The organism is Streptomyces corchorusii (genome assembly GCF_001514055.1).
Lineage (GTDB): Bacteria > Actinomycetota > Actinomycetes > Streptomycetales > Streptomycetaceae > Streptomyces > Streptomyces olivaceoviridis.
Genome location: NZ_KQ948360.1, coordinates 108,228 through 163,454, shown reverse-complemented (window position 1 = coordinate 163,454; position 55,227 = coordinate 108,228). Strand labels below are relative to the sequence as shown.

Here is a 55,227-nt window from a genome sequence, read left to right as displayed (position 1 = left end):
GCACCGGGTCGACCTGCCGGATCGCGAACCGGGTCCGCTGCTCGGCGCGGGACACCGAGAACCAGAACTTCACCAGCAGGATGCCGTCGTCGGTGAGCAGCCGCTCGAACAGCGGGGCCTGCCGCAGGAACTGCCGGTGCTCGTCCTCCGTGCAGAACCCCATGACCCGCTCGACCCCGGCCCGGTTGTACCAGGACCGGTCGAAGAAGACCATCTCCCCGCGGGCCGGCAGGTGCGTCACGTACCGCTGGAAGTACCACTGCCCCGCCTCCCGCTCGGTCGGCTTGTCCAGCGCCACCACGCGGGCCCCCCGGGGGTTCAGCCGCTCGGTGAACCGCTTGATGGTGCCGCCCTTGCCGGCCGCGTCCCGCCCCTCGCACACCACGACGATCCGCTGCCCCGTGTCCTTCACCCAGCGCTGGAGCTTGAGCAGTTCGATCTGGAGGACGCGCTTGGTCCGCTCGTACTCGCGCCGGCCGATCAGGTGGTCGTAGGGGTGGTTCTCCCGCCAGGTCTCGACCGGCCGGCCGCCGGCGTCCAGCAGCACCGGCCGCTCCGGCTGCCGGTCGTCCACCGCGAACCCCCGCAGCAGGTCGTCCTCGCCCGTCGTGTCCCGGGTCTCCCGTGCCTCCGTCGCCCGCCCGTGCTCGGTCACGACACCGCCTCTCCGCCGCACCTCTCACCGGGCCGCCCGCCCGGTTCTCCTCACACGTGCCCGCGCAGACGGCTCCCAGACGCCCGTACCGCCGCTGTACCGTCGCGGGGGTCGTTCCTCTCCGTACGGATGCGACAGGAAGGCGATGACGTGGCCGAACTGCGTCTGGGACCGCTGCTGCGGTACACCGACGGCTCCCGCGCGACCGTGTGGGTCGAGACGAGCGGGCCCTGCACGGCGCGGGTGCGCTGTTCCGACGGCGCGGGCGGCACGGCCGCCACCTTCCAGGTGGCCGGGCACCACTACGCGCTCGTCACGGTGACCGGGCTCCAGCCGGGCACCGCCCCCTCCTACGAGGTGTTCCTCGACGACACCCCGGTGTGGCCGCTGCCCGACTCCCGCTTCCCGCCCTCCGTCATCCGCACGCCCGGCACCGGCGACGCCGTCCGCGTCACCTTCGGGTCGTGCCGCTGGGCCGCGCCCCCGGCGGACGGCAAGGACCCGGTGGGCCCCGACGCCCTCGACACCCTGGCCCGCCGGCTGTCGGCCGACCCCGGCGCCGACCGCCCCGACGTCCTGCTGCTCCTGGGCGACCAGATCTACGCGGACGAGACCTCCGAGGAGACCCGGCGCTGGCTGGCCGGCCGCCGGAACCTCGACGAACCGCCCGGCGGCCAGGTCGCCGACTACGAGGAGTACTGCCACCTCTACTACGAATCCTGGCTCGACCCGGAGGTCCGCTGGCTGCTGTCCACCGTGCCCAGCTTCATGATCTTCGACGACCACGACATCGTGGACGACTGGAACACCTCCGCCTCCTGGCTCGCCGACATGCGCGCCACCGGCTGGTGGCAGGAACGGCTGCTGAGCGGCCTCATGTCGTACTGGGTCCACCAGCACCTGGGCAACCTGTCCCCCGCCGAACTGGACGACGACCCCACCTGGGCCGCCGTCCGCGCCACCCCGGACGGTACGAAGGCACTGCGCGCCCTGGCCGAACAGGCCGACGCCGACTCCTCGACGGTCCGCTTCAGCTACCGGCGCGACTTCGGCCGGGTCCGGGTGGTGATGGTCGACTCCCGGGCCGCACGGGTCCTGGAGGAGGGCCGCCGCTCCATGCTCGACCCGGGCGAGGCCGACTGGCTGCGCGCACAGGTCCTGGACGACGAGGGCGCCTACGACCACCTCCTGATCGGCACCTCGCTGCCTTGGCTGCTGCCGCACCTGGTGCACGACACCGAGGGCTGGGACGCGGCCCTGTGCGCCGGCGAACGCGGCGACCGCTGGGCCCGCTTCGGCGAGTGGCTGCGGCGCGGGGCCGACCTGGAGCACTGGGCGGCCTTCCCCCGCTCCTTCGCCGACCTCGCCGGCCTCATAGCCGACGTCGCGGCGGCACCGGGCGCCCCGGCGAGTGTGTGCGTGCTCTCCGGGGACGTGCACCACGGCTACATCGCCGAGGCCACCTGGCGCTCCGGCGACCTCGGTGTCCCCGTCGTCCAGCTCACCTGCTCACCCGTGCACAACTCCGTGCCGGCGGCCATGCGGATCGGCTTCCGCGTCGGTTGGAGCGCGCCCGCCCGCTTCCTGGGCCGCCTGCTCGCCCGGCACGGCCGCACCCCCCGGCCACCGGTGCGGTGGCGCAAGCGGGGTGGGCCGTGGTTCGGCAACCAGCTCATGACGCTGACGCTGAGCGGCCGTTCGGCCCACCTGCGCCTGGAACGCACCGGCAAGGAGGCGAGACTCGACACGGTCCACGAGACGAGCCTCACCGGCTAGTTCAGCGCCGGGCGGCGTAGGAGACGAACTCCGTCCAGGTGGAGGGGGCGACGGTGAGGAGGGGGCCGTTGTCCTGCTTGGAGTCGCGGATGTGGATGGTGGCGGGGGTCATCGCAACCTCTACGCAGGAGTCGCCATCAGGACCACTGCTGTAACTGCTCTTGAACCAGCGGATCATGTCTCTCCCAGCACGTGCTCGATGAGGGCCAGCGACTCCCCAGGGGGGAGAGCCTGCGCCCGGATGGTGCCATACCGCAGCTCAAGGACGCGCAGCTCCCGCAGGTTCGAGACGGGACGGCCGCTGAATGCGCCGTCGGACCGGCCAACAGCTGTGCCGTCCTCGAACTTGAGCAACTCGATCCTCCCGCTCATGCCGGGGTGCGGCGGGCTGTCCAGCGGCATCACTTGAAGCGTGATGTTGCTCAACCGCCCGATTTCCAGCAGGCGTTCGAACTGCTGTCGCCGCACCATTGTGCCCCCAACCTTGCGGCGCAGAGTCGCCTCTTCCAGGACGAAGCTCAGGGAAGGAGCGGGGGACCTCTCGAAGATGGACTGCCGAGCCACACGAGCGGATACCCGCCGCTCCAGGTCCTTCGGCGCATAGGCGGGCTGCCAGCACTCCAGAAGGGCACGGGCGTACTCGGGAGTCTGTAACAAGCCGTGGATGTTGCTGGTCTCGTACACCCCGATTTCCACCGCCTTCGCCTCCCTCTCCGCCAGCGCCCGAACCTTCTTCGGGTACCGGACCTTCTCCACGTCCTCCTTCATCGCCGCGAGCAACCCACCCGCGTCCAGGACCTTGTCCGCCTTGTCGAGGTACTCCGGCCTCGGAATCCGCTTGCCCGACTCGACCTTGTAGACCATGTCCTCGCTGTAGCCCACGGCCCTGGCGAAGTCGGCGGCGCGCATGCCCACCGCTTCCCGGCGCAGCCTCAGCTGGCGGCCGACGGTCGCGATGACGGCGACGCCCCACTCGTCGTCCGGCTCGACCTCCCAGCCCGGCTCCTCTTCCTCACTCACACCGCACCCCCTTCTCGACATGCCCGGACACCACCGGACACGCGCTGGACAGTGACCCTACGCAACCGCGTCGTCACTGTTCAGAGTTAGCAGGCACGCCCCACTCTGGGTGATGTGAACCAGGAAATCTCCACCCACATCTCCACCCCCGTCCCGAACTTCACCGCGCGGCTCTCCCCCACGCCCCGCGGGGCCCGTCTCGCCCGGCTGCTCGCCAGGGAGCAACTGCGGTCCTGGGGGCTGCCGTTGGACCCGGCGGAGCTGATCGTGGCCGAGCTCGCCGCCAACGCGGCCGGTCACGGCCGGGTGGCCGGCCGGGACTTCCGGCTGACGTTGTACGCCGTCGGGGACACGCTCCGTATCGAGGTGACCGACACGCGCGGTGACCTGCTGCCCGAACTCGGCCGTCCGGAACCGGACTCGGTCGGCGGGCGGGGGCTGCTCCTGGTGGAGGCGCTGGCGGAGCGCTGGGGTACGGCGCACGGGCCCGCGCCGCGCAAGACGGTGTGGGCCGAGGTGCGCGTGAAGGGTCAGGAGTGGCCGAGTTCCGCCGTCTCGTCGTCGCCGGTCTCCGGGACCGAGCCGGAGTCGCGGGCCGGGCGGAGCGGGAAGGGGTCGACCCGGGTCTCGTCGACGACCGGCGAGGCGGGCTGCGGGGGCTTCGGCATGACCGCGGCCTCCGAGTGGCCGCCGCAGCCGTAGGCGAGGGAGACCACGCGGCCGTCGGCCGGGGAGAACTCGTTGGCGCAGACGCCGAAGGCCTGGCCGAGGGAGCCGCCGATGGGCGAGAGGAAGCCGCAGCTCATGCAGGTGGCGGGGGCTGCCTGGGCCATGGCCGTCTTGGGGCCGAAGGCCTCTTCCCAGCGGTCGGCGGCGCTGTGGAGGCCGTAGCGGGACAGGACGCGGGCGCGGCGCATGCCGAGTTCCTCGGCGACGGACGCGATGGAGCCGCGGGAGGGCACCGTCGGCTGGGCGGCGGGGGCGCCCGGCGTGACGTCGGCGTCCTCGGCCTCCGCCAGTTCCTGCATCTCCTCGGAGACCACCGAGTTCGGCGGCGGCTCCTCCTCGCCCGTGTAGCCGGGCTCCAGGCGCAGGTCGTCCTGGTCGGTGGGGAGCAGGTCGCCGGGGCCGAGGTCGCCGGGGCGCAGGCGCTCGCTCCACGGGACCCACTCGGGGGCGAGGAGGGCGTCGGGGCCGGGGAGGAGGACGACCTCGTCGAGCGTGACGACCTTGGCGCGGGAGGCGCGGGCCACCGTCACCGCCCAGCGCCAGCCGCGGTAGCCCAGCTCCTTGCACTCGAAGAAGTGCGTGACCACACGGTCGCCCTCCGACACCAGGCCGGCGTGCTCGCCGACCACGCCGGGCGCGGCGGCCTCCTCGGCGGCGGTGCGGGCGAGGTCGACGGCCTCGGCGCACAGGCGGTCGGGGGTGCGGCTTCGCGTGGTCGCTGCGCTCACAGGTATCGCTTCTCTCCTACGCCGTCTCGTCGAGTGCGGCTGCCTCCGGCGGTTTCGCCGACGGAGCGGACCTGGGGACCGCATCGACGTCTGCATCCGCGCGCCTGGGCGCACCTCTGCCATCCATTCTGCGTTATGGCTGAGATAGGCACGCTACACCGGACGAGATTCGTGCATATTCCCACCCGCCCCTCTGCCTGCGCCGACCGGGGTCGTGAGCCGCCACACCCGTCGGATCCGCACTATCCGGCGGTATCTCGGGGCACTATGAACGTCGTGGCAGCCGCGGACAGGGCGAATGGTCGGGGCGGTTCGGGCCGGGTGGGTGGTGCCGTCCGCTCGGTCGGCCGTGCCCTGCACTTCCCGGTGACCGGTACGGCGCGGGGCATCCGCAGGGTCACGCACGCGCACGGCGCGGGCGAGTCGGGTCTGGGCAAGCTGATCGAACTGCACGCGGTGAACGGCGCGGGGGACGTGATGGTCACCGTGGCGCTCGCGTCCACGGTGTTCTTCTCGGTGCCGACCGACGAGGCGCGCGGCCGGGTCGCCCTCTACCTCGCGATCACCATGGCGCCCTTCACGGTCCTGGCGCCCGTCATCGGCCCCCTGCTGGACCGGCTGCCGCACGGGCGGCGGGCCGCGATGGCCGCGGCGATGCTGGCGCGGGCGCTGCTCTCGCTGATCATCTCGGGGGCGGTGGCGAGCGGCAGTCTGGAGCTGTACCCGGCGGCGCTGGGCGTGCTGGTGGCCTCCAAGGCGTACGGGGTGGTCCGCAGCGCGGTCGTGCCACGGCTGCTGCCGCCGCGGTTCTCGCTCGTGAAGGCCAACTCCCGGGTGACGCTCGCCGGGCTGCTGGCCACCGGTGCCGCCGCGCCGGTCGCGGCGGGGCTGCACGCCCTCGGCGATCCGTGGCCGCTCTACGGCGCCTTCGTGATCTTCGTCGCCGGTACGTTCCTGTCGTTCTCCCTGCCGCCCAAGGTGGACTCGGCCAAGGGCGAGGACGTGGCGCTGCTCGCGGCCGACGAGCAGCATCTGCACGGGCCGCGCCGGGGGCAGGCCAAGCGGCCGGGGCTGCGGACGGTCGGGCCGGCCGTCACGCACGCACTCGGGGCCAACGCCGCCCTGCGCTGTCTGTCCGGCTTCCTGATCTTCTTCCTCGCCTTCCTGCTGCGCGAGCACCCGCTGACCGGGGAGAGCGCGGCGGTGTCGCTGGGGATAGTGGGCGTCGCGGCCGGCGCGGGCAACGCCCTCGGTACCGCCGTGGGGGCCTGGCTCCGCTCCCGGGCGCCGGAGATCATCATCGTGACCGTGGTCGCGGTGGTGCTCGGTACGGCGGTCGTCGCCGCCCTCTTCTTCGGCGCGTTCCTGGTGGCCTGCCTGGCCGCGGTCGCCGGGTTCGCGCAGGCGCTGGCCAAGCTGGCGCTGGACGCGCTGATCCAGCGGGACGTGCCCGAGCTGGTGCGCACCTCGGCGTTCGCCCGCTCCGAGACGCTGCTCCAGATGGCGTGGGTGTTCGGCGGCGCGGTCGGCATCGTGATGCCGCTCAACGGCACGGTGGGGCTGCTGGTCGGTGCCGCGTTCGTGGCCGCCGGCTGGCTGAGCACGCTCAAGGGGCTGCTCGCCTCGGCCCGGCACGGCGGCCGGGCGTCGACCCGGGTGGCGTGAGGGGCGTGGGGGGCGCGGGCACGCGTGGCGTAACGAACCGGGCACGCCGTACCCCACGTGGGCGGACGGCTCGGGGCGCCCGATAGCCTTCGGCCATGACCACGCTGCCCCGCGGCGAAGCCGCTGATGTACACCGCGTTGCGCGACGCCGCCGCGTCGTCGCCGCCGCCGGCGCCGTTTCCGCCGGACTGCTCGTCCTGTCGGCCTGCGACAAGCCGACGCCCGTCGCGACGATCACCGTCGGCGGGCACTCGGTCAACTCCGAGGCCGTCTGCTACAACGACGGCAAGGCGCTGAACGAGACGTCGCTGAAGGAGTGCGTCAAGAACGCCGACGACATCAAGTCGATCAAGGTCGGTCAGGACGAGACCGTCCGCATCGGCGTCGACCCGAAGATCGCCGACGCGGGCTGGATCGTGCTGGTCAACGGCCGCCAGTTCAGCGACTCCAGCAAGGAGACGTACCGCACGATCCCGAGCAGCGCGTTCTTCAACGTCCAGTACGGCACCCAGGGCAACACCAACACCCTGTCGATCCGGATGGGCGAGAACACGAACAAGGGCATGTGGTCCTTCAAGCTGAAGAAGGCCTGATCACGACGTCTCTTCCGGTTCCGGTCCTGGTCGCCACCGCGGTCCCCGTCGAGCGGGACGCGGTGGCCCGGGCGTTGCCCGCGACGGCCGAGGAGGTACGGCTGCCGGGCGCGTCGCTGGTCCGCACGGCCGCGGGCTGGGACCTGCTCGCCGCCGGCGTCGGCCCGGCGCTCGCCGCCGCCACGACCGCCGGCGCCCTCACCGCCGCCGCGCTGGCCGGCCGCCCCTACGCCCTGGTCGTCTCGGCCGGGATCGGCGGCGGCTTCCCGCCCGGCGCGCCCGTCGGCTCGCTCGTCGTCGCGGACGCGATCACCGTCGCCGACCTGGGCGCCGAGACCGCCGACGGCTTCCTTCCGGTCACCGAACTCGGATTCGGGACCGTCACCCATCGCCCGCCGGAATCACTCGTACGAGTCGTGTCCGAGGCCACCGGTGCCCGCACCGGCACGATCCTGACCGTCTCCACGGTGACCGGCACGGCCGCCCGCGCCGCCGCCCTGAGCGCCCGGCACCCCGGCGCGCTCGCCGAGGGCATGGAGGGGTTCGGGGTGGCGGAGGCCGCCGCCGCGCACGGTGTGCCCGTGCTGGAGATCCGCGCGGTCTCCAACCCGGTGGGGCCCCGCGACCGCGCCGCCTGGCGCATCGGGGACGCCCTCGCCGCCCTCACCGAGGGCTTCGGGAAGCTCGCGCCCGCATTGGAGAGTTGGAACGCACATGACCGCTGAAGCGCTGGAGATCGCGTACTCCCCCTGCCCGAACGACACCTTCGTCTTCGACGCCCTCGCCCACGGCCGCGTCCCCGGCGCCCCCGCGCTGGACGTGACCTTCGCCGACATCGACATCACCAACGGCATGGCCGAGCGCGGCGAGTTCGACGTGCTGAAGGTGTCGTACGCCGTCCTGCCGTACGTCCTCGGCGAGTACGCGCTGCTGCCGTGCGGCGGTGCGCTGGGCCGGGGCTGCGGACCGCTGGTGCTCACCCGGGAGGCGGAGGCCGACTTGACGGGCCGTACGGTCGCGGTGCCCAGTGAGAAGTCGACCGCGTACCTGCTGTTCCGGCTGTGGGCCGCCGATACGCTGCCCGGCGGGGTGGGCGAGATCGTGGTCATGCCGTTCCACGAGATCATGCCGGCCGTGCGGGACGGCAAGGTGGACGCGGGCCTGGTCATCCACGAGGCCCGCTTCACCTACCAGAACTACGGGCTGCACAAGCTCGCCGACATGGGCGAGCACTGGGAGCGCACCACCGGGCTGCCGATCCCGCTGGGCGCGATCATCGCCAAGCGGTCGCTGGGCGCCGAGCGGCTCGGCCGGCTCGCCGACGCCGTCCGGGCCTCCGTACGGGCCGCCTGGGACGACCCGGAGGTCTCGCGGCCGTACGTCATGGAGCACGCCCAGGAGATGGACCCGGCCGTCGCCGACCAGCACATCGGGCTGTACGTCAACGAGTTCACGGCCGACCTCGGCGAGGACGGCTACGCGGCGATCCGGGGACTGCTCACACGCGCGGCGGCCGAAGGGCTGGTGCCGCCCCTCGGCCCCGATGCGCTCGCTTTCCCGTAATACGGGCCGGCCCCGCGGATACGGCTCAGACGTCCAGCTGGTCGGCGACCGCGCGGAGCAGGCCGGCGATCTTCTTGCCGGAGGCCTTGTCCGGGTAACGGCCCTTCTCCAGCATCGGTGTGATGTTCTCAAGAAGGGTCGTCAAATCCTGCACGATCGACGCCAGCTCGTCCGGCTTCTTGCGCTGGGCGGCGGCGACGGACGGCGTCGGGTCGAGCACGATCACCGAAAGCGCCTGGTCACCGCGCTGACCGGCGACGACACCGAACTCCACGCGCTGTCCCGGCTTGAGCGCATCGACTCCGGCGGGGAGAACCGAGGAATGGACGAAGACGTCACCGCCGTCGTCGCGGGAGAGAAAGCCGAAGCCCTTCTCGCTGTTGAACCACTTGACCTTGCCGGTAGGCACGTCTGTCCTCGTCCTCGTACTCGTCGGGAAAACTACTTCGGAAACGGCTCTTGATAGCACTAGAGCGGGTCGACCACGACCCGCCGGTACCAAGGCTAATGGTCTTGGGGCGGGTGACAAGACGTCCCCCGGTTGTTCTCTCGCGCAGGGAACTACCCTGGTCCGGTGCGTGACAAAACCCAAACGAATTCCGCCGCGCCCGGTGACCGACTGATCCGCGCCGGTGCCGTCGTCTTCTTCCTCGGGGCCGTGGCCACCCTCGTCACAGTGGCTCCGCTGTTCCTCGGGGCGAAGCCATTTCCGACCTACATGTTCGGATTGAGCATGCTCATGGCCGTCGGATTCCTCGTGGCCGGCGCGGGTGTCCTGCGCTCCGTCGCCGCCGGACGGCGTCAGGCGAGGGGTGCGGCGCCGGGCGCCTCGCGGTAGCCGCCGAGCCACGCGGGGAACGCGGACAGGTCCGGCAGGACGACGTCCGCGCCGGCCGCGCGCAACTCGTCGGCCGGGCACGGGCCGGTCGCCACGGCGACCGAAAACGCACCCGCCGCACGGGCGCCGCGGACGTCCCCGACGTGATCGCCGACGTACACGCCCGCGCCGTACTCGCGCAGCGCCGCCGCCTTCTGCTCGGCCCACAGGTCGCCGACGACCACGTCCGGCTCGATGCCGAGGTGGGCCAGGTGCAGCTTGGCGTTCGGCTCGTACTTCGCCGTCACCACCATCGTGCGTCCGCCGGCCGCCCGCACCGCGTCGACCGCCTCCCGGGCGCCGTCCATGGCGGGCGTCGCGGCGATGGCTATGGACGGGTACATCTCCCGGTACAGGTCGGCCACCGCCGGCACCTCGTCGGCCGGGAACCAGTGGATCAGCTCCTCCGCGAGCGGCGGGCCCAGCCGGGTCACCGCCAGGTCGGCGTCGATGAACGTACCCGTGCGCTCCGCCAGGGCCAGGTAGCAGGCACGGATGCCCGGGCGGGAGTCGATGAGGGTCATGTCGAGGTCGAAACCGACGGTCAGCGAGGAGGCCATGCGGGCCATTGTGCCGGGTGCCTCCGGCGGTTCGGCCGGGTGGGGCGGGGGGTAAGGGTTGTCAGTCGGGTGCGGGTGCGTGAGGGCTGGTCGCGCAGTTCCTCGCGCCCCTGAGGTGGGCAAGCGGCAGCCAAGTCAGGGGCGCGGGGAACTGCGCGACCAGCCACGACGAGCCCGCGGCCTGACACCGACCGCTACCGCCCCGCCGCTACCCCTTCCGCTGGGAGCGCCAGAGGAGGAACAACGCCGAGGCGAGCGCCGCGCCCCTGACCACCCAGGGCCAGGTGGCGCTCACCGCGTCGTTCATGTGGCCCTCGGCGATCGGATCGCCCCAGCGGCCCTCGTTGCGGCCCCACAGCCACACCAGCCCCGCCGCGACCGCCGTGCCCGGCAGCACCATCACCGCCCACTTGGTCTCCGCGGGCGTCAGCCGCCGGGAGCCGTAGGCGATGGCCCAGCCGAGGAGCAGCGCGAACCAGTTGCCGAGCACGGCACCGGCGACGAGCGCGGCGGCGGCCAGCAGCAGGAGGGGGTTGGACCAGCCGGCGGAGGGGACGGGGAGGGGGAGGCGGCGGCGTTTGGCGGGCGCTGCCTCCGGCGCGGCCTCGGCGGGCTCCGCCACCGGCTCGGCCTTCTCGGCGGGAGCCTCCTGCGGGGGCCGTTTGAGCAGTTCCGGGATCTCCACGCCGCCGACGAACCCCGGCACCGGGTCGGTGTCCCCGAGGGGGCCCGCGGTGCCGACGCGCCACCAGTCGGGCGGTGCCGTGGCGTCCCCCAGTTCGTGCGCGGGCGCGAGGTGCGGCGGGGCCGGCGTGTCGCGCGCGGCGGGCGGCTCCGGCTCGGCGGGGCGCGGGCGCGGCACGACCCGGCGCAGGCCCTTCGGCCGCTCCCGCCCGGCCGGCTCCGGCGCCCGCTCCCGGGGGGAGGGCTGCGCCGGTACGGCGGTGGGCGGGGCCTGCGGGAGGCCGCCGGTGCCGCCCGCCGCCGCGACCACCTCGTCCGGGGTGCCCAGGCGGTCCAGGATGCGGCGGACCGCGGCGGGCGAGTCCACCGTCGCCTGCGCCCGGTGCCGGTCGATCTCGTTCCGCAGCTCCGACACGAGCCGCATCCGCGTCGCCGACGGCAGCTGGCGCTGCTGGGCGATGTCTCCGACGCGGCTCAGATACTCGTAGACGACCTGGTCGCTCTCGATCCCCACGCGACCCCTCCGGGGTGACGCCGACTGATACTCCGTGAGGACCGTACCGCTTCTCGCGGATGCCCCAGGCATATGGAAGTCCGCTACCGTTGGCCGGATGAGCCCCGAGGCCCACTCAGCCCCTCGGTCCCTCGCGGAGGCGCTCCGCGCGCGGGACGACGCCTCCCTGGCCGCGCTGCTGCGCAGCCGCCCCGACCTCATCACCCCCGTCCCCACCGACCTCACCCAGCTCGCCACCCGCGCCGGCACCCGTGCCTCGGTGCTGCGCGCCCTGGAGCGGCTGGACCGGTTCGCGCTGCAGACGGCGGAGGCGCTGGCCGTGGCCCCGGACCCGGCGTCGTACGACACGCTGCTCGGTCTGATGGCCGGGGACGCCGGCGACGAGACGGTCGCCCGCGCGCTGCCCCGGGCCGTCGCCACCCTGCGCGAGCAGGCGCTGGTGTGGGGCGACGACGAGCGGCTGCGGCTGGTGCGGACCGCCCGCGAGCTGCTCGCGCCGTCCCCGCAGCACCCCTCCCCGACCGGGCTGGGGCCGACCGTGCAGGAGGCCACCTCGGGCATGTCGCCGGGGCGGATCCAGGAGATCGTGACGACGGCCGGGCTGCCGTCCACCCATGACTCGGTGACCGCCGTGGCCGCGCTGACCGGACTGTTCACCCACCGCAGGAAGATGGCGAAGCTGCTCGCCGGGGCCCCCGAGGCGGCCCGCGAGGTGCTGTCCCGGCTGGTGTGGGGGCCGCCCTACGGGCAGGTCACCGCCGATCCGGCGGCGCACCTGCGCTGGCTGCTGGACCGCGGTCTGCTGCTGCCGACGGCGCCCGGCACGGTCGTGCTGCCCCGCGAGGTCGCCCTGCACCTGCGCGAGGGCCGCGCCCACCGTGCGCCCGAGCCGCTGCCGCCCGCCGTGGCGCCGGCCGCGACCCACAGCCCGCAGGTGGTGGACGCGACGGCGGCCGGGCAGGCGTACACCGCGCTGGCCACCGTGGAGGAGCTGCTGAAGGACTGGGACGAGGGCGGGCCCGCGGTGCTGCGGGCGGGCGGGCTGAGCGTCCGCGACCTGAAGCGGACGGCCGTGGCGCTGGACGTGTCGGAGCCGGTCGCCGCCTTCTGGGCCGAGCTGGCCTACGCGGCCGGCCTGATCGCCTCCGACGGCGAGGCCGACGAGCGGTACGCGGCCACTCCGGCCTACGACGAGTGGCTGGAGCTGCCCCCGGCCGAGCGCTGGGCCCGGCTCGCCCGCGCCTGGCTGGCGGCCACCCGTACGCCGGGGCTGGTCGGCGGGCGGGACACGAAGGACCGCACGCTGTCGGCGCTCGGTCCGGGCCTCGACCGCTCCGCCGCGCCCGAGGTACGGCACCGGGTGCTGTCCCTGCTGGCCGCGCTGCCGCAGGGCGCGGCGCCGGACGCGGAGTCGGTGCTGGCCCGGCTGCGCTGGGAGCGGCCCCTGCGGGGCGCCCAGCGCGACGGTGCCCGGGACGACGACCTGCGGTCCCGGCTCGCCCGCTGGACCCTGTCGGAGGCGGAACTGCTGGGGGTGACGGGCCGGGGCGCGCTGTCGTCCCAGGGGCGCGCGCTGCTGGGCGCACCGGCTGCCCCCGGCGCGCCTGCCACCCCGGGCGCCGACTCCGCCGAGCCCACCGGGCCCGGTGACAAGCTGCCGGTGCACCACCACCGGGCCCCCGAGCGGCTCGCACCCCTCTCCCCCGCCGAGCAGGGTGTCGCCGCCGCCGCCGCTGCCCGGCTGCTCGCACCGCTGCTGCCCGAGCCACTGGACCACGTGCTGCTCCAGGCCGACCTGACGGCGGTGGCGCCCGGCCCGCTGCGGCGCCCGCTCGCGGACATGCTGGGGGTGCTCGCGGACGTGGAGTCCAAGGGCGGCGCGACCGTGTACCGGTTCACACCGGCGTCCGTCCGCCGTGCCCTGGACGCCGGCCGGACCGCGGCCGACCTGCACGCCTTCCTCGCCGAGCACTCCCGCACCCCGGTCCCCCAGCCGCTCGCCTACCTGATCGACGACGTGGCCCGCAGACACGGCCACCTGCGGGTCGGCGCGGCCTCGGCGTACGTCCGCTGCGACGACGACGCCCTGCTGAACGAGATCCTCGCCGACAAGCGCGCCGCCGCCCTGCGCCTGCGCCGCCTCGCGCCGACCGTGCTGGCCGCCCCGGCCGACCCGGCGACCCTGCTGGAGGGGCTGCGCGCGATGGGGTACGCGCCCGCCGCCGAGTCCGCCGAGGGCGATGTCCTGATCACCCGGGCGCACGCCCACCGCACTCCGCCGCGCACCGCGCCCGAGCCGGTGCCGGACGGGCCGCCGCCGCCCGACGCCACGCTGCTCACGGCGGCGATCCGCGCGATCCGGGCCGGTGACCTGGCCGCCACCACCCCGCGCAAGCCCGTCGGCGAGCCCCTGGCGGGCGGCGAGCTGCCCCGCACCTCCGCCGCCGAGACCCTGGCCACCATGCAGGCGGCCGTCCTGACCGGCGACTCGGTGTGGATCGGCTACGTCAACGCCGAGGGCGCCGCCAGCCAGCGGGTCATCGCCCCGATCCGGGTCGAGGGCGGCTTCGTGACGGCGTACGACCACACGGCGGACGAGGTGCGGACGTTCCCGCTGCACCGGATCACCGGGGTCGCGGAGCTGGCGGACGACTGAGACCGGCCGGGTGACCGGATCTGGCAGTCCCCGCTAGCACTCCCCGACCGGCGCGTCCGCGGGCAGGCCGAAGTGGGCGCGGGCGGCGCTCTCCAGGGTGTCGGACGGGATCGTGCCGTCCAGGGCGGCCCGGGCGAAGGAGCCGAAGTGGGCCTCGGTCCAGTCCTCGTTCCCGGCGCCGTCCGGCGGTGCCTCGCGCGAGAGCACCCGGTACCCGCCCTGCGGGTCCCGCTCCAGCCGCACCACCTGCGGACCCCGGCCGCCGCCGCACTCCACCAGGCCGCCGCCGCGCACCCCGTACTCCAGGCACAGCGCGTCGACGCCCGCGCTCACCTCGCCGCCGCGCTCCGTCACGTCGAGCGCCTCGGCCCGGCAGAACCAGCGCGTGCGCAGCCCCGGCACGTCCTCGCCGTAGCCGGTGCCCCGGCTCTCCGCCGCGAGCCGGGCCTCGATGACCGGCCGTATCTCGTCCCACAGCCCCGTGTCGACGGTTCCGGGCCGCATCGCCCAGGTGCCGGTGGCCACCAGGACCACCACGGCTCCGGTGCCGACGGCCCACCTGCGTGCCGACATCCCTGAACTCCTCACCCGGCCGCGCGCCCGCGCCGCCTTGTCGTGGGTCAGGACTCGCGGCGGGGCGAGGGGGTTGCCCCCGGCGTCCGGCGCCGCCGCCGATCTTGCGGCCGTGGAGCCCCCCGGCCGGATGAGGCACACTGGACGTTTGGCCGTCATGGAAAGGGTGTGCCGCGCGTGAATGGTCCGCTGATCGTCCAGTCCGACAAGACCCTGCTCCTGGAAGTCGACCACGAGCGGGCCGACGACTGCCGGCGGGCCATCGCGCCCTTCGCCGAGCTGGAGCGGGCACCCGAGCACATCCACACCTACCGGGTCACCCCGCTGGGCCTGTGGAACGCGCGCGCCGCCGGGCACGACGCCGAGCAGGTCGTGGACGCCCTGGTGCAGTACAGCCGCTACCCCGTGCCGCACGCGCTGCTCGTGGACATCGCCGAGACGATGGACCGCTACGGCCGCCTCACCCTGACCAAGCACCCCGCGCACGGGCTCGTCCTGACCACCACCGACCGGCCGGTGTTGGAGGAGGTGCTGAAGTCCAAGCGGATCGCCCCGCTGGTCGGCGCCCGGCTCGACCCGGACACCGTGGCCGTGCACCCCTCCGAGCGCGGGCAGATCAAGCAGACGCTGCTGAAGCTGGGCTGGCCGGCCGAGGACCTCGCCGGGTACGTCGACGGTGAGGCGCACCCGATCGAGCTGCTGGAGGACGGCTGGACGCTGCGCCCGTACCAGAAGCAGGCCGTGGAGAACTTCTGGCACGGCGGCAGCGGGGTCGTCGTGCTGCCCTGCGGCGCCGGGAAGACGCTGGTCGGGGCCGGGTCCATGGCCCAGGCGAAGTCGACCACGCTGATCCTCGTCACCAACACCGTCTCCGCCCGGCAGTGGAAGCACGAGCTGGTGAAGCGGACCTCGCTGACCGAGGACGAGATCGGCGAGTACAGCGGGACGAGGAAGGAGATCCGGCCCGTCACCATCGCGACCTACCAGGTGCTGACGACCAAGCGGAAGGGCGTCTACCCGCACCTGGAGCTGTTCGACTCCCGGGACTGGGGCCTGATCGTCTACGACGAGGTGCACCTGCTGCCCGCGCCCGTCTTCAAGTTCACCGCCGATCTCCAGGCGCGGCGGCGGCTCGGGCTCACGGCCACCCTCGTGCGCGAGGACGGCCGCGAGTCGGACGTGTTCTCCCTCATCGGGCCCAAGCGGTTCGACGCGCCCTGGAAGGAGATCGAGGCGCAGGGCTACATCGCGCCCGCCGACTGCGTCGAGGTCCGGGTCAACCTGACCGACTCCGAGCGGCTGGCCTACGCGACGGCCGAGACGGAGGAGAAGTACCGGTTCTGCGCCACGACGGAGACCAAGCGGAAGGTCACCGAGGCGATCGTCCGCCGGTTCGCCGGGCAGCAGATCCTCGTCATCGGGCAGTACATCGACCAGCTCGACGAGCTGGGCGAGCACCTGAACGCCCCGGTGATCAAGGGCGAGACCTCCAACGCGCAGCGCGAGAAGCTCTTCGACGCGTTCCGCGAGGGCGAGATCAGCGTGCTGGTGGTGTCGAAGGTCGCCAACTTCTCCATCGACCTGCCCGAGGCCACGGTCGCCATCCAGGTGTCCGGCACCTTCGGCTCCCGGCAGGAGGAGGCCCAGCGGCTCGGCCGGGTGCTGCGCCCCAAGGCCGACGGCCACCAGGCCCACTTCTACTCGGTCGTCGCCCGCGACACCATCGACCAGGACTTCGCCGCCCACCGGCAGCGCTTCCTGGCCGAGCAGGGGTACGCCTACCGGATCGTGGACGCGGACGAGATCCTGGCCGAGAGCTGATCCGTCAGGCCGTGTGGACCTCCAGGGCGGCGCGCACGGCCGATTCCAGCGCGCCCTCGATCCACGCCGGTTTGACGGAGGTGTGGTCGCCCGCGAAGTGCAGCGGCCCCTCGGGCTTCGGAATGGACGGGAGCAGTTCCGTGTGCTGGCCGGGCAGGAGCACGGACGCCTCGCCGTAGGCGTAGGGGTCGCGCAGCCAGCTCTGGGTGCGGCCCGCGCCGGTGTAGAAGACCTCGATCCGCTGGCCGTAGACCTCCTGGAGGCCGCACAGGGCGTGCGGGTAGCGGGCGTCCTCGTCCAGGGAGTCCCAGCGCAGGGCGTCGTCCGCCCAGCTGTAGGAGGCCAGGACCACCCCGCCGGCGCTGCCGGGGACGGGGTGGGACGGGTGGTACATGAAGCGGTTGGCGTTGTCCGACACCGAGCCGCCGCCGATGACGTGGGCCGCCGCCGGCTGGTCGCGGGCGACGGCGCGGTTGGCGGCGTAGTGCACGCGCTGGCCGGGGGTGATGTGTCCGCGCGGCACGGAGGGGTGCGCGCCGAGCAGACGGCCGTCCCCGGGCGTCCGTCCGGTGCGGTAGGCGTCGTACAGGCCGGGGTCGACGCGGCCCAGCTCCCGCTTCCAGTCGGCCTCGTCGAACTCCCACCAGCGGCGGCTGAACTCCAGCAGCACCTTGGTCGCGCAGTCGTAGTGCAGTTCGGTGATCGCGCGGCGCTTGGTGTACGACATCAGCGGGCTGATCTGCACGTGCCGCAGGCCGGAGAAGGGCACGGTCACCACGGCCGCGTCCGCGGTGAACTGCTCCCGCACGACCGGGCCCCCGCGCCCCTCGGAGACGGTGTCCACCCACACGTGCGGCCCCTTGGCGTGGACGTGCGCCGTGTCGCCGGCGCGGCCGGGGCCGTAGTACTCGATCCGGGTGACCCGCCGGTCGAACCGCACGGTGTCGCGGACCTTGGCCAGCAGGGCGTCCGGCAGGACGGCCGTGCCGCCCTCCAGCTCCCAGAACGCCGTGTCCGGGCTGATCAGGGAGGAGCCGATGAAGCTGTGGACGAAGGACAGGGGCAGCCGTGAGGTGAGGTTCTCGACGGTGCCGATGAGGTCGACCGTCCGCTCGTCCAGGCCCGCGTGCTCGGTCAGGAAGCGGAACATCGACCAGTCGCCGAAGCGCTGGATCACCCTGGCCCAGCCCCGCACCCGTTCGGGCAGCGGCTTGTCGACGCGCTTGCCGTCCGGGCCGACCGTGCTGAACTCGTCGCGCACCGGGTCGAGGACCGAGCGCAGGATGGCGGCGGCCGGTGTGTCCCAGTGGGCGCGCGGGACGCCGAAGGAGCGGTTGACGCGCCGGGGTGCGCGGGCGTAGTCGGCGCGCCGCACCCGGATGCCGTTGACGTGGATCCAGGTGTGGGCGGCGGGGCGTCCGTCCGCGTCGACGTCGACGTAGTAGAACGGCCGCTTCTTCAGGCCCAGTTGGCCGATGAGGTCCATCACCAGCGGGTGGCTGCCGGGCAGCCGCATCGCGCCGGCCTCGGCGTACTGGCGGGGGTCGGCGAAGGGCTGCGCCGCCTTCTCGTGGCCGCCGCGGCGGAAGGTCTTGATGCGTCCGCCCGCCCGGTTGCCGTTGGCCTCCAGGACGGTCACGCGGTGTCCCGCCCGCTTCAGCAGCCAGGCCGTGACGAGGCCGGCCGGGCCGGCTCCGATGACGAGGACGCTCTTGGGCCCGCCCGCCCGCCGTCGTGGGAGACCGTCCTTGAGCACCCGCTGGTAGCCGGGGACGAGGGGACGGTCGCCGGAGTCCACGACGAGCAGGGCCCGTGCGGCGGCGAGGCAGCGGTCGAAGTCCGGGCCACGCGCGCTGGTGGGGGCCGCCGGGGCGGGGGCCCGAGGGGGTGCCTGAGAGGGCAGGGCCGCCGCGCTGCCCGCCCCGAGGACGGTGGCCGCGGCGGTCGTGCCGGCGGCGGTGGTGAGCGTACGCCTGGTCAGGCCGCCGTTGCCGGCGTCCGCCTGGTGATCTTCGGTCATGGCGAACTTCTACTGGTCCGCCGGGCCGGTGCGCCCAGGGTCGCGGCGAATTGCCACGGACGAGGGAAAGCCGCCGTTCAAACCGGTGGGACGGGGGTGCGCGGAGGCACGCCGGGGTGGTCCGGCCGCACCCGATTACGGCGAAGGGATGAATCGCGTGCCGTGCCGCGCGTCGTCGGCGCCGGGTCAGGACACTGCCCCCTACAGGCCCGTGTGCGGAGGGGGAACAAGGTGGAGCAGCGGCGTCCCGGGGTGGGTGCCCGAGCGCGGTACTGGTTCGACACGACCCTGGCGCGCGGGACCTCGGCCCTGGTCGGCTGGCTGGTGGCGGTCTGCCTGGCCCTCGTCGTCCCCGCGAGCGCGGTGCTGGTGTGGACGGCTCCGCACGCCCCCGCCGGCCTCTCCGGGAAACTGGCGCAGGTCTGGCACCTGACCGGGGAGACGCTGCGGCTGGGCGGCACCACCGGCACCCCGTTGCGGGTACTGCTGTCGGTGCTGCTGGCCCTCGTCGCCCTGGTGTACGTCTCGACCCTCGTCGGGCTCATCACGACCGGGCTGACCGAGCGGCTCATCGCCCTGCGGCGCGGACGCTCCACGCTGGTGGAGCACGGCCACGTGGTGGTCCTGGGCTGGTCCGAGCAGGTGTTCACGGTGGTGGGCGAACTGGTCGCCGCGGGCGCCAACCAGCGGGGCTCGGCCGTGGCCGTCCTCGCCGACCGGGACAAGACGGCCATGGAGGAGGCCCTGTACAGCAAGGTGGGCCCCACCGGCCGGACCCGGCTGGTCTGCCGCAGCGGTCCGTCGGCCGATCCGGCCGTGCTGGCGCTGACCAGCCCGGCCACGGCCGACGCGGTGATCGTGCTGCCGCCCGACGACGCGCGCGGCGACGCGGACGTGGTCAAGACCCTGCTGGCGCTGCGGGCGACGGCGTCCGGGGACGACGCCACCGCGCCCGTCGTGGCCGCGGTCCGGGACAGCGGCTACCTGCCGGCCGCCCGGCTGGCCGCGGGCGAGCACGGCATCGTCGTGGAGAGCGACACGGTCACCGCCCGGCTCATCGCCCAGGCCGCGCGCCGCCCGGGGCTGTCCCTCGTCCACCGCGAACTCCTCGACTTCGCCGGGGACGAGTTCTATCCGGCCTCACACCCGTCGCTGGTCGGCCGGGACTTCGGTGACGTGCTGCTCCGCTACGGCAACGCGTGCGCGGTCGGGCTGATCCGCGACGGTGTGCCGTGGCTGAACCCTCCGGCGGGGACGGTGATCGGGCCGGACGACCGGATCCTCGTCATCGCCGCCGACGACGACACCGCCGAACTCGCCGACTGCGCGCGGTTCGTCGAGGAGCCGCTCATGGCGGACCCCCGGCCGCGGGACACGCGGCCGGAGCGGGTGCTGGTGCTGGGCTGGAACCGCCGGGCGCCGCTCATCCTGCGGGAGTGGGGCCGCAACGCACCGTCCGGCTCCGTCGCCGACGTGGTGGCGGACGAGGACGGGGCGACCGTGCGGACGGCGTGCGACACCGGCGACACCGGCTGGAGGTGCGTGCACCGCAGGGGCGACACCACCCGGCCGGAGACGCTGTACGGCCTGGACATCGCCTCCTACGACAGCGTCATCGTGCTCGGCCGGGAGCCACGGCCCGGCGAGTCGCCGGAGGAGCCGGACAACCGCACGCTCGTCACCCTGCTCCTGCTGCGCCACCTCGAACAGCGGATCGGCCGGGAACTGCCGGTGGTCACCGAACTGACCGACGACGGCAACCGGCCCCTCGCACCGCTCGGCCCCGGAGCCGACGTGATCATCAGCGGCAAGCTGGTCGGGCTGCTGATGGCGCAGATCTCCCAGAACCGCCACCTGGCGGCGGTGTTCGACGAGTTGTTCTCGGCCGGCGGCACCCAGGTCCATCTGCGGTCGGCCGCCGACTACGTCCACTCCGGCCGGGAGGCGTCCTTCGCCACGGTCGTCGCCGCGGCGCGCGACCGGGGCGAGTGCGCCATCGGGTACCGCAGCCACGCCGACGCCGCCCGCGCCCCCGGCTACGGGCTGCGCGTCAATCCGCCCAAGGCCGAACGCCGGCGCTGGACCACCGGTGACGAGGTCGTCGTCATCGCCGGCACCGGCACCGGCCGCGCGAGCGCGAGCGGGCGCGTCCCGCGGAGCCGCGACGCGCGGGACGAACGGCAGGACGGTGCCGGTGACGGCCGGCTCGGGGGAGACTCCCGCGCGGGGGACGGCGCGGACCCGCCGACGGGGTGACGCCGGAGCGGTGTCCGGCTTCCTCACCGGGGACCTGAGACGGGGGCCGGTGCGCAGCGGCGGCCGGTCGCGCCGTCGTAGGAGACCAGCAGCCCCAGCGCCAGGAGGGGGTACGCGCCCGCCAACGGCTGCTGCCACCAGGGCAGTTCCAGGTCGCGGGCGCCCTCGTGGGGCACCAGCCACATCGTGCGGGCGGTGAAGACCAGGGCCACCAGGACGGCCGTGCGGGTGCGGCCCTCCGCCAGCAGCACGGCGAGCAGCGGTACGCACCACACCCAGTGGTGGGTCCAGCTGATCGGGCAGACCAGCAGGGCCGTGCACGCGGTCAGCAGGACGCCGTGGCTCTCCCGGCGGGCGCGCGCGGCCAGCCCCAGGCCCAGCACGGCGACCACCGCCGCCGGGAGCGCCCAGGCCAGACCCGGCGCGGGGTCGCCCAGCGCCCGGGCGACCAGCCCGCGCAGGGACTGGTTGTCCACGATCCACGCCTGGCCCACCCGGCCGGTCTCGTACAGCCGCCGGGTCCAGAAGTCCGCGCTCGCCGAGGGCAGCAGGACGGCACCGAGCGCGACCGTCCCCGCGAAGGCCGTCCCCGCCGTCGCCGCCTCCCGCACCCGGCCGCGCACGAGCAGGTACGCCAGGAACACGGCCGGGGTGAGCTTGACGCCGGCCGCCATCCCGAGGGCCAGGCCCTTGGCGCGGGCGCCGGCCGGGCGGGTCAGGTCCCACAGGACGAGGCAGGCGAGGGCCAGGTTGATCTGCCCGAACAGGAGCGTCTGGAAGACCGGTTCCAGCCACAGGGCGAGGGCCGTGGCCGTGCAGAGCGGCGCCGGGGGCAGGGGCCGGGAGGCCAGGCGGGCGGAGAGGGCGACCAGGGTGGCGAGCAGCAGCGCGTTGCCCGCGAGGAAGAGCGCCTTCAGGACCGGGACCGGGAGCCAGACCGCGGGGACGAACAGGATCGCCGCGAAGGGCGGATAGGTCGCCGGGAGGTGCCACTCGGTGACCGTGAAGCCGTACAGGTCGGTGCCGTGGGCCACGGCCGCGCCCTCGGCCCGGTAGACGAGGAGGTCGGCCATGGGTGCGCCGCGCAGGACGCACAGGGTGACGAAGGCGGCGAGGGAGAGGGCGAGGAGGAGCAGGGCAGGGCAGGAGGGCGTCAACGTCCGTTTCCGCACGGACGCGACCCTATGCCGTCACTTGCGGTGTATGCCCGCTTCCTCGCCGTACTCGCCGAGGATCGCGACGCTGAAGGCGGCCTCCAGGAACACCTTCACGGCACGCAGGGCGTTGCCCAGCAGGTGGTGGTGGGGGCCGTCGACGGCGGTGGCGCCGGACGGGGGGCGGACGGGTGCGGGTGTGATGCTTGCTGCGCTCATGTCTCCATGGTGGAACCGCGGACCCCTCGTCCGCATCGGTCCGCGGGTCCCATCCCGCACGGCCCCGCGTAGATCTCCGGGTGGACACCACCCCTGGACCTGAGGCCCCCCGTCCCCTAGGGGGCGGGGGTGCGGGGGGACTCGCCGGCGGCTGACCCCGGCGGGCGCCGGGGCTCGCCGGCGGGCACCGGGACGCGCCGGCGGGCGCGCCGGGCCGTAAATCCATTGGCCCCCACCCCGCCCGCTCACCTAAAATCTCCGCTCTTGCCCGCCTCCCCCACGGAGTGCCGTCGCCCGGCCGGAAACCGGGCGGCATCGTCGTAGCCCACGCAGCAGGCCCACCGGAGGCACCCCCTTGTCCACGCCCGCCCACGACCCGCTCGACGACCCCCTCGCCCGAGAGCGCTCCCACCTCGCCGCGTCCCGTGCCGCCCTGCGCGCCATGCGCGAGGACGTGGAGGCACTCGACATCAGCGACGTCACCGCCAACTGGGTCAACGCCGCGGTGCTCTCCCGCCAGATCGACGACCGCATCAAGGCACTGGCCGACCTCAGCGACACCCCGCTGTTCTTCGGCCGGCTCGACTACCTGCACGCCCCGGGCGCCGAGCAGGCCGAAGGCGCCGGGGGCGAGCGGTTCTACATCGGGCGGCGGCACGTCCACGACGCCGACGGCGACCCGATGGTCATCGACTGGCGCGCACCGGTCTCGCAGCCGTTCTACCGGGCGTCCAAGAAGGACCCCATGGACATCGGGCTGCGCCGCCGCTTCGGGTACACCGGCGGCGACCTGACCGCCTACGAGGACGAGCACCTCTCCGACCCGGCCGAAACCGCCACCACCAGCAAGCTGCTCCAGCAGGAGATCGAGCGGCCCCGCGTCGGCCCGATGCGGGACATCGTCGCCACCATCCAGCCCGAGCAGGACGAGATCGTCCGCAGCGGGCTCGGCGGCACGGTGTGCGTGCAGGGGGGTCCGGGCACCGGGAAGACCGCCGTCGGCCTGCACCGGGTCGCGTACCTGCTCTACGCCCACCGGGAGCGGCTGGCCCGCACCGGCACGCTGGTCATCGGGCCGAACCGGTCCTTCCTGCACTACATCGAGCAGGTCCTGCCGGCGCTCGGCGAGTTGAGCGTGCGGCAGGCGACCGTGGACGACCTGGTCGCGCAGGTGGAGGTGCGCGGCACGGACGACGCCGCCGCCGCGATCGTCAAGGGCGACGCCCGGATGGCCGAGGTCCTGCGGCGCGCCCTGTACTCCCATGTGACCGTGCCCACCGAGCCGGTGGTGGTGGTGCGCGGCTCGCGGCGCTGGCGGGTGCCGGCGTACGAACTGGAGGAGATCGTCCGGGAGTTGCTGGACCGGGACATCCGCTACGGCGCCGCCCGCGAGGCCCTGCCGCAGCGCATCGCGCACGCGGTGCTGGTGCAGATGGAGCGGGCCGGGGAGGCCCCGGACGACCGGGTGCAGGACGCGGTCGCCCGCAACAGCGCGGTGAAGGCGGCCGTGAAGGCGGTCTGGCCGGCCGTCGACCCGGCCAAGCTGGTGCTGCGGCTGCTCACCGACGCGGAGTTCCTCGCCGAGCACGCGGACGGGCTCCTGGACGAGGACGAGCAGAAGACGATCCTGTGGGCCAGGCCGGTGCGCAGTGTGAAGGCGGCCAAGTGGTCCCCGGCGGACGCCGTGCTGATCGACGAGGCGACCGACCTGGTCCAGCGCACACACTCGCTCGGCCATGTCGTCCTGGACGAGGCGCAGGACCTCTCCCCCATGCAGTACCGGGCCGTCGGCCGCCGCTGCACCACCGGCAGCGCGACCGTGCTGGGCGACCTCGCGCAGGGGACGACCCCGTGGGCGACCCGGAGTTGGGCCGAGGCGCTGGCCCACCTGGGCAAGCCGGACGGGGCCGTCGAGGAGCTGACGGCCGGTTTCCGCGTGCCGACGGACGTCATCGCGTACGCCTCCCGGCTGCTGCCGCACATCGCGCCCGGCCTCACCCCGGTCGCCTCCGTCCGGGAGAACCCCGGCTTCTTCGAGGTCCGTACGGCCACGGAGGCGGCCGACGTCGTCGCCGCGTGCGCGGAACTGCTGCGCAACGAGGGCTCGACCGGCCTGATCGCCGCCGACGCCCGCGTCCCGGCGCTGGCCGAGGCCCTGACGGCGGCCGGCATCTCCTACCTGGCCCCCGGTGAGGAGACCACCCGCGAGACCCGGCTGACCCTGGTCCCCGCCTCGCTCGCCAAGGGTCTGGAGTACGACTACGTGGTCCTGGACGAGCCGCGGGCCGTGGTGGACGGCGAGCCGGACGAACGCACGGGCCTGCGGCGCCTGTACGTGGCGCTGACCCGCGCGGTGTCGGGCCTGATCGTGACGCACACGGCACCCCTGCCGCCGCAGCTCGCCGAGTAACGAGCAGGAGGCCGCGCCGCCGCCCCGCCCGCACCCCACGCGGGCCGGGCCCCGCCGCGAGCACCGTGCACCACGAGCCGACCGCGCCCGCCGAGACCGGCCCCCGCACGCGAACAGACCCGTCGCCGTGCAGGCCGCGCCCCACTGGCCGGACGCCCACCGAGCGCACCCCGTACGGGACAGGCGGCGTCACCGTCCAGTCCCGTGCGGCACCGGGCGACCGCAGCCGCCGAAACCGCGCCCCGCGCGCGAACAAGGCCCGTGCGCCACCGGGAGGACGACCACCCAGCGCACCCCGTACCGGACTACGCGGCGTCGCCGTCCAGGGCCGTGCGCCACTGGGCGACCGCAGTCGCCGAGACCGGGCCCCGCCAGCCGTCGGGGCGGGCCGCGCCGCCGATGTGGAACGCCTTGATCCCGCCCGCGCGGAGCCGCGTGACATGGTCGAGGCGCAGTCCGCCGCCGACCATGATCTGCTGCTCGTACCCGGGCTCGCCGTCGTGTGCCGCTTCGGCGAGCAGCGTGGGCAGGCCGTCGTCCACGCCCGCGGCGGAGCCGGCGGTGAGGTAGGTGTCCAGACCCGGCAGGTCGGCGAGCTGCTTGCGCAGGGCGTTTCGGTCGGCGGCCCGGTCGATCGCCCGGTGGAAGGTCCAGCGGCAGCCGTCGAGCGCGTCGACGACCCGCTCCACCGCGCCCAGGTCGACCCCGCCGTCCGTGGCGAGGAACCCGAGCACGAACTGGTCGGCGCCGGCCTGCCGCAGCGCGTCGGCCACGCCGATCAGCCGGTCCAGGTCTCCGGCCGCGAAGCCGTCCGCGAGGCGGAGCATGACGCGCAGGTCGATGTCGACGGCGGCGCGGATCGCGGCGACGGTGGCGGGCGCGGGGGTGAGCCCGTCGGCCGCCATCTCGGTGACCAGCTCCAGTCGGTCCGCGCCCCCGGCCTGGGCGGCGACCGCGTCCTCGACGTCGAGGGCGATCACCTCCAGGACTGCACGCTTGCTCATGGCACCCCATTCGTCGGCGCTACAGGTCTAGTCCAATCTGGTCCAAGACTACGCCTGCCGGGGGACGCCCTTCACCCGAAGATGTTCAGCTCCTCCTCCCGGGCCCCCGCCAGCTCGTAGGACGCCCCGTTCAGCGGCCGTCCCGCGTACAGCCGTACGAGCGTGGCCGCGTCGCCGATGTACCGGGCGGGCGGGCCGCCCGCGGCCACCGCGCCGAACCGCAGCGGCTCGTCGAGGTCGTCCAGGTCGGCGTGGAGCGGCACGTGCTCCTTCTGCCGGGTGATCCGCGCCAGCAGCGTCAGCGCGTCGGGCAGCCCGGCCCCGGCGTACGCCCCCGGCGCCCCCAGCACCTCGCGCACATCCCCGGCGTGCACCCACTCACCGAGCGCGATCATGTCCAGCGAACCGTCCGTCCCGGCGATCACCGCTGCGGCCTCCGTCATCCCGCGCTCCAGCTCGTCCACGATCCGCGCGTTCGTCCAGCCGGCCCGCTCGGCGATGTCCCGCTCGTTCGACTCCGGCGAGAACACGCCGGCCCCGAACCGGTTCTCCACCACTCGCGTCAGCGCGGCGGAGCAGTGCGCCAGCACGTCCCGCACCGTCCAGCCCGGACACCCGGCGGACGGCAGCGCGAAGTCGGCGTCGGGCCGCGCCCGCAGCAGCGGTACGAGGGCGTCGCGCTCGGCGGCCAGCAGCCGCCCGGGGAGCTCGGGGTCGCGTACTTCCTGCGTCTCGGTCATGGAGTTCACGCTAGGGGCGGCGGGGGTGGCCGTCACGCGGGAAACGGACGGGCAGCCCGCCCAGCACCACCACCCGACAGAATGGGGTACATGGCCGACCTCGACGCCCTGCGCCTCCGTTTCGCCCGCGCCCTGGAAGCAGCCCGCGCCCCCGGCGGCGGTCCCGACCCCGCCCCCTACGCCGACACCCTGCTCGCCCGCTGGCAGGAGCCGCAGCGCCGCTACCACACGGTGGCCCACCTCACCGCCGTGCTCGACCACGTCGACGTGCTGGAGGAGTACGCCACCGACCCGGACGTGGTCCGCCTCGCCGCCTGGTTCCACGACGCCGTCTACCTCCCCGAACGGTCCGAGAACGAGGAGCGGTCCGCGCGGCTGGCCGAACGCGCCCTGCCCGAGGCCGGGGTGCCGGAGGCGAAGACGGCCGAGGTGGCCCGGCTGGTCCGGCTCACCGTCACCCACGACCCGGCCGACGACGACCGCGACGGACAGGTGCTGTGCGACGCCGACCTCGCGATCCTGGCCGCGCCCCCGTCGGCGTACGCCGTCTACACCGCCGAGGTCCGCGAGGAGTACCACTTCGTACCGGGCGACGCCTTCCGCGAGGGCCGTTCGGCGATCCTGCGCCAACTCCTCGCCCTGCCCCGGCTGTACCGCACCCCGTACGGGCAGGAGCACTGGGAGGCCACCGCCCGCTACAACCTCACGTCCGAGCTGGAAATGCTGTCGACCTGAGGACGCCGCCGCCGTACTGTGCGCGCATGCGGACGATGAGCGGGGATCAGGTGGAGGCGGCCGTCGCGAGCTGCGCGGCGACTCTGCGCACGGCGCTGGACCGGGACTGGGACGCGGTCGGCGCGGCCGGTCTGGAGTGGAGTTGCCGCACCACGGCCTTCCACATCGCCGAGGACTTCGCCGCCTACGCCAGCCGCCTCGCCGGCCGCGCCCAGGACCGCCTCCCGCTGCGCATCACCCTCCCCGAGGGCACCGACAACGCCGGCCTGCTCCAGGTGATCGAGGCCACCGGCGCCCTGCTGGCCGCCGCCGTCCGCACCACCCCGCCCGGCGTCCGCGCCTTCCACCCCGTCCACTTCGGCAGCGCCGACCGCGAGGGCTTCGCCGCGATGGGCGTCGCCGAGGCCCTGCTGCACACCCATGACATCGCCCGGGGCCTCGGCCTGCCCTACGAACCGCCCGCCGAGCTCGCCGAGTCCGTCCTGACCTGGCTCTTCCCGCACGTCCAGCCCGGCCCCGCGCCCTGGCCGACGCTGCTGTGGGCGACAGGCCGCGGCGAGCTGCCCGGCCGCGCCCCGGTCACCGACTGGACCTGGTACAACAACCTCGTCCTGCCGGCCGGACGCGTCACCCTCACCGGCATCCGCCCGGCCGCCGCCCGCGATCTGGCCCTCGGCGGCGACGGCGGCTTCGACTGGCTGGACGACGGCCCGTACGAGGGCACCCGAGAGGCCTGCTCCCACCTGCTGAAGGCGTACGAAGCCGGCGTGCACCGCCCGGAGTTCGGGGTCTTCGCCCTCGTGCGCTGCGAGGACGGCCGGGCGGTGGGCGGCATGGGCTTCCACGGCGCCCCGGACGACGAGCGCCGGGTGGAGATCGGCTACGACCTGGTCGAGAGCGCCCGCGGCCACGGCTACGCGACCGAGGCGCTGCGCGCGCTCACCGAGTGGGCGCTGGCCCGGGACGACGTCGACACGGTCATCGCCACGATCGAACCGGCCAACCTGCCCTCCCAACGGGTGGTGAGCCGGGCGGGCTTCACCCGCGCGACCGTGGAGGAGGAGCGCACGGCCCACGACGAGGACGCCACGGAGACCGGGCTGCGGCTCTACGTCCGCCGGGCCTGACGCCCCTTGCGCCTGCGCAGCCCGGCCACGCACAGCAGGCGGACCACCTCACGGCTGCTGACCTGCACCGCACCCGCCGCCACCGCGTCCGCGTAGCGGTGGGACGGGACGTCGTAGTGGTCGCTGTCGAAGGCCCGGCGGGGCATGCCCAGGCCCTCGGCGAACAGGTGGAGTTCGTCGTAGGAGACATCGCTGACCAGGTGCGACCACATGCGCCCGTGGCCGGGCCAGGTCGGCGGGTCGATGTAGAGGGTCACCGGCGCCTCATGAGGACGGCGTCCCGCGCAGGGCCGGTCCCAGCGAGCCCACCGACGCGACCCGCACGCCGGCCTTGTGGCACACCCAGTGCGGATCGGGGCCCAGTTCCGGCTCCACGTCCAGCGCGTGCGGGTCGCCGGAGCCGCAGACCGGGCACAGCGGCCAGCGGCCGTACCGCTCCAGCAGCGCGTCCTGCACGTCCTGGGCGACCAGCCCGGCCACGAAGGCCGCGCCGTCCGGCCACTGCTCGACCCACCAGCGGCGCTGGGCGATGGAGTCCTCCACCAGCGAGACGACGTCGGCCTCCGCGACCTCTCCCGCGACGAGATCCGCGAGCACGCGGGCGCGGGCCGCGTGCAATGACTGCTCCAGGGGGCTGATGGGGTCCATGCCCCCCATTGTGCGCACTCTTGACCGCGACACCGAACCGAAAATATCTTTCAGGTGTGACCCAGGACGTGAAGGAAATTTTCGGCAGCCCGGGCGGATCGCTCGCCGCCAAGGTGCGCACGCTCGCCCCGTCCATGACCCGGTCCATGCAGCGCGTCGCCGAGGCCGTCGCCGGTGACCCGGCCGGCTGCGCCGCCCTCACGGTCACCGGCCTCGCCGAACTCACCGGCACCAGCGAGGCGACGGTCGTCCGCACCGCCCGGCTGCTCGGCTACCCGGGCTACCGCGACCTGCGGCTCGCCCTCGCCGGGCTCGCCGCCCAGCAGCAGTCCGGGCGCGCACCCGCGATCACGACGGACATCGCGGTGGACGACCCCATCGCCGACGTCGTCACCAAGCTCGCCTACGAGGAGCAGCAGACCCTCGCCGACACCGCCGCCGGACTCGACACCGTCCAGCTCGGCGCGGCGGTCACCGCGCTGGCCGCCGCCCGGCGCACCGACGTGTACGGCATCGGGGCGTCCGGGCTCGTCGCCCAGGACCTCACCCAGAAGCTGCTGCGGATAGGGCTCATAGCCCACGCGCACAGCGACCCGCATCTCGCGGTGACCAACGCGGTGCAGCTCCGTTCGGGTGACGTGGCCCTCGCGATCACGCACTCCGGGTCGACGGGGGACGTCATCGAACCGCTCCGGGTGGCCTTCGAACGCGGGGCGACGACGGTGGCCATCACCGGGCGGCCCAACTCGCCGGTCACGCAGTACGCCGACCTCGTGCTGACGACGTCGACGTCACGGGAGACGGAGCTGCGGCCCGCCGCGATGTCCTCCCGGACGAGTCAGCTGCTGGTGGTGGACTGCCTGTTCGTGGGAGTGGCCCAGCGGACGTACGAGACGGCGGCGCCCGCGCTGGCCGCCTCCTACGAGGCGTTGGCACACCGGCACCGGAGCGGTTCGCGCTAGGGGGTAGGAAGGAACCGGCAGAAGGTTCACCACCCCCCTCACCCGTCACCGGAGAGAGCCGCCCCCTATGACCTCTCACGACCTGCGCGACCAGCTGGCCTCGTTGACCACCGAGGCCTTCCGTCCGGAACTCGCCGAGATCGACCGGTTGCCCACCCTCGACATCGCCCGGCTGATGAACGGCGAGGACGCGGGCGTGCCCGCCGCCGTGGCGACGCAGCTGCCGCGGATCGCCGCCGCCGTCGACGCGGTCGCCGCGCGCATGAGCCGGGGCGGACGGCTCGTCTACGCCGGTGCCGGGACCGCCGGCCGGCTGGGCGTGCTGGACGCCTCCGAGTGCCCGCCCACCTTCAACACCGACCCCGAGCGGGTCGTCGGCCTGATCGCGGGCGGTCCCGCGGCCATGGTCACCTCGGTCGAGGGCGCCGAGGACTCCGAGGAGCTGGCCCGCCGGGACCTGGACGCGCTCAAGCTCACCCCGGACGACACCGTGGTCGGCGTCTCGGCCTCCGGCCGCACCCCGTACGCGGTCGGCGCCGTCGAGCACGCCCGGGCGCTCGGCGCGCTGACCATCGGCCTGGCCTGCAACGAAGGCAGCGTGCTGGCCGCCGCCGCCGAGCACGGCATCGAGGTCGTCACGGGCCCGGAGCTGATCACCGGCTCCACCCGGCTGAAGGCGGGCACGGCCCAGAAGCTGGTGCTGAACATGCTCTCGACGATCACGATGATCCGGCTCGGCAAGACGTACGGGAACCTGATGGTCGACGTGCGCGCCTCCAACGACAAGCTCCGGGCCCGCTCGCACCGGATCGTCTCCCTGGCCACGGGCGCGAGCGACACCGACATCGAGAAGGCCCTCACCCAGACCGGCGGCGAGGTGAAGCACGCGATCCTGGCCCTCCTCGCCGGCGTCGACGGCCCGACGGCGGGCCGCCTGCTCCAGGAGTCCGGCGGCCATCTGCGCACGGCGCTGACCCACGCGGCGCGCTGACGGACCGCGCGGTCAGGGCACCATGGAGGGGAGGAGGCACCCACCGACATGAACCACGCCCAGCTCACCGCCCTCGGACGGGCTCTCCGGCTGCTCGGGGAGCACGGGGAGGCCCTGACCGCCGACACGCCGGACGCCCGGCTGCACGAGATCAAGGACGACCTGCGGCGGGCCCTGGACCTGCTGGACGACACCGTGACCACCGCCGCGCCCGCCACCCGCTGCCCGGAGCACCCGCAGGGACCGGTGGACGAGAGCGCGCCCGACCTGTGCCTGCTGTGCGAGACCCGGCGCCGGGCCGCCCGGCGGTCGGAGTTCCAGGGCGGCAGGCCCCGGCCGGGCGAGCCGGTCCCCACCGCCCCCTCCCGGTACGGCGTGCGCGGTGACCGGCCGCAGGCGCAGCAGCGGTGGCTGCCGGAGCTGTGGAACGGCCAGGAGTGGCAGCTGTGCGGGACGCCCCGGCGGGACCGGCGCGAGGCGGAGGCGTACCTCGCCGCCCAGCGGCGCGGCTCCCGGCCCGCCATGGCCTACCGCCTCGTGCACGAGTTCACCGACTACGAGGTGCTGCGGGTGTGGGGGACGCCGGTACGGGTCGACATCGAGCCGATGGGCAACCTGTAGCGGCCGGCGCCCCCGGGGGAACGCCGGTCAGCTCAGGGTCTTCACGGCCGCCGCGTCGTACGGCTTCAGCTCGTCGAACCGGCCGGAGAGCACCTTGGCCGCCCACTCGGGGTCCTGGAGCAGCGCGCGGCCGATGGCCACCAGGTCGAACTCGTCGGCCTCCAGGCGGTCCAGGAGGTTGTCGATGCCCTTGACCGGGGAGCCCTCGCCCTGGAAGGCGTTGATGAAGTCGCCGTCGAGGCCCACCGAGCCGACGGAGATGACGGGCTTGCCGGTGAGCTTCTTCGTCCAGCCGGCCAGGTTCAGGTCGGAGCCGTCGAACTCGGGCAGCCAGTAGCGGCGGGTGGAGGCGTGGAAGACGTCGACGCCGGCCGCCGCGAGCGGGGTGAGGATGGCCTCCAGCTCCTCGGGGGTCTCGGCGAGCCGGGCGGTGTAGTCCTGCTGCTTCCACTGCGAGTAGCGGAAGAGGACCGGGAAGTCCGGCGACACCGCCGCGCGCACGGCGGCGACGATCTCGGCGGAGAACCTGGTGCGGGCCACCGGGTCGCCGCCGTACGCGTCGGTGCGGCGGTTGGTGCCCGCCCACAGGAACTGGTCGAGCAGGTAGCCGTGGGCGCCGTGGAGCTCCACGCCGTCGAAGCCGATGCGCTCGGCGGCGGCAGCGGCCTCGGCGAACGCGGCGATGACGTCGTCGATGTCCGCCTGCGTCATCGCCTTGCCGGTGGGCTCGGCGCCGGCGGTCTCCAGGCCGGAGGGGCCGACGGGGGGCGCGTCCGGGAAGGGGGCGTCGCCCTGCTTGCGGACCATGCCGATGTGCCACAGCTGCGGGACGATGGTGCCGCCGGCCGCGTGCACGTCCTCGGCGACCTTGGCCCAGCCGGCGAGCTGCTCCTCGCCGTGGAAGCGCGGGACGCGGTCGCTCTGGCCGGCCGACGGGTGGCCCACGTAGGTGCCCTCGGTGACGATGAGGCCGACGCCGGCGGCGGCCCGGCGGGCGTAGTACGAGCGCACGTCCTCGCCCGGGACACCGCCCGGCGAGAACATGCGGGTCATGGGCGCCATCACGATCCGGTTCGGAACGGTGAGGCCGTTCAGCGTGATCGGGCGGGACAGGACGCGGGCCGCGCGGGAGGCGGGGGGCGTGGTGACGGTCACGTGGGGGGCTCCTCGTGAGTGGACGGGGTGAACCGGCTGGTATGTGCGTACGCATCGTTGCAGCCTCTTAAGTAAACACCTGCCCGGCGGCCCGCCTTCCGGCCCGGTCCGGATCCCCTCACGTGATACCGGTCACTCTCCTCCCGCCCCGCGAACGCCCGAGGGCGGCACCTCCAGCCAGAAGCTGGGGGTGCCGCCCTCGGTCCGCAGGACAGGCGATCAACCGTCAGGTCGATCAGAAGTCCATGTCACCGCCCGGCATGCCGCCGCCGGCCGGGGCCGCGGCCTTCTCCGGCTTGTCGGCGATGACGGCCTCGGTGGTGAGGAACAGCGCGGCGATGGAGGCGGCGTTCTGCAGCGCGGAACGGGTCACCTTCGCCGGGTCGATGATGCCCTCGGCGACCAGGTCGACGTACTCGCCGGTCGCGGCGTTCAGGCCGTGACCCGGGGTCAGGTTGCGCACCTTCTCCACCACGACGCCGCCCTCAAGGCCGGCGTTGACGGCGATCTGCTTCAGCGGGGCCTCCAGGGCGATGCGCACGGCGTTGGCGCCGGTCGCCTCGTCACCCTCCAGCTCCAGCTTCTCGAAGACCTGGGAGGCCTGGAGCAGGGCCACGCCACCACCGGCGACGATGCCCTCCTCGACGGCCGCCTTCGCGTTGCGGACGGCGTCCTCGATGCGGTGCTTGCGCTCCTTGAGCTCCACCTCGGTGGCGGCACCGGCCTTGATGACCGCGACACCGCCGGCGAGCTTCGCCAGGCGCTCCTGGAGCTTCTCGCGGTCGTAGTCCGAGTCGCTGTTCTCGATCTCGGCGCGGATCTGGTTCACACGGCCGTTGACCTGCTCGGAGGAGCCGGCACCGTCGACGATGGTGGTCTCGTCCTTGGTGATGACGACCTTGCGGGCGCGGCCCAGGAGGTCCAGGGTCGCGTTCTCCAGCTTGAGGCCGACCTCCTCGGAGATGACCTCGCCGCCCGTGAGGATGGCGATGTCGCCGAGCATGGCCTTGCGGCGGTCACCGAAGCCGGGGGCCTTGACGGCGACGGACTTGAAGGTGCCGCGGATCTTGTTGACGACCAGGGTCGACAGGGCCTCGCCCTCGACGTCCTCGGCGATGATCAGCAGCGGCTTGCCCGACTGCATGACCTTCTCCAGCAGCGGGAGCAGGTCCTTGACCGAGGAGATCTTGGAGTTGGCGATGAGGATGTACGGGTCCTCCAGCACCGCCTCCATGCGCTCCATGTCGGTCGCGAAGTAGGCGGAGATGTAGCCCTTGTCGAAGCGCATGCCCTCGGTGAGCTCCAGCTCAAGACCGAAGGTGTTGGACTCCTCGACGGTGATGACGCCTTCCTTGCCGACCTTGTCCATGGCCTCGGCGATCAGCTCGCCGATCTGGGTGTCGGCGGCGGAGATGGACGCGGTGGAGGCGATCTGCTCCTTGGTCTCGACGTCCTTCGCCTGCTCCAGCAGGGCGGCGGAGACGGCCTCGACGGCCTTCTCGATACCGCGCTTCAGAGCCATCGGGTTGGCGCCGGCGGCGACGTTGCGCAGGCCTTCCTTGACCAGGGCCTGGGCGAGCACGGTCGCGGTGGTCGTACCGTCACCGGCGACGTCGTCCGTCTTCTTGGCGACTTCCTTGACCAGCTCGGCGCCGATCTTCTCGTACGGGTCCTCCAGCTCGATCTCCTTGGCGATGGACACACCATCGTTGGTGATCGTGGGGGCGCCCCACTTCTTCTCAAGGACGACGTTGCGGCCCTTGGGGCCGAGGGTGACCTTGACGGCGTCGGCGAGCTGGTTCATACCGCGCTCAAGGCCGCGCCGCGCCTCCTCGTCGAACGCGATGATCTTGGCCATGTGAAGTGGTCCCTCCAGGACTGGGGGTGATTCCTTCGGACCGCGCCCGCGCCCGCGACGGACGGCTCGCCGGTCCCGTGGTCCCTTGCACCACATGACCCGCGGGCCTCACCGACCCGGTCCTTCGTTGTCACTCTCACCTTCAGAGTGCTAACGCCAATGATTAGCACTCGGCATGGTCGAGTGCAAGCGCCTGGGCGGGTGGGAGGCTCCCGTCAGCCGCACGCGAACAGCGGAACCGGGGCACGGCGAAGGGCCCGCACCCTCTGCGAGGTGCGGGCCCTTCGGACAAGAAACGTTCAGGCGGTGACGCGAACCATGTCGGCCTGCGGACCCTTCTGGCCCTGCGAGATCTCGAACTCGACCCGCTGGCCCTCTTCCAGGGTGCGGTAGCCGTCCATCTGAATCGCGCTGTAGTGGACGAAGACGTCCGCACCACCGTCGACCGCGATGAAGCCGTACCCCTTCTCCGCGTTGAACCACTTGACGGTGCCCTGAGCCATGCCTAACTCCCCTATTACTGGCCCTTGCACAGATCCACACTTCGCGGACCCGGGTCAGACCTCACCCCCCAACTGGTCGGGGGCGTGCGCCGGAACGCGTCGACCGCGGCTGAATGTATCTGTCCAACTGCCGTCTGCAACAGGTCAATCGGACGAGAATTCTGGACGTGAGCGGTCCGGAATCTGGCGAGAATTCATCCGAATTCAGGGCAAGTCGGGCCCCATAAAAGCCACAAAAGCCGCAGACAACCCGCACACTTTGGCTACTTCTTGTCGGGCGGGCGGCATGAAATCCAGGGCCCGCGACCCGGAGACCGGGGCCGTGTTCCCCAACTCTACCGCGCTCAATCACACAGAATTGCCCCCTCCGCTTCTCTCACGGAGGGGGCAATCGGGCGAACAGCCGGTAACCGCGGTTACCGAAGGTAATGAGCGGGCCGATCCGCGGCTCAGCCGCCGGCGACCGCCGGGATGATCGAGACGCCGGCGCCCTCCGGGGTCACCGTGTCCAGACCCTGCTCAAAACGGACGTCGTCGTCGTTGACGTACACGTTCACGAACCGGCGCAGCTTGCCCTGGTCGTCCAGCACGCGCGCGGCGATGCCCGTGTGGTTCTTCTCCAGGTCGGCGATGACCTCGCCGAGCGTCGTCCCCTCGGCGGCGACCTCGGCCCGCCCGCCGGTGTAGGTGCGCAGGATGGTGGGGATGCGAACGGTCACGCTCATGCGAGGCCAGCCTCTCGGAAGGAGTCCAGGGTCGGGCGGATGGTGGCGGTGAGGCCGGTGCCGGCCACCGCGTCCAGGGTCTTCAGGCCGTCGCCGGTGTTGAGGACGACCGTGGTCTTCGCCGGGTCCAGCACGCCCGCCTCCAGCAGCTTGCGGGTGACGCCGACGGTCACGCCGCCGGCGGTCTCCGCGAAGATGCCCTCGGTCCGCGCGAGCAGCTTGATCGCGTCCACGACCTCCTCGTCCGTCACGTCCTCCACGGCACCGCCGGTGCGGCGCGCGATGTCCAGGACGTACGGCCCGTCGGCCGGGTTGCCGATGGCCAGGGACTTGGCGATGGTGTTCGGCTTCTGGGGCCGTACGACGTCGTGGCCGGCCTTGAAGGCGGTGGAGACCGGGGAGCAGCCCTCGGCCTGGGCGCCGAAGATCTTGTACGGCCTGTCCTCGACCAGACCGAGCTTGATCAGCTCCTGGAGCCCCTTGTCGATCTTCGTGAGCTGGGAACCGGAGGCGATCGGGACCACGATCTGGTCCGGCAGCCGCCAGCCGAGCTGCTCGCAGATCTCGTACGCCAGGGTCTTGGAGCCCTCCGCGTAGTACGGCCGCAGGTTGACGTTGACGAAGCCCCAGCCCTCGCCGGCCGGGTCGCCGATCAGCTCGGAGCAGAAGCGGTTCACGTCGTCGTAGTTGCCCTCGATGCCGACGAGTTCACCGCCGTAGACCGCGGCCATCACGATCTTGCCCTGCTCCAGGTCGTGCGGGATGAACACGCAGGAGCGGAAGCCGGCGCGGGCGGCGGCGGCGCCGACGGCGCCGGCCAGGTTGCCGGTCGAGGAGCACGACAGGGTGGTGAAGCCGAAGGCGCGGGCGGCCTCCAGGGCCTGGGCCACGACCCGGTCCTTGAAGGAGTGGGTCGGGTTGCCGGAGTCGTCCTTCACGTACAGACCGCCGGTCACGCCCAGCTCGCGGGCCAGGTTGTCGGCCTGGACGAGCTTGGTCCAGCCCGGGTTGATGTTCGGCTTGCCGGCGACGTCCGCCGGTACCGGCAGCAGGGGCGCGTAGCGCCAGATGTTCGCGGGGCCCGCCTCGATGCGGCGGCGCAGTTCCTCGGTGTCGTAGCCGGAGAAGTCGTAGGCGATCTCCAGCGGGCCGAAGCACTCCTCGCAGGCGAAGACCGGGCCGAGCGGCACCCGGTGACCGCACTCGCGACAGCTCAGGGCCGCGGCGGGGCCGAGGTCGACGGTGGATTCGCTGGTGGTGGCAACTGTCTGCACAGCCATGGAGGCGAGGCCCTTTCTCCTCATCTTCCTCACGACGCATCTCGCCGTGAGACGGAATTGGCACCTTCCCTGGCCGTGAGCCTCGCGCGAACGAGTCCGGTCAGGGGGGTTGCCGGGGCTTCACCGGGCCGTGTCCCTCTGCCCCTCTGGATGAGCGGTATGCGGTTGTAGAACGCACCCGACCCCCGACATGCGATGGTCATCGGCGTTGTTCAAGACTGTAACCGACGGCCGGGACAGTTGAGATAGTCGTCCGAACCGCGAGACACGAGGAGCCACAGACTGTGCTGGAAGAAGTCGAGCGCTGGCTGACCGCCCGGTCCTGGTCCGTGGCCGATCGCCCGCTGCACCAGATCCTCGCCGCCAAGCAGCGCACGGGCCAGAGCATCAGCGTCGTGCTGCCCGCGCTCAACGAGGAGGAGACCGTCGGCGACATCGTCGGGGTCATCCGCCACGACCTCGTGGAGCAGGTGCCGCTCGTCGACGAGATCGTGGTCGTCGACTCGGGCTCCACCGACCGCACCTCCGAGGTCGCCGCGCGCGCGGGCGCCCGGGTCGTCCACCGGGACGCCATCCTGCCGCGCGTCCCGGCCGTCCCCGGCAAGGGCGAGGTGCTGTGGCGGTCGCTGCTGGTGACCGGCGGGGACATCGTCTGCTTCATCGACGCGGACCTCAGGGAGTTCTCCTCCGACTTCGTCTCCGGGATCGTCGGCCCGCTGCTCACCGACCCGGACGTCGACCTGGTCAAGGCGATGTACGACCGTCCGCTCGGCGGCAGTGCCGGGCAGGGCGGCCGGGTCACCGAACTCATGGCCCGTCCGCTGCTGAACATGCACTGGCCGCAGCTGGCCGGGTTCGTGCAGCCGCTGGGCGGCGAGTACGCGGCCCGCCGCACGCTGCTGGAACAGCTGCCGTTCCCCGTGGGCTACGGCGTGGAGCTGGGCATGCTGGTGGACGCGCTGCACCTGGTGGGCCTGGACGCGCTGGCCCAGGTCGACGTGGGCGTGCGCAGGCACCGGCACCAGGACGGGCAGGCGCTCGGCCGGATGGCCGCCGCGATCTACCGCACCGCCCAGCTCCGGCTCGCCCGCGGCCATCTGGTCCGGCCCGCGCTGACCCAGTTCGAGCGGGGGGAGGCCGGGTTCGAGCCGCGCACCTACTCGGTGGACACCGAGGAACGGCCGCCCATGGTGGAGATCGCGGAGTACGCCGAACGGAAGGTGGCCTGAACGGGCCGTATACGGTCGGCCCGCCGGGCGGGCCGTACGTTTGAGCGGTCGGGGGCCGGGCTAGGTTGAGGCGTATGGCTTCCACGCTCGATGCTGCTCAGAAGGCTCAGGTGCTGGTCGCGTCGAACCGCGGCCCGGTCTCCTATCAGGTGGGCGAGGACGGCTCGCTGCACGCCCGGCGGGGCGGCGGCGGGGTGGTCTCGGGACTGTCCTCCATCGGGTCCGGTCCGGGCTCGGTGTGGGTGTGCGCCGCGCTCGGCGACGGTGACCGGGCGGCCGTCCGGCGCGCGGACGGCGGGCTGCTGCCGGCCGAGGACACCGGCGGGCAGCGGGTGCGGATGCTCGACATCGACGCGACCGTGCACGCCGAGGCGTACAACGACATCGCCAACTCGGTGCTCTGGTTCGTCCACCACATGCTGTACCAGACCCCGCTGGAACCGGTCTTCGACGCCGGTTTCCGGCGGCAGTGGGCGTCGTACGAGTCCTACAACCGGGCGTTCGCCGAGGCGCTGGCCGAGGAGGCGGCCGAGGGCGCGGCCGTGCTGATCCAGGACTACCACCTGGCCCTCGCCCCCCGCATGCTCCGCCAGCTCCGGCCCGACCTGCGCATCGGCCACTTCTCGCACACCCCGTGGGCGCCGCCGGACTACTTCCGGCTCCTCCCCGACGACATCGCGGCCGAGCTGCTCAGCGGCATCCTGGGCGCGGACCGGGCGGCGTTCCTCACCCAGCGGTGGGCGGACGCGTTCACGGACTGCTGCCACGCGGTGCTCGGGCCCGGTATCCCCTCCGGCACCCGGATCGGGGTGCACGGGCTGGGCGCGGACGCGGACTTCCTGCGCAAGCGGGCGCACGAGCCGGACGTGGACGAGCGGATGGCGGCGCTGCGGACGGAGATCGGAGAAGGCCGCAAGACGATCGTCCGGGTGGACCGGACCGAGCTGTCCAAGAACATCGTGCGCGGGCTGCTGGCGTACGAGCAGCTGCTGGAGGACCACCCCGAGTGGCGGGAGAAGGTCGTCCACGTGGCCTTCGCCTACCCCTCCCGGCAGGACCTCGCCGTGTACCGCGAGTACACCGCGCAGGTCCGGCAGGTCGCGGACGAGATCAACGAGCGGTACGGCACGGCCGGCTGGACCCCGGTCGTGCTGCACGTGAAGGACGACTTCGCCCGCTCCCTGGCCGCGTACCGGCTGGCCGACGTGGCGCTGGTGAACCCCATCCGGGACGGCATGAACCTGGTCGCCAAGGAGGTCCCGGTCGTCTCCGACGAGGGCTGCGCGCTGGTGCTGTCGCGGGAGGCGGGGGCGTACGAGGAGCTGGGCGAGGACTCCTTCGTCGTGAACCCGTACGACATCGCGGGCACGGCGCGGGCCCTGCACGAGGCGCTGACCCTGCCGGCGGACGCGCGGGCGGAACGCTCCAAGCGCCTGGCCGCCGCCGCGACCGCGCTGCCGCCGGCCCGGTGGTTCCTCGATCAGCTGACGGCGCTGGACCCCCGGCCGAGCTGAGCGGCCAGCGCCCGGAGCAGGCCCACGACTCCCTGCGGGCCGTCGACCACCAGGTCGGCCCGGTCCGCGAGTTCCGCGACCTCCGTGCTGCCGCTGCACACCAGCAGGCCGGGGACGCCGTTGGTACGGAGCTTCTCGATCGCGGCGAAGGCGGGGAGGTCGCCCAGGTCGTCGCCGGCGTAGACGACACAGCCGGCGTGGACGGCACGGGCGTGGTCGAGGAGGGCCACGCCCTTGTCCATGCCCGGCGGGCGCAGTTCCAGGACCATGCGGCCGGGCTCGACGATCAGGCCGTGCCGGGTGGCGAGGTCGGCGAGGGGGGCGCGCAGGGCCTCGAACGCGGCCTGCGGGTCGGGGGCGCGGCGGGTGTGCACCGCCAGCGCCCGGCCCTTCTCCTCGATCCACGTGCCCTCCTGCGCTCCGGCGCGCTCCAGCAGGCCCGGCAGTTCGGCGCGGACGGCGGCCACGCCGGGGTGCGGGGGCGGTGCGGTGACCTCGCCGGTGGCCGCGTCCCAGCGCTCGGCGCCGTAGTGGCCGAGGACGGTGAGGTGCTCCAGGCCGGGGACGCCGGCGAAACCGCCGTAGCGGACCGCGACCTCGGGCGGACGGCCGGTGATCACGGCGACGGAGGCGATCTCGGGGGCGAGGGCGGCGAGGGCGGGTACGGCCCCGGGGTGGGCGCGGGCCTGCTCGGGGTCGGCGACGATCGGGGCCAGCGTGCCGTCGAAGTCCAGGCCGATCAGGGCGGTGCGGGGCTGTGCGAGCAGGGCGGCGAGGCCGTCCTGGCCGGCTCGGGTGCGCGGGGTCGGCAGAGCGTCCATACCGCGACACTATCCAGCTCCGGGTGCCTCACGCCTGGGGTTCGGCGCCTCACGCCCCGGACCCCGCCGGGGGCTCTGCCCGGGGACTCAGCGTTCCGCGCGTCTCGTCTCGCGGATGCGGCGCAGGCGGTTGACCGTCACCGGGTCGTGGGCCAGGGCCCGCTCGTCGTCCAGGAGGGCGTTGAGGAGCTGGTAGTACCGGACGGGGGACAGGTCCAGCTCCTCGCGTATCGCGCGTTCCTTCGCGCCGGGGCCGGGGAAGGCCCGGCGCTCCAGCGCGAGGATCGCCTTCTCGCGGGTGCCCAGTTCCATGCCTGCCACGGTAGCGGCGGGCACCGACAGCGCGCTCAGCTCGCGCTGCTGCTGTCGGCCGCCATGGCCGTCGACTGCAAGCGGGTCAGGACGCCGGCGGGGCTGCCGCCGGGGGCGACCGCCTGGCCGATGTTCTGCTTCACGGCCGCGCTGACCGCCGCCCAGGAGGTCTTGCCGACGGGGTACAGCTCCGAGGTCGGCAGCTGCTCCAGGAAGGGACGCAGGGCCTTGTCGGCGGCGGCGTCCGACGCCGCCATGGTGTTGGACGCGGAGCTGGTGACCGGCAGCAGCCCGTACTTCCGGGAGAAGTCGAGGACGTTCTTCTCGCTGTAGACGAAGTCGAGGAAGTCGCCGATCTGCTCGGCGTGCCCGTTCTGCTTGAAGCCCATCATCCAGTCGGCGACGCCCATGGAGGCCCTGGCCCTGCCGGTGCGGCCCGGCATCGGCACCGTGCCGAACTGCACGCCCTTCTTGGCCGCCTGCTGGATGAGCGTGGGGTGCCCGTTGACCATGCCGACCTGGCCGTCGGCGAACGCGGCGAACGCGGCGGCGCGGTTGAGCTTGCCGGGGGCGACCGGGCCGGTCAGGCCCTTGCCGACCAGCTCGTCCTTCAGCCAGGTGAAGGTCTCGACGTTCGTGGCGGAGTCGATGGTGTAGGTGCCGACGTCGTCGGTGTAGCCGCTGCCGCCGTTGCCGCCGCCGAGCAGCCACTGCATGGTCTCGGCCTGGGCCTCCTCGGGGCCGAGCGGCAGCGCGTACGGGTACTTCACGCCCTGCGCCTTGAGCGCCGTGGCGTCGGCGGCCAGCTCGTCCCAGGTGGTGGGCGCCGTGAGGTGGGCCTTGGCGAACAGGGTCTTGTTGTAGAAGAGCACGCGCGTGGAGGCGGCGAACGGGATGCCGTACTGCGTGTGCTTCCACTGGCCGGCGTCGGAGAGCGGGGAGAGGAAGTCCGCCTGGGTGCGTATGGAGAGCAGGTCGGAGACCGGGTAGAGCTTGCCGGCGGCGGCGTAGTCGGCGTAGGCGCCGATCTGGGCCATGTCCGGGGCGTGGCCGGCGTCGACCATCTCCTTGACCTTGCGGTCGACGTCGTTCCAGGAGTAGACGCTGACCTCGACCTTCACGTCCGAGTGCTGCTTCTCGTACTCCTTGGCCAGGGCGTCCCAGTACTTCTTGGAGCTGTTGGCGGCGGAGTCGCCGTAGTCCGCGGCGACGAGCCTGAGGGTCACGTCGGAGGAGCCCGTGCTCCCGCAGCCGCCGAGGACCGCCGTCATGCCCAGTGCGGACACCACCGCGATCGTTCCTGCCGTACGCCGACGCACGTTCAAAGCCCCAACCCTGCTGTCTGACGGTTCAATATGTGGACACATAAGGTCTACACCACGTGAGTGGACTAGACCTCTCCAGGGTGGGAGGGTCACACTAGCCCCGTGGTGAGACATGTCATCGCCCTCGACGTGGGCGGTACCGGGATGAAGGCCGCCCTGGTCGGCGACGACGGCGCGCTGCTCCACCGCGCCCGCCGCGCCACCGGCCGCGAGCGCGGCCCCGAGGCGGTGCTCGCGGGCATCCTCGACTTCGCCGCCGAGCTGCGCGCGTACGGCGTCGAGCACTACGGCGAGCCCGCCGGCGCGGCCGGCATCGCCGTCCCCGGCATCGTCGACGAGGCCACCGGCACCGCCGTCTACGCCGCGAACCTGGGCTGGCGGGACGTGCCCCTGCGGGCCCTGCTCGCCGACCGGCTCGGGGTGCCCGTCGCCCTCGGCCACGACGTCCGCACCGGCGGCCTCGCGGAGGGCCGGATCGGCGCGGGCCGGGGCGCGGACCGGTTCCTGTTCGTGCCGCTGGGAACCGGGATCGCCGGTGCCATCGGCATCGACGGCCGGGTGGAGGCCGGCGCGCACGGCTTCGCGGGCGAGATCGGCCACATCGTCGTACGCCCCGCGGGCGCGGTCTGCCCCTGCGGGCAGCGCGGCTGCCTGGAGCGGTACGCCTCCGCCTCCGCCGTCAGCGAGGCCTGGGCGGCGGCCTGCGGCGACCCCGGGGCGGACGCGGCGGACTGCGCCGAGGCCGTCGCGTCCGGCGACCCGAACGCCGTCCGGGTCTGGCAGGAGGCGGTGGACGCGCTCGCCGACGGGCTGGTCACCGCCCTCACCCTGCTGGACCCCCGCACGCTGATCATCGGTGGCGGCCTGGCCGAGGCGGGGGAAGTGTTGTTCCAGCCCCTGCGGGACGCCGTCCGGCACCGGGTCACCTTCCAGAAACTGCCGACGATCGTCCCGGCGGCGCTGGGCGACACGGCCGGCTGCCTCGGCGCGGGGCTGCTCGCGCAGGACCTGCTGACAGCCACTTCTACGACTCCGGAGGTAAGCACCTGATGGCAACCGAGCGGGAAACTCCGGACAGGTACGGCGCCCCGTCAGGGGCGCGGGACACCGCGCGCTCGACCCCCACCGGCCCGCAGGTGCTCACCGGCGCGAACGTGGTCCTGCCCACCGGAACGGTGCGGAACGGCGAAGTGGCCGTCGACGGCAAGCGCATCGCCGGGACCGCCCCGGCCGGCGCCCAGGTCATCGACGTCACCGGCCACTGGCTGGTCCCCGGCTTCGTGGACCTCCACAACCACGGCGGGGGCGGAGCCTCCTTCTCCGGCACCGCCGAGCAGATCCTCACCGCCGTCCACACGCACCGCGTCCACGGCACCACCACCCTCGTCGCCTCCACCGTCACCGACGAGATGGACCTGCTGGTGCGCCAGGCCGGCCTGCTGAGCGAGCTGGCCGAGCAGGGCGACATCGCCGGCATCCACTTCGAGGGGCCGTTCATCTCGCCGTGCCGCAAGGGCGCGCACTCCGAGAAGCTGCTGCGCGACCCCGACCCGGCCGAGGTCCGCAAGCTGATCGACGCGGCGCGCGGCAAGGCGAAGATGGTCACCCTCGCGACCGAGCTGCCGGGCGGCATCGACTCCGTACGGCTGCTCGTCGAGCACGGCGTGCTCGCGGCGATCGGGCACACCGACGCCGGCTACGAGCAGACGGTCGAGGCGATCGACGCGGGCGCCACCGTCGCCACCCACCTCTTCAACGCCATGCCCGCCCTCAACCACCGCGCGCCCGGCCCGATCGCCGCCCTGCTGGAGGACGAGCGGGTCACGGTCGAGCTGATCAACGACGGCGTCCACCTGCACCCCGCCGCGCTGGAGCTGGCGTTCCATCACGCGGGCGCGGACCGGGTGGCGTTCATCACCGACGCGATGGACGCGGCCGGCATCGGTGACGGGCGCTACATGCTCGGCCCGCTGGAGGTCGAGGTCAGCGAGGGCGTGGCCCGGCTGGTGGAGGGCGGTTCGATCGCGGGCTCCACGCTGACGCTGGACCGCGCGTTCCAGCGGGCGGTGACCGTCGACAAGCTGTCGGTGGAGGACGCCGTGACCGCCCTGTCGGCCAACCCGGCCCGGCTGCTCGGCCTCTTCGACCGGGTCGGGTCGCTGGAGCCCGGCAAGGACGCCGACCTGGTCCTGCTGGACGCGGACTTCGAGCTGAAGGGCGTGATGCGGCAGGGCGAATGGGTGGTAGCGCCCCAACTGCCCTGATCCGTACCGGCGTCGAGGAGACGGAGGCCGACCCGCGCTCTGGGCCGACCGCCGTCTCTTTGGCATGATCGGGACCCCGGAAAACCGAGACAGCCGCACGGACTTCGAGGGAGGTCGGCCCGGGTGATCCTCACGGTCACGCTGAACACCGCTCTCGACATCACCTATCGCGTACGGTCGCTGCGTCCGCACGCCTCGCACCGCGTCTCCGAGGTGGTCGAGCGGCCCGGCGGCAAGGGTGTGAACGTGGCCCGGGTCCTGGCCGCGCTCGGCCAGGAGGTGACGGTCACCGGCTTCGCGGGCGGCGCGACCGGCCGGGCGGTGCGCGACGGGCTGGCCGGCACGCCCGGCCTGACGGACGCGCTGGTGCCGGTCGCCGGGGCGACCCGGCGCACGATAGCCGTGGTCGACGAACGGTCGGGTGACACGACCCAGCTGAACGAGCCCGGCCCGCAGATCGAGCCGGCCGAGTGGGGCGCCTTCCTCGACCGCTACGAGGAACTGCTGGGCGGCGCCTCGGCGGTGGCCCTGTGCGGGAGCCTGCCCCCGGGGGTGCCGGTCGGCGCGTACGCGAACCTGGTCCGGCCGGCCCGTGCGCAGGGTGTCCCCGTCCTGCTGGACACCAGCGGTGAGCCCCTGCGCCGCGGGGTGGCGGCCCGCCCGGACATCATCAAGCCCAACGCCGACGAACTGGCCGAACTCACCGGCTCCCACGACCCGCTGCGCGCCACCCAGGACGCCCGACGCCGCGGCGCCCACGCGGTGGTCGCCTCCCTCGGCACGGACGGCCTCCTCGCCGTCACCCCGGAGGGCCGCTGGCGCGCCGCGCCGCCGGCCCGCATCCCGGGCAACCCGACCGGCGCGGGCGACTCGGCGGTGGCGGGCCTGCTGTCCGGCCTGGTGGAACACCTCTCCTGGCCGGACCGCCTCACCCGCGCGGTCGCCCTGTCGACGGCGACGGTACGGTCCCCCGTGGCGGGCGAGTTCGACCGGACGGCGTACGAGGAGCTGCGGGGGCAGGTGACGGTGACCGGGGTGGTCAGCGCGGCCTAGCTGTCCTTCTTGACCCGCCCCGGCTTCAGCTTGACGTTGCTGATCAGGACGTTGCACTTGTCGCCGGAGCCGCAGGAGATGGAGATCGTGTTGGAGCCCTGCTTCAGGATCGGCCACACGTAGGAGCGAGTCCAGCCGTTGGCGAAGTCGCCGTCCTTGGCGTGCCGCCAGTTGTCCAGGCCGAGCTTGCCGCCGAACGGGGTGCCGTTGACGGTGACCGACATCTCCTGGTCGTCACCGGTCGCGCTGTAGTACACGAACAGGGTGTACGGGCCGTCCGACGGGGCGTTGACGTTCCAGGTGACCGAGGCGCCGGGCTGGTTCAGCCCCGTCACATAGCTGCCGTCGGAGGAGGTCGCTCCCTTGACGTCCGAAGCCGTCGACGCGCCGCCGGCCGCCGTGAGCGCCGAGGCGTCGGACTGCATCGAGTCGCTCGCCGCCGAACCGCTCCCCGAAGGGCTCGGGCTGCTGGTCTGGGACTGGGTCGGGGTGGAGCCGGCCTCGTTGCCGGACTTGTCGTCGTCCGTGTTGCCGTTGATCATCGCGACGCCGATGCCGATGACGACCGCGGCGACCACCGCGATGGCGCCGATCAGCAGGCCCTTGGTGTTGGGGCCGCGGCGGCCGGGCGCGGGGGCCGCGGGGCGGTGGGAGGCCGGGGCGCCGCCGGGCAGCGTCTCCGGTGCCTGGTAGTGGGCGTTCGGCTGGCCGTAGGCGCCCTGCTGGGGAACGCCCTGGCCGTACGTGGCCTGCTGTGCGCCGTAGCTGCGCTCGCCGACCGTGCGCACCCTGCTGACCGAGTTCGGGTAGCCGTAACCGCCGGACGGCGGCTGGGCTCCCCGGGCCTGGCCGTCTGCGTACAGGTAGCCGAACGGGTCGTCGTCCTCGGGCGTGCTCGCGCCGTTGTCGCCGGGCGTCATCCCTTGGTACTCCTCAACAGGTGCGGGCGGATGCGGTACGGGTGTGGAATGGCGAGCCTACCCGCTCTGACTCGTCCAAACGGGTGACTCAGACCGCATCAACCCGCTGACCTGCGCATCATCCAGCACGCCGGTGCTGTTTGGGACGAGATCGTTTCTCTACGTACATCCGCTCGTCAGCGGACTTCAACACCTCGTCCGCCGTCATGCCGCAGTGTGCCCAGCCGATGCCGAAACTCGCGCCCACCCGGACGGCCCGCCCCTCGGCGCGGATGGGCTGGATGATCTCGTTGCGCAGCCGTACGGCGAGGTCCTGGGCGTCGGCCCGGCCGAGGCCGTCGGCGAGGATCACGAACTCGTCGCCGCCGAGCCGGGCGACGGTGTCGCCGTCCCGGACGCCGTTGCTCAGCCGCCGGGCGACCTCGATGAGCACGGCGTCGCCCGCGTTGTGCCCGAACCGGTCGTTGATCGACTTGAAGCCGTCGAGGTCGCAGAAGAGGACCGCGAGGCCCTTGGTGCCGTCGTCACGGCCGTCCTCGGGGGCGACGGTGTGCACATGGTGGTCGTAGGCGTCGAAGCCCTCCGCGCCCGGCGCGAAGTCGAAGCCGTGGCCCGCGGGGGTGTCGAAGGCGGGGTGGCCGTAGGCCGCGTCCAGGGACTCCAGCGCGTCGGCGTGGGCAGGCCGCTGGCAGAGCCGGGCGGACAGGCGCGAGCGCAGTTCGGCGGAGTTGGGCAGGCCGGTCAGCGAGTCGTGGGAGGCGCGGTGGGCGAGCTGGAGCTCGCGCCGCTTGCGCTCCTCTATGTCCTCGACGTGGGTGAGCAGGAAGCGGGGGCCGTCGGCGGCGTCGGCGACGACGCTGTTGCGCAGGGACACCCAGACGTAGGTGCCGTCGCGGCGGCCCAGGCGCAGTTCCGCCCGGCCGCCCTCCGCGGAGGTCCGCAGCAGGGTGCCGACGTCCTCGGGGTGGACGAGGTCGGCGAAGGAGTAGCGGCGCATCGCGGAGGCGGGCCGGCCGAGCAGCCGGCACAGGGCGTCGTTGGTGCGCAGGATGCGGCCGTGCTGGTCGCCGCCCATCTCGGCGATGGCCATGCCGGAGGGGGCGTACTCGAAGGCCTGCCGGAAGGATTCCTCGCTGGCGCGCAGGGCCTGCTGCTCGCGTTCCAGGCGGACCAGGGCACGCTGCATGTTGGCGCGCAGGCGCGCGTTGCTGATCGCGATGGCGGCCTGGAAGGCGTACATCTGGAGGGCCTCGCGGCCCCAGGCGCCGGGGCGGCGGCCGTTGCGCGGCCGGTCGACGGATATGACGCCGAGCAGTTCGCCGCAGGTGGCGCCCTGCACGCCGGGGGTGTACATGGGCGCGAAGAGCCGGTCGGAGGGGTGCCACTCGTCCTCGAAGCGCGGCTCGGGCCCGTCGGTGTACCACTGGGGGACGTCGTCGTCGTCGAGGACCCAGCCCTCGGTGTGCGGTATGAAGACGAGGTCGCCCCAGCGTTCGCCCATGGCCAGCCGCCGGTCCCAGGACTCGCGTGAGCCGGCCCGGCCGGTGATCAGGGCCTCGGCGGCGGAGTTCCCGGAGAAGGCGGCGACCACGAGATCGCCGTCCTGGCGGACCAGGTTGACGGCCGCCATCTCGTAGCCGAGGGCGGACACGGCGCCGTCCGCGACGGTCTGCAAGGTGTCCGCCAGGCTGCGTGCCGTGTTCATGTCGGCCATGACCTGGTGCAGCTGTCGCAGGGACGCAAGACGGACATACGGCTCCGACTCGGTCTCCATGCTCACCCTCCCCCCGAGACCTCGCAGCGAATCAAGGGTTGTGTCTGAACCTCTTCGTGGCTTCCCCGCCACTGAATCACAGCGCGAAGCCCACTCGGTACACAGGGTCAACAATTCCTGCCCCTTGTGACTCAAGTCACAGGAGAACGTGAACAATTGGGTGGAGTTTCTGCGTTTGCCCTGTGCGTTTCCTGAACGCACAGCGTGCGCCCGTGCTCACATGATGCACGTATTCGGCCGGTCGCCGCCTGTGTGCGCCGCTGGTCCTAGGACCCGGCTCGGGCGGAGGGCCGATGCGGGCCGCGCGGGGCGGGGACTAGCGTTTCCGGCGTGCTGAAGACTCCCTCCCCCACGACCCCCCTGCCTTCCGGGCATGCTGAGGGGGTGAGCAACGACGAGTTCCGGGCCGCCATGTCCCGGCTGGCCGCGGGCGTGGTCCTGGTGACCGCGCAGGAACCGCCGCTGGATCCGGACGACCCCGAGGCGCCGGGCGTGGAGGACGTCGGCATGACCGCCACCGCCTTCATGTCCGTCTCCCTCGACCCGCCCCTGGTCCTGGTCAGCCTGCGCACGGGCGCCCGCATGGACGACCTGCTCGACGAGCAGCCGCTGTGGGCGGTGTCGGTCCTCACCGAGAGCCAGCGGCACATCGCCGGCCGCTTCGCCATGAGGGGCCGCATCAGCGACCGGCTGCTCTTCGAGGACATCCCCTACGTCCGGGGCGAGGTCACCGGCGCCCCGCTGGTCGGCGGCGCGCTGGCCACCCTGGAGTGCCGGACCGAGCAGCGGGTGACCGCCGGCGACCACACCCTGGTCATCGGCCGTGTCCTCACCGCCCGGGTGCCGAGCGCCGAGGGGGGGCCGCTGCTGTACTTCCGGGGGCGGTACCGGCAGTTGGGCTGAGCCGGGCACCGTCTCGCGGCCCCGTCGGGCCGAGCGGCGAATTCCGTGGCGGGCGCAGGGACTCCCTGCCTACGGTGCGCGGATGACACCACGTCTGGAAGAAGTCACCCCGGGGAACTTCGACACCGCCGTCGCCCTCCGCGTCCGCCCCGACCAGGAACACGCCGTCGCACCGGTCGTACGGTCCCTCGCCGAGGCGTACGTCCACCCCCGCGATGTCGCCTGGCCCCGCCTGATCGTCGACGACGGCCGCGTCGTCGGCTTCCTGATGGCCTTCTTCGGCATCGACTGGCACGGCGACGGCAGCGTGCGCCGCTGCGGGCTGTGGCGGCTGAACATCGCCGCCGGCGAGCAGGGCAGGGGCTACGGCCGCTTCGCCGTCGACGCCGTGGCCGGCGAGATCCGCCGCCGGGGCGGCACGGAGCTGTACGTCAGCTGGCACCCCGGCCCGCACGGTCCCGAGGAGTTCTACCTCCGCCTGGGCTTCCGGAAGAACGGCGAGACGAGCGGGGACCAGACGGTGGGGGTGCTGGACCTGTCCTGAACCGGGCCCGTGCCGGGCGGGAGCTCCTCCACGGTGAGGTCCGCCAGCCGGGCGGGCCCGGTGATGATGTCGATCACCGCGATGCGGCCGGCGACGAAGGTGAAGGCCAGGACCCGCTCCGGGCGCCCGTCGGCGAACACGGCCAGTCCGGTCGCGCCGTCGACCAGCACCGGACGCGCGACGCGCGCCAGACGGGCGAAGCTCGCCGCGGCGGCGGCGACGCGGGCCGCACCGCTGTTCACCCCGCCCTCGGTACGGGCCTCCACCTCGGGGTCGAGCACCTCCAGCAGCCCGTCGAAGTCGCCGTTCCGCGCGGCGGCCAGGAAGGCGTCCACCACCTGCCGCTGCCGGGCCAGGTCGGCCTCCGGCGCCCGCACGCCCCGCACCCGGCGCCGGGCCCGGCTGGCGAGCTGCCGCGCCGCGGCCGGACTGCGGCCGAGGATGCCGCCGATCTCCTCGAAGGGCACCCCGAACAGGTCGTGCAGCACGAAGGCGAGCCGCTCGGCCGGGGAGAGCGTGTCCAGGACGACGAGGAGGGCCGGCCCGACCGAGTCGGCGAGCAGGGCGTCCTGCACCGGGTCCGGCTCGGCGGACGGCGCCGGCCGCCAGGTCTCCAGCGGCTGCTCGCCCCGGGAGCGGCGGGAGCGGAGCATGTCGAGGCAGACCCGGCCGACGACGGTCGTCAGCCAGCCGCCGAGGTTCTCCACCCCGCCGGTGTCGGACCGGCTCAGCCGGAACCACGCCTCCTCGACGGCGTCCTCGGCCTCGGCGGTGGAGCCGAGCATCCGGTGGGCGACGGCCCGCAGATGCCCCCGGTATGCCTCGAAGCGCTCGGCGAGGAATGCGTGGTCGGTCATGGGTGGCTGCGGCCCCTCCGTCGTCGCCCCCGGCGGTCGCGAGAGCTTCTGCACCACCCTGACGAGAGGGAGCCGGCGGATGTGACAGGGCGCGCGCCCGGCATGATCCAAACGAGAGGCCCTAACCCCAGTCCCGGCCCGAGCGGCCCCGCTTGGTCTCCGCGCGCTGCTTCTTCTCGCGCAGCCGGCGTTCGTTGATGCCGCGCGGGATGCGGGTCGGCTTGCGGGGCTTGGGCGGCGGCGCGGTGGCCTCCGCGAGGAGCGCGGCGAGGCGTACGGCGGCGGCCTCCCGGTTGCGCCACTGGGAGCGGTGCTCCGAGGCCCGTACGGACACCACCCCGTCGACGAGGCGGCCGGCCAGCCGCCGCAGCGCCCGCTCCTTCCACACCGGAGGGAGCGCCTCCGTGCGGGCGAGGTCGAAGCGCAGCTCGACCTGCGAGTCGCTGGTGTTGACGTGCTGTCCACCGGGCCCTGACGACCTGGAGAAACGCCACATCAGCTCGGCCTCGGGAAGCGAGACCGAGCCACGGATGAGGTAGGGCCCGGACATGCCTTTCATGTTCCCGGTCCGGCCCGCCTCACGTCACCTTGATTTCCGGTTCGGTAAAAAAGGTAAAGGGATCCGGAACCACGGGGACCCCCCTCGACGTTGTCCCCGGTGACGGTAGCTTCGTCGGCACAGAGTGCACCGATATGCACGGGATATCTAAGGAAGGGACTCCCAACATGGCTGTAAGCCTGTCCAAGGGTGGCAACGTCTCGCTCACCAAGGAGGCTCCGGGCCTGACCGCCGTCACCGTGGGCCTCGGCTGGGACGTCCGCACCACGACCGGCACCGACTTCGACCTGGACGCCTCCGCCATCGCGGTGAACCCGCAGGGCAGGGTCTACTCGGACGCCCACTTCGTCTTCTTCAACAACAAGCAGACCCCGGACAACTCGATCGTCCACACGGGCGACAACCGCACGGGCGAGGGCGCCGGCGACGACGAGGCGATCAACGTCAACCTGGCCGCGCTCCCGGCCGACATCGAGAAGGTCGTCTTCCCGGTCTCCATCTACGACGCCGAGAACCGCGGCCAGAACTTCGGCCAGGTCCGCAACGCCTACATCCGCATCGTCAACCAGGCGGGCGGCGCCGAGATCGCGCGCTACGACCTGTCCGAGGACGCGGCCACCGAGACGGCCATGATCTTCGGCGAGCTGTACCGCAACGGCGCGGAGTGGAAGTTCCGCGCGGTCGGCCAGGGCTACGCCTCGGGCCTGGTCGGCATCGCCCAGGACTTCGGTGTGAACGTCTGACGGACCCGGTCGTGCGAGAGGGCTCCCGGCTCGCAGCCGGGGCCCTCTTCACCCCACCCGGGGGAAGCGGGCCTGGAGGGTCCAGATCGCCGGGTTCTCCGCCAGGTCCTCGTGGAGGTCGACGAGGTCCGCGAGCAGGTCGTGCAGGAAGTCGCGGGCCTCGCGGCGCAGTTCGGCGTGGGAGAAGGTCAGCGGGGACTCCTCGGCCGGCATCCAGTCGGCGGCGATGTCGACCCAGCCGAAGCGGCGCTCGAAGAGCATGCGGTCGGTGGACTCGGTGAAGTCCAGTTCCGCCCGCTGCGGGCGGGCGGCGCGGGAGCCCATCGGGTCCTGGTCCAGCCGTTCCACGATGTCACACAGCGCCCACGCGAAGTCCAGCACCGGCACCCATCCCCAGGCTGTGGACAGCTCCCGGTCGGACTCGGTGTCCGCGAGGTAGACGTCCCCGCAGAACAGGTCGTACCGCAGCGCGTGGACGTCCGCGCGGCGGTAGTCGGTCTGCGGGGGGTCCGGGAACCGGTTGGAGAGGGCGTAGCCGATGTCGAGCACGCAGGAGATGGTGTCACGCCACCCCACCCGGCCTCTCCCACGGCCCACCGAACCCCGGCCTGCCCGGCCCCGCCTCCAGAGCGACGGCCCCCGCCGGCCCGGCCCCGCCGCGGTCCCACAGGGCCCGGCCGGCCCGACCCCGTCCCCAGACCAGCGGACCCTGCCGCCCCGGACCCGCCCCGGAGCAACGTCCCCTGCCGGCCCCGGCCCCGCCGCGGCCCACCAGGCCCTGACCGCCCAACCCCGCCTCCAGACCACCGTGCCCGCCCGGCCCCGGCCCCGCCTGCGGGCAACGGGCCCTGCCGGGCTGCCCCCGTCTTCCACGCGGCGGACCCTGCCCGTGACGGTCTCGCGTGCCTAAGATCGCTGGCATGTCCGGATCCGCGCGCCTTGTCCCGGCCCTCTGCGCGCTCCTCGCCCTCGCCCTCACCGGCACCGCGTGCGACGGCGGCGTGCGGGGTGTCCCGGGCGGCTCCGGGGTGCGCGACCCGTACTTCCCGAAGGCCGGCAACGGCGGCTACGACGTCGGCCACTACGCCCTCACCCTGGACTACACCCCGGCGACCCGCCGGCTCACCGGCACGGCCGTCATCACCGCCCGGGCCACCCGGGACCTGCCCGCCTTCGACCTCGACCTCGCCGGGCTGCACGTCGACTCGGTCACCGTCGAGGGCGAGGACGCCCGCTGGAACCGCGCCGGACAGGAACTCACCGTCCGCCCGCACGACGACCTCACCCGGGGCGAGACGTTCCGCACCACCGTCCGCTACTCGGGCACCCCCCGCACCCTCACCGACCCCGACGGCTCCGAGGAGGGCTGGCTGCCCACCGCCGACGGCGCCCTCGCCCTCGGTGAACCCGTCGGCTCCATGGCCTGGTTCCCCGGCAACCACCACCCCTCCGACAAGGCGGCGTACGACATCACGGTCACCGTCCCGAAGGGCCTCCAGGCGGTCTCCAACGGCGAGTTGGCGGAACAGAGCACGAAGGGCGGCCGTACCGCGTACCACTGGCACACCGGCCAGCCCATGGCGAGCCATGTCGCCACCGTCGCCATCGGCCACTACGCCATCACCCGCGGCACCGGCCCGCACGGCCTGCCCCTCCTCACCGCCGTCGACCCCACCCAGGCCGAGGCGAGCGCCAAGGTGCTCGCGAAGCTCCCGGAGATCCTGGACTGGGAGGAGTACAACTTCGGGCCGTACCCCTTCTCCTCGGCCGGTGCGATCGTCGACCGCCCGCACGACGCCGGCTACGCCCTGGAGACCCAGAACCGGCCCGTCTTCCCCGCCGACCAGCTCGACACCTCGATCCTCGTGCACGAACTCGCCCACCAGTGGTACGGCGACTCGGTCACCCCCCGGTCCTGGCGGGACATGTGGCTGGCCGAGGGCTTCACGACGTACGCGGAGTGGCTGTACCAGGAGGACCACGGCGGGCCCACCGCCCAGGAGACGTTCACCCGCCTGTACGAGGGCGACCGCGAGGACATCTGGGCCTTCCCGCCGGCGAAGCAGTCGGATGCCGCGCACATCTCCGGCAGCCCGGTCTACGAGCGCGGCGCGATGGTCCTGCACAAGATCCGCCAGAAGACCGGCGACGACACCTTCTACGCCATCCTCCAGGGCTGGGCCGCCGCCCACCGCCACGCCACCGCGAGCACCGCCGACTTCACCGCGTTCGTCGAGAAGAAGGCCCCGGACCAGGACTTCGGCGGGATCTGGAAGGACTGGCTGTACGGCGACGGCAAGCCGGACCACCCGTGAGCCGCGACGACGCCGGTCACATGACCCGGATGCCCAGCGAAGCCGCCAGCACCGGGGCCAGGTCCAGCAGTTGGCCCGTGCTGATCACCGCGCCGGAGAGCCGGTCCAGGCCCCGGGTGATCTCCAGCGGAGCGGCCCCGCGCAGGTCGACGTCCGTCAGGGCCGCCCCGCCGAAGTCGGCCCCCTTCAGGGCGCAGTCGGTGAACTCGACCCGCTCCAGGCGCGCGCCCGCGAAGTCCGGCTCGACCAGGACGCAGGACTCGAAGACGACGTCCTTGAGGCGGGCCTCGCGCAGGTTCAGGTAGTCGATCTTGCCGCCGCGGATCACGACCCTCTCCAGCACGGCGCCGTGCAACTGCGTACCGCCCAGACGGGCGTCGACCACCTCGACGTCCCTGAGCGTGGCCTCGGCCAACCGCGTCCCGACCCCGCGCAGTCCGGTCAGCACCGAGTCCAGCACCCGGGCCCGGCCCAGCGCCGTCCCGTCCACCGCGCAGCCCGTCAGCGCGCAGTCCATGAACCGGGCGCCCGCGCCGTCCTGCCCGGTCAGGTCGCGGTCCCGGAACTCCAGCCCGTCGTAGTCGCCGTCCGGCTCCAACTCGCCCTCGCGCCACGGCTCCAGGGGCGGCAGCCGCACCTCCGGCCGCCGCGCGCCCTTCACCCCTGCCGCACCCGCCGCTCGCCTCGCCATGCCCCCATGCTGCACCCCGCCACTGACAATCCGCCCTGAGCCGGGCGGACACGCGGGATGTCACACGCGGCGGGGCGCCGGCCGTCGTACTCCCGAGCAGGCGCACCGACCCCAGGGAGAACCATGCACAAGCCCGCGCACCGCATCACCGTCATCGGCGGCGGCTTCGCCGGACTCACCGCCGCGATCACGGCCGCCGAGGCCGGCGCCCAGGTCACCGTGTACGAGGCCCACGGCACCCTGGGCGGGCGGGCCCGGACGGCACAGGGGCCGTACCGGACCAACGAGGGCCCGCACGCGCTCTACGCCGGCGGCCCGCACTGGGCCTGGCTCAGGCAGCGGGACCTCATCGGCCCGCTCGCCGCGCTGCCGCCCCTGGAGGCCGCCCGGCTGCGGCTGCGCCACCGCGGCGTGCTGCGCCGCACCCCGCCCTTCGCCATGCTCAAGCTGCTGCGGCGCCGGGTCGGCCCGGCCCCCGTCGACGCCGACTTCCTCGGCTGGGCGACCGGGATCGCCGGGGAGGAGGGCGCCCGCGCGGCGGCGCACTACGCGGCGGTGGCGCTGTTCCACCACGACCCGGG

The 55,227-nt window shown here is 73.3% G+C and carries 54 protein-coding genes, 1 pseudogene and 1 riboswitch (2 of these 56 running past the window's edge); of the genes and pseudogenes, 26 read left to right on the top strand and 29 right to left on the bottom strand.

Features of this window, described 5'->3' with window-relative positions; genetic code table 11:
- Positions 1 to 655, bottom strand: the 5' portion of a protein-coding gene (ppk2, locus tag AQJ11_RS26260) for a polyphosphate kinase 2 (protein ID WP_059264594.1). 365 nt of this gene lie to the left of the window's left edge; the window shows 655 of its 1,020 coding nt (coding positions 1–655); its start codon is at positions 653 to 655; its stop codon lies off the left edge, out of view.
- 150 nt (positions 656 to 805) lie between these two features.
- Here ppk2 and AQJ11_RS26255 point away from each other — a divergent pair, with 150 nt between their 5' ends.
- Positions 806 to 2,431: an alkaline phosphatase D family protein gene (locus tag AQJ11_RS26255; RefSeq protein WP_059264593.1), complete on the top strand. Its 1,626-nt coding sequence runs from the start codon at positions 806 to 808 to the stop codon at positions 2,429 to 2,431.
- A gap of 1 nt (position 2,432) precedes the next feature.
- Here the strand turns inward: AQJ11_RS26255 and AQJ11_RS26250 are convergent, their stop codons facing one another.
- Both AQJ11_RS26250 and AQJ11_RS26245 read right to left on the bottom strand, forming a co-directional pair.
- Positions 2,433 to 2,609 carry a DUF397 domain-containing protein gene (locus tag AQJ11_RS26250; RefSeq protein ID WP_059264592.1) on the bottom strand — a complete coding sequence of 59 codons (177 nt, stop codon included), beginning with the start codon at positions 2,607 to 2,609 and terminating at the stop codon, positions 2,433 to 2,435.
- Entirely contained in the window at positions 2,606 to 3,472 is an 867-nt protein-coding gene (locus AQJ11_RS26245; RefSeq protein ID WP_059264591.1) for a helix-turn-helix domain-containing protein, read from the bottom strand. The genes AQJ11_RS26250 and AQJ11_RS26245 overlap by 4 nt, the downstream gene beginning before the upstream one ends.
- A 93-nt stretch (positions 3,473 to 3,565) precedes the next feature.
- Between AQJ11_RS26245 and AQJ11_RS46280 the strand changes: the two are divergent.
- A pseudogene (locus AQJ11_RS46280) lies at positions 3,566 to 3,973 on the top strand (ATP-binding protein); the annotation flags it as partial.
- 8 nt (positions 3,974 to 3,981) lie between these two features.
- Here the strand turns inward: AQJ11_RS46280 and AQJ11_RS26240 are convergent.
- Positions 3,982 to 4,908 carry a DUF3027 domain-containing protein gene (locus tag AQJ11_RS26240; RefSeq protein ID WP_014673391.1) on the bottom strand — a complete coding sequence of 309 codons (927 nt, stop codon included), beginning with the start codon at positions 4,906 to 4,908 and terminating at the stop codon, positions 3,982 to 3,984.
- Positions 4,909 to 5,175: 267 nt separating this feature from the next.
- Between AQJ11_RS26240 and AQJ11_RS26235 the strand changes: the two genes are divergently transcribed.
- The 4 genes from AQJ11_RS26235 to AQJ11_RS26220 all read left to right on the top strand — a co-directional run bounded on the left by AQJ11_RS26235 (position 5,176) and on the right by AQJ11_RS26220 (position 8,729).
- A complete protein-coding gene (locus AQJ11_RS26235; RefSeq protein WP_237280864.1) occupies positions 5,176 to 6,573 on the top strand; it encodes an MFS transporter in 1,398 nt (465 codons plus the stop codon).
- Between the two features lie 95 nt (positions 6,574 to 6,668).
- Positions 6,669 to 7,166, top strand: coding sequence for a DUF2771 family protein (locus tag AQJ11_RS26230; protein WP_059264590.1), 498 nt, complete (start codon positions 6,669 to 6,671; stop codon positions 7,164 to 7,166).
- A complete protein-coding gene (locus AQJ11_RS26225; RefSeq protein ID WP_208616617.1) occupies positions 7,139 to 7,891 on the top strand; it encodes a futalosine hydrolase in 753 nt (250 codons plus the stop codon). The genes AQJ11_RS26230 and AQJ11_RS26225 overlap by 28 nt, the downstream gene beginning before the upstream one ends.
- A complete protein-coding gene (locus AQJ11_RS26220; protein ID WP_014673395.1) occupies positions 7,881 to 8,729 on the top strand; it encodes a 1,4-dihydroxy-6-naphtoate synthase in 849 nt (282 codons plus the stop codon). Before AQJ11_RS26225 ends, AQJ11_RS26220 begins: the two co-directional genes overlap by 11 nt.
- Before the next feature lie 25 nt (positions 8,730 to 8,754).
- Here AQJ11_RS26220 and AQJ11_RS52145 read toward each other — a convergent pair whose 3' ends face one another.
- Positions 8,755 to 9,138, bottom strand: a complete 384-nt coding sequence (locus AQJ11_RS52145; RefSeq protein WP_014673396.1) for a cold-shock protein — start codon at positions 9,136 to 9,138, stop codon at positions 8,755 to 8,757.
- A 165-nt stretch (positions 9,139 to 9,303) separates the two neighbouring features.
- Between AQJ11_RS52145 and AQJ11_RS26210 the strand changes: the two genes are divergently transcribed.
- Positions 9,304 to 9,567 carry a hypothetical protein gene (locus AQJ11_RS26210; RefSeq protein ID WP_030989395.1) on the top strand — a complete coding sequence of 88 codons (264 nt, stop codon included), beginning with the start codon at positions 9,304 to 9,306 and terminating at the stop codon, positions 9,565 to 9,567.
- Here the strand turns inward: AQJ11_RS26210 and AQJ11_RS26205 are convergent.
- Positions 9,531 to 10,175 (bottom strand): HAD family hydrolase, encoded by a 645-nt coding sequence (locus AQJ11_RS26205; RefSeq protein WP_058080958.1) that lies wholly within the window; start codon positions 10,173 to 10,175, stop codon positions 9,531 to 9,533. The genes AQJ11_RS26210 and AQJ11_RS26205 overlap by 37 nt on opposite strands.
- A 199-nt stretch (positions 10,176 to 10,374) precedes the next feature.
- Complete coding sequence (locus AQJ11_RS26200; protein WP_014673398.1) at positions 10,375 to 11,364, bottom strand: hypothetical protein; 990 nt, start codon at positions 11,362 to 11,364, stop codon at positions 10,375 to 10,377.
- 97 nt (positions 11,365 to 11,461) lie between these two features.
- Here AQJ11_RS26200 and AQJ11_RS26195 point away from each other — a divergent pair, with 97 nt between their 5' ends.
- Positions 11,462 to 14,020, top strand: a complete 2,559-nt coding sequence (locus AQJ11_RS26195; RefSeq protein WP_059264589.1) for a helicase C-terminal domain-containing protein — start codon at positions 11,462 to 11,464, stop codon at positions 14,018 to 14,020.
- Positions 14,021 to 14,053: 33 nt separating this feature from the next.
- On the opposite strand, the gene AQJ11_RS26190 is transcribed toward AQJ11_RS26195, so the two are convergent.
- Complete coding sequence (locus AQJ11_RS26190) at positions 14,054 to 14,593, bottom strand: hypothetical protein (RefSeq protein WP_059264588.1); 540 nt, start codon at positions 14,591 to 14,593, stop codon at positions 14,054 to 14,056.
- 177 nt (positions 14,594 to 14,770) lie between these two features.
- Here AQJ11_RS26190 and AQJ11_RS26185 point away from each other — a divergent pair, with 177 nt between their 5' ends.
- Complete coding sequence (locus AQJ11_RS26185; RefSeq protein ID WP_041665952.1) at positions 14,771 to 16,414, top strand: DNA repair helicase XPB; 1,644 nt, start codon at positions 14,771 to 14,773, stop codon at positions 16,412 to 16,414.
- Positions 16,415 to 16,418: 4 nt separating this feature from the next.
- Here AQJ11_RS26185 and AQJ11_RS26180 read toward each other — a convergent pair whose 3' ends face one another.
- Entirely contained in the window at positions 16,419 to 18,434 is a 2,016-nt protein-coding gene (locus AQJ11_RS26180; protein ID WP_059264587.1) for a flavin monoamine oxidase family protein, read from the bottom strand.
- Positions 18,435 to 18,665: 231 nt separating this feature from the next.
- Between AQJ11_RS26180 and AQJ11_RS26175 the strand changes: the two genes are divergently transcribed.
- Entirely contained in the window at positions 18,666 to 20,690 is a 2,025-nt protein-coding gene (locus tag AQJ11_RS26175) for a CASTOR/POLLUX-related putative ion channel (RefSeq protein ID WP_059264586.1), read from the top strand.
- Positions 20,691 to 20,713: 23 nt separating this feature from the next.
- Here AQJ11_RS26175 and AQJ11_RS26170 read toward each other — a convergent pair whose 3' ends face one another.
- Both AQJ11_RS26170 and AQJ11_RS26165 read right to left on the bottom strand, forming a co-directional pair.
- Entirely contained in the window at positions 20,714 to 21,847 is a 1,134-nt protein-coding gene (locus AQJ11_RS26170) for a glycosyltransferase 87 family protein (RefSeq protein WP_059264585.1), read from the bottom strand.
- A gap of 33 nt (positions 21,848 to 21,880) precedes the next feature.
- Positions 21,881 to 22,063: a hypothetical protein gene (locus tag AQJ11_RS26165; protein ID WP_014673405.1), complete on the bottom strand. Its 183-nt coding sequence runs from the start codon at positions 22,061 to 22,063 to the stop codon at positions 21,881 to 21,883.
- 355 nt (positions 22,064 to 22,418) lie between these two features.
- Here AQJ11_RS26165 and AQJ11_RS26160 point away from each other — a divergent pair, with 355 nt between their 5' ends.
- Positions 22,419 to 24,473, top strand: a complete 2,055-nt coding sequence (locus tag AQJ11_RS26160; RefSeq protein WP_014673406.1) for a HelD family protein — start codon at positions 22,419 to 22,421, stop codon at positions 24,471 to 24,473.
- A 305-nt stretch (positions 24,474 to 24,778) separates the two neighbouring features.
- On the opposite strand, the gene AQJ11_RS26155 is transcribed toward AQJ11_RS26160, so the two are convergent.
- Together AQJ11_RS26155 and AQJ11_RS26150 are read right to left on the bottom strand one after the other, a co-directional pair.
- Positions 24,779 to 25,477, bottom strand: a complete 699-nt coding sequence (locus AQJ11_RS26155; RefSeq protein WP_059264584.1) for a copper homeostasis protein CutC — start codon at positions 25,475 to 25,477, stop codon at positions 24,779 to 24,781.
- 71 nt (positions 25,478 to 25,548) lie between these two features.
- Positions 25,549 to 26,217 (bottom strand): maleylpyruvate isomerase family mycothiol-dependent enzyme, encoded by a 669-nt coding sequence (locus AQJ11_RS26150; RefSeq protein ID WP_208616616.1) that lies wholly within the window; start codon positions 26,215 to 26,217, stop codon positions 25,549 to 25,551.
- 90 nt (positions 26,218 to 26,307) lie between these two features.
- Here AQJ11_RS26150 and AQJ11_RS26145 point away from each other — a divergent pair, with 90 nt between their 5' ends.
- Both AQJ11_RS26145 and AQJ11_RS26140 read left to right on the top strand, forming a co-directional pair.
- The gene (locus AQJ11_RS26145) at positions 26,308 to 26,952 is read left to right on the top strand and encodes an HD domain-containing protein (RefSeq protein WP_058083894.1); all 645 of its coding nucleotides are present in this window, start codon (positions 26,308 to 26,310) and stop codon (positions 26,950 to 26,952) included.
- Between the two features lie 35 nt (positions 26,953 to 26,987).
- On the top strand, positions 26,988 to 28,079 hold the full coding sequence (locus tag AQJ11_RS26140; protein ID WP_208616625.1) for a GNAT family N-acetyltransferase: 1,092 nt from the start codon (positions 26,988 to 26,990) through the stop codon (positions 28,077 to 28,079).
- Here AQJ11_RS26140 and AQJ11_RS26135 read toward each other — a convergent pair.
- Both AQJ11_RS26135 and AQJ11_RS26130 read right to left on the bottom strand, forming a co-directional pair.
- Positions 28,061 to 28,336: a DUF4031 domain-containing protein gene (locus AQJ11_RS26135; protein WP_014673411.1), complete on the bottom strand. Its 276-nt coding sequence runs from the start codon at positions 28,334 to 28,336 to the stop codon at positions 28,061 to 28,063. The genes AQJ11_RS26140 and AQJ11_RS26135 overlap by 19 nt on opposite strands.
- 7 nt (positions 28,337 to 28,343) lie before the next feature.
- Complete coding sequence (locus tag AQJ11_RS26130) at positions 28,344 to 28,727, bottom strand: hypothetical protein (RefSeq protein WP_014673412.1); 384 nt, start codon at positions 28,725 to 28,727, stop codon at positions 28,344 to 28,346.
- Positions 28,728 to 28,783: 56 nt separating this feature from the next.
- Between AQJ11_RS26130 and AQJ11_RS26125 the strand changes: the two genes are divergently transcribed.
- The 3 genes from AQJ11_RS26125 to AQJ11_RS26115 all read left to right on the top strand — a co-directional run bounded on the left by AQJ11_RS26125 (position 28,784) and on the right by AQJ11_RS26115 (position 31,301).
- Positions 28,784 to 29,689: a MurR/RpiR family transcriptional regulator gene (locus AQJ11_RS26125; protein ID WP_014673413.1), complete on the top strand. Its 906-nt coding sequence runs from the start codon at positions 28,784 to 28,786 to the stop codon at positions 29,687 to 29,689.
- Between the two features lie 67 nt (positions 29,690 to 29,756).
- Entirely contained in the window at positions 29,757 to 30,680 is a 924-nt protein-coding gene (gene murQ, locus AQJ11_RS26120; RefSeq protein WP_059264581.1) for an N-acetylmuramic acid 6-phosphate etherase, read from the top strand.
- A gap of 48 nt (positions 30,681 to 30,728) precedes the next feature.
- Positions 30,729 to 31,301: a hypothetical protein gene (locus AQJ11_RS26115; RefSeq protein WP_014673415.1), complete on the top strand. Its 573-nt coding sequence runs from the start codon at positions 30,729 to 30,731 to the stop codon at positions 31,299 to 31,301.
- Between the two features lie 27 nt (positions 31,302 to 31,328).
- On the opposite strand, the gene AQJ11_RS26110 is transcribed toward AQJ11_RS26115, so the two are convergent.
- From AQJ11_RS26110 to thrC, 5 genes are all read right to left on the bottom strand, one after another.
- On the bottom strand, positions 31,329 to 32,456 hold the full coding sequence (locus AQJ11_RS26110) for an NADH:flavin oxidoreductase (RefSeq protein WP_014673416.1): 1,128 nt from the start codon (positions 32,454 to 32,456) through the stop codon (positions 31,329 to 31,331).
- Positions 32,457 to 32,691: 235 nt separating this feature from the next.
- Positions 32,692 to 34,314, bottom strand: coding sequence for a chaperonin GroEL (gene groL / locus AQJ11_RS26105; protein WP_014673417.1), 1,623 nt, complete (start codon positions 34,312 to 34,314; stop codon positions 32,692 to 32,694).
- 299 nt (positions 34,315 to 34,613) lie between these two features.
- Positions 34,614 to 34,817 carry a cold-shock protein gene (locus AQJ11_RS26100; RefSeq protein ID WP_004986573.1) on the bottom strand — a complete coding sequence of 68 codons (204 nt, stop codon included), beginning with the start codon at positions 34,815 to 34,817 and terminating at the stop codon, positions 34,614 to 34,616.
- A 449-nt stretch (positions 34,818 to 35,266) separates the two neighbouring features.
- Entirely contained in the window at positions 35,267 to 35,542 is a 276-nt protein-coding gene (locus AQJ11_RS26095; RefSeq protein ID WP_059264580.1) for a MoaD/ThiS family protein, read from the bottom strand.
- Positions 35,539 to 36,822, bottom strand: coding sequence for a threonine synthase (gene thrC, locus AQJ11_RS26090; protein ID WP_014673419.1), 1,284 nt, complete (start codon positions 36,820 to 36,822; stop codon positions 35,539 to 35,541). The genes AQJ11_RS26095 and thrC overlap by 4 nt, the downstream gene beginning before the upstream one ends.
- Positions 36,823 to 36,839: 17 nt before the next feature.
- A riboswitch (SAM riboswitch) is annotated at positions 36,840 to 36,979 on the bottom strand.
- 127 nt (positions 36,980 to 37,106) lie between these two features.
- Between thrC and AQJ11_RS26085 the strand changes: the two genes are divergently transcribed.
- Complete coding sequence (locus tag AQJ11_RS26085) at positions 37,107 to 38,051, top strand: glucosyl-3-phosphoglycerate synthase (protein ID WP_014673420.1); 945 nt, start codon at positions 37,107 to 37,109, stop codon at positions 38,049 to 38,051.
- Between the two features lie 74 nt (positions 38,052 to 38,125).
- A complete protein-coding gene (locus tag AQJ11_RS26080; RefSeq protein WP_107120875.1) occupies positions 38,126 to 39,565 on the top strand; it encodes an alpha,alpha-trehalose-phosphate synthase (UDP-forming) in 1,440 nt (479 codons plus the stop codon).
- Here the strand turns inward: AQJ11_RS26080 and otsB are convergent.
- The 3 genes from otsB to AQJ11_RS26065 all read right to left on the bottom strand — a co-directional run bounded on the left by otsB (position 39,532) and on the right by AQJ11_RS26065 (position 42,017).
- Entirely contained in the window at positions 39,532 to 40,386 is an 855-nt protein-coding gene (otsB, locus tag AQJ11_RS26075; protein ID WP_059264578.1) for a trehalose-phosphatase, read from the bottom strand. The genes AQJ11_RS26080 and otsB overlap by 34 nt on opposite strands.
- A gap of 87 nt (positions 40,387 to 40,473) precedes the next feature.
- The gene (locus AQJ11_RS26070; protein ID WP_014673423.1) at positions 40,474 to 40,698 is read right to left on the bottom strand and encodes a DUF3263 domain-containing protein; all 225 of its coding nucleotides are present in this window, start codon (positions 40,696 to 40,698) and stop codon (positions 40,474 to 40,476) included.
- Between the two features lie 35 nt (positions 40,699 to 40,733).
- Complete coding sequence (locus AQJ11_RS26065) at positions 40,734 to 42,017, bottom strand: ABC transporter substrate-binding protein (RefSeq protein WP_453087603.1); 1,284 nt, start codon at positions 42,015 to 42,017, stop codon at positions 40,734 to 40,736.
- A gap of 111 nt (positions 42,018 to 42,128) precedes the next feature.
- On the opposite strand from AQJ11_RS26065, the gene AQJ11_RS26060 reads away from it, so the two are divergent.
- From AQJ11_RS26060 to AQJ11_RS26050, 3 genes are all read left to right on the top strand, one after another.
- The gene (locus AQJ11_RS26060; protein ID WP_203349138.1) at positions 42,129 to 43,073 is read left to right on the top strand and encodes an ROK family protein; all 945 of its coding nucleotides are present in this window, start codon (positions 42,129 to 42,131) and stop codon (positions 43,071 to 43,073) included.
- An 86-nt stretch (positions 43,074 to 43,159) separates the two neighbouring features.
- The gene (gene nagA / locus AQJ11_RS26055) at positions 43,160 to 44,287 is read left to right on the top strand and encodes an N-acetylglucosamine-6-phosphate deacetylase (protein ID WP_059264775.1); all 1,128 of its coding nucleotides are present in this window, start codon (positions 43,160 to 43,162) and stop codon (positions 44,285 to 44,287) included.
- Positions 44,288 to 44,410: 123 nt separating this feature from the next.
- A complete protein-coding gene (locus tag AQJ11_RS26050) occupies positions 44,411 to 45,340 on the top strand; it encodes a 1-phosphofructokinase family hexose kinase (RefSeq protein WP_059264577.1) in 930 nt (309 codons plus the stop codon).
- On the opposite strand, the gene AQJ11_RS26045 is transcribed toward AQJ11_RS26050, so the two are convergent.
- Positions 45,337 to 46,260 (bottom strand): carbohydrate-binding protein, encoded by a 924-nt coding sequence (locus AQJ11_RS26045; RefSeq protein ID WP_059264576.1) that lies wholly within the window; start codon positions 46,258 to 46,260, stop codon positions 45,337 to 45,339. The two genes, AQJ11_RS26050 and AQJ11_RS26045, sit on opposite strands and share 4 nt — an antisense overlap.
- Before the next feature lie 118 nt (positions 46,261 to 46,378).
- Positions 46,379 to 48,034 carry a diguanylate cyclase CdgB gene (gene cdgB / locus AQJ11_RS26040; RefSeq protein ID WP_014673429.1) on the bottom strand — a complete coding sequence of 552 codons (1,656 nt, stop codon included), beginning with the start codon at positions 48,032 to 48,034 and terminating at the stop codon, positions 46,379 to 46,381.
- 330 nt (positions 48,035 to 48,364) lie between these two features.
- Here cdgB and AQJ11_RS26035 point away from each other — a divergent pair, with 330 nt between their 5' ends.
- Together AQJ11_RS26035 and AQJ11_RS26030 are read left to right on the top strand one after the other, a co-directional pair.
- Positions 48,365 to 48,937, top strand: coding sequence for a flavin reductase family protein (locus AQJ11_RS26035; protein WP_079082407.1), 573 nt, complete (start codon positions 48,365 to 48,367; stop codon positions 48,935 to 48,937).
- 82 nt (positions 48,938 to 49,019) lie between these two features.
- Entirely contained in the window at positions 49,020 to 49,481 is a 462-nt protein-coding gene (locus tag AQJ11_RS26030) for a GNAT family N-acetyltransferase (protein WP_059264575.1), read from the top strand.
- On the opposite strand, the gene AQJ11_RS26025 is transcribed toward AQJ11_RS26030, so the two are convergent.
- The gene (locus AQJ11_RS26025) at positions 49,406 to 50,338 is read right to left on the bottom strand and encodes a sigma-70 family RNA polymerase sigma factor (protein ID WP_059264574.1); all 933 of its coding nucleotides are present in this window, start codon (positions 50,336 to 50,338) and stop codon (positions 49,406 to 49,408) included. The two genes, AQJ11_RS26030 and AQJ11_RS26025, sit on opposite strands and share 76 nt — an antisense overlap.
- A 121-nt stretch (positions 50,339 to 50,459) precedes the next feature.
- Positions 50,460 to 50,897, bottom strand: a complete 438-nt coding sequence (arfB, locus tag AQJ11_RS26020) for an alternative ribosome rescue aminoacyl-tRNA hydrolase ArfB (protein WP_041665306.1) — start codon at positions 50,895 to 50,897, stop codon at positions 50,460 to 50,462.
- Positions 50,898 to 51,064: 167 nt separating this feature from the next.
- Between arfB and AQJ11_RS26015 the strand changes: the two genes are divergently transcribed.
- A complete protein-coding gene (locus tag AQJ11_RS26015; protein ID WP_014673433.1) occupies positions 51,065 to 51,640 on the top strand; it encodes a TerD family protein in 576 nt (191 codons plus the stop codon).
- Positions 51,641 to 51,688: 48 nt separating this feature from the next.
- Here the strand turns inward: AQJ11_RS26015 and AQJ11_RS26010 are convergent, their stop codons facing one another.
- Positions 51,689 to 52,189, bottom strand: coding sequence for a hypothetical protein (locus tag AQJ11_RS26010; protein WP_058083897.1), 501 nt, complete (start codon positions 52,187 to 52,189; stop codon positions 51,689 to 51,691).
- A gap of 371 nt (positions 52,190 to 52,560) precedes the next feature.
- Between AQJ11_RS26010 and AQJ11_RS26005 the strand changes: the two genes are divergently transcribed.
- Positions 52,561 to 53,955, top strand: coding sequence for a M1 family metallopeptidase (locus AQJ11_RS26005; protein WP_208616615.1), 1,395 nt, complete (start codon positions 52,561 to 52,563; stop codon positions 53,953 to 53,955).
- Positions 53,956 to 53,971: 16 nt separating this feature from the next.
- Here the strand turns inward: AQJ11_RS26005 and AQJ11_RS26000 are convergent, their stop codons facing one another.
- Positions 53,972 to 54,646 (bottom strand): pentapeptide repeat-containing protein, encoded by a 675-nt coding sequence (locus AQJ11_RS26000; protein ID WP_175252184.1) that lies wholly within the window; start codon positions 54,644 to 54,646, stop codon positions 53,972 to 53,974.
- Positions 54,647 to 54,769: 123 nt separating this feature from the next.
- On the opposite strand from AQJ11_RS26000, the gene AQJ11_RS25995 reads away from it, so the two are divergent.
- A protein-coding gene (locus AQJ11_RS25995; RefSeq protein ID WP_059264573.1) for an FAD-dependent oxidoreductase crosses the window boundary here: on the top strand, positions 54,770 to 55,227 show its start. Its footprint extends 715 nt past the window's final position; 458 of the gene's 1,173 nt are visible here — the first part of the coding sequence; the start codon lies at positions 54,770 to 54,772; its stop codon lies beyond the right edge, outside the window.

Bases quoted from the DNA above. Each gene is read 5' to 3' on its own strand.
- arfB (WP_041665306.1), bottom strand. From the start codon at position 50,897: ATGAAAGGCATGTCCGGGCCCTACCTCATCCGTGGCTCGGTCTCGCTT.
- AQJ11_RS26235 (WP_237280864.1), top strand. From the start codon at position 5,176: ATGAACGTCGTGGCAGCCGCGGACAGGGCGAATGGTCGGGGCGGTTCG.
- AQJ11_RS26070 (WP_014673423.1), bottom strand. From the start codon at position 40,698: ATGGAACTGGGCACCCGCGAGAAGGCGATCCTCGCGCTGGAGCGCCGG.
- groL (WP_014673417.1), bottom strand. From the start codon at position 34,314: ATGGCCAAGATCATCGCGTTCGACGAGGAGGCGCGGCGCGGCCTTGAG.
- AQJ11_RS26145 (WP_058083894.1), top strand. From the start codon at position 26,308: ATGGCCGACCTCGACGCCCTGCGCCTCCGTTTCGCCCGCGCCCTGGAA.
- thrC (WP_014673419.1), bottom strand. From the start codon at position 36,822: ATGGCTGTGCAGACAGTTGCCACCACCAGCGAATCCACCGTCGACCTC.
- AQJ11_RS26150 (WP_208616616.1), bottom strand. From the start codon at position 26,217: ATGACCGAGACGCAGGAAGTACGCGACCCCGAGCTCCCCGGGCGGCTG.
- AQJ11_RS26230 (WP_059264590.1), top strand. From the start codon at position 6,669: ATGACCACGCTGCCCCGCGGCGAAGCCGCTGATGTACACCGCGTTGCG.
- AQJ11_RS26220 (WP_014673395.1), top strand. From the start codon at position 7,881: ATGACCGCTGAAGCGCTGGAGATCGCGTACTCCCCCTGCCCGAACGAC.
- AQJ11_RS26250 (WP_059264592.1), bottom strand. From the start codon at position 2,609: ATGATCCGCTGGTTCAAGAGCAGTTACAGCAGTGGTCCTGATGGCGAC.
- otsB (WP_059264578.1), bottom strand. From the start codon at position 40,386: ATGGACGCTCTGCCGACCCCGCGCACCCGAGCCGGCCAGGACGGCCTC.
- AQJ11_RS26015 (WP_014673433.1), top strand. From the start codon at position 51,065: ATGGCTGTAAGCCTGTCCAAGGGTGGCAACGTCTCGCTCACCAAGGAG.
- cdgB (WP_014673429.1), bottom strand. From the start codon at position 48,034: ATGGAGACCGAGTCGGAGCCGTATGTCCGTCTTGCGTCCCTGCGACAG.
- AQJ11_RS26130 (WP_014673412.1), bottom strand. From the start codon at position 28,727: ATGGACCCCATCAGCCCCCTGGAGCAGTCATTGCACGCGGCCCGCGCC.
- AQJ11_RS26080 (WP_107120875.1), top strand. From the start codon at position 38,126: ATGGCTTCCACGCTCGATGCTGCTCAGAAGGCTCAGGTGCTGGTCGCG.
- AQJ11_RS26205 (WP_058080958.1), bottom strand. From the start codon at position 10,175: ATGGCCCGCATGGCCTCCTCGCTGACCGTCGGTTTCGACCTCGACATG.
- AQJ11_RS26155 (WP_059264584.1), bottom strand. From the start codon at position 25,477: ATGAGCAAGCGTGCAGTCCTGGAGGTGATCGCCCTCGACGTCGAGGAC.
- AQJ11_RS26045 (WP_059264576.1), bottom strand. From the start codon at position 46,260: ATGACGCCCGGCGACAACGGCGCGAGCACGCCCGAGGACGACGACCCG.
- AQJ11_RS26095 (WP_059264580.1), bottom strand. From the start codon at position 35,542: ATGAGCGTGACCGTTCGCATCCCCACCATCCTGCGCACCTACACCGGC.
- AQJ11_RS26245 (WP_059264591.1), bottom strand. From the start codon at position 3,472: ATGTCGAGAAGGGGGTGCGGTGTGAGTGAGGAAGAGGAGCCGGGCTGG.
- AQJ11_RS26165 (WP_014673405.1), bottom strand. From the start codon at position 22,063: ATGAGCGCAGCAAGCATCACACCCGCACCCGTCCGCCCCCCGTCCGGC.
- AQJ11_RS26005 (WP_208616615.1), top strand. From the start codon at position 52,561: ATGTCCGGATCCGCGCGCCTTGTCCCGGCCCTCTGCGCGCTCCTCGCC.
- AQJ11_RS26140 (WP_208616625.1), top strand. From the start codon at position 26,988: ATGAGCGGGGATCAGGTGGAGGCGGCCGTCGCGAGCTGCGCGGCGACT.
- AQJ11_RS26100 (WP_004986573.1), bottom strand. From the start codon at position 34,817: ATGGCTCAGGGCACCGTCAAGTGGTTCAACGCGGAGAAGGGGTACGGC.
- murQ (WP_059264581.1), top strand. From the start codon at position 29,757: ATGACCTCTCACGACCTGCGCGACCAGCTGGCCTCGTTGACCACCGAG.
- AQJ11_RS26180 (WP_059264587.1), bottom strand. From the start codon at position 18,434: ATGACCGAAGATCACCAGGCGGACGCCGGCAACGGCGGCCTGACCAGG.
- AQJ11_RS26190 (WP_059264588.1), bottom strand. From the start codon at position 14,593: ATGTCGGCACGCAGGTGGGCCGTCGGCACCGGAGCCGTGGTGGTCCTG.
- AQJ11_RS26000 (WP_175252184.1), bottom strand. From the start codon at position 54,646: ATGGCGAGGCGAGCGGCGGGTGCGGCAGGGGTGAAGGGCGCGCGGCGG.
- AQJ11_RS26115 (WP_014673415.1), top strand. From the start codon at position 30,729: ATGAACCACGCCCAGCTCACCGCCCTCGGACGGGCTCTCCGGCTGCTC.
- AQJ11_RS26030 (WP_059264575.1), top strand. From the start codon at position 49,020: ATGACACCACGTCTGGAAGAAGTCACCCCGGGGAACTTCGACACCGCC.
- AQJ11_RS26195 (WP_059264589.1), top strand. From the start codon at position 11,462: ATGAGCCCCGAGGCCCACTCAGCCCCTCGGTCCCTCGCGGAGGCGCTC.
- AQJ11_RS26025 (WP_059264574.1), bottom strand. From the start codon at position 50,338: ATGACCGACCACGCATTCCTCGCCGAGCGCTTCGAGGCATACCGGGGG.